At 64.7% G+C, this 54,798-nt stretch carries 56 protein-coding genes and 1 tRNA gene (1 of these 57 cut by a window edge); 29 read left to right on the forward strand and 28 right to left on the reverse strand.

Annotation, left to right across the window (positions count from 1 at the left end; translation table 11 throughout):
* The first annotated feature begins 88 nt into the window (after positions 1-88).
* The 3 genes from ACFPN5_RS04925 to ACFPN5_RS04935 all read left to right on the forward strand — a co-directional run bounded on the left by ACFPN5_RS04925 (position 89) and on the right by ACFPN5_RS04935 (position 2,793).
* A complete protein-coding gene (locus ACFPN5_RS04925; RefSeq protein WP_379780698.1) occupies positions 89-577 on the forward strand; it encodes a hypothetical protein in 489 nt (162 codons plus the stop codon).
* On the forward strand, positions 577-1,488 hold the full coding sequence (locus ACFPN5_RS04930) for a DUF2145 domain-containing protein (RefSeq protein WP_379780700.1): 912 nt from the start codon (positions 577-579) through the stop codon (positions 1,486-1,488). Before ACFPN5_RS04925 ends, ACFPN5_RS04930 begins: the two co-directional genes overlap by 1 nt.
* A gap of 198 nt (positions 1,489-1,686) precedes the next feature.
* Complete coding sequence (locus ACFPN5_RS04935; RefSeq protein ID WP_379780702.1) at positions 1,687-2,793, forward strand: sensor histidine kinase; 1,107 nt, start codon at positions 1,687-1,689, stop codon at positions 2,791-2,793.
* A 14-nt stretch (positions 2,794-2,807) separates the two neighbouring features.
* Here the strand turns inward: ACFPN5_RS04935 and ACFPN5_RS04940 are convergent, their stop codons facing one another.
* Positions 2,808-3,557, reverse strand: coding sequence for an RNA methyltransferase (locus ACFPN5_RS04940; RefSeq protein ID WP_379780704.1), 750 nt, complete (start codon positions 3,555-3,557; stop codon positions 2,808-2,810).
* 175 nt (positions 3,558-3,732) lie between these two features.
* Here ACFPN5_RS04940 and ACFPN5_RS04945 point away from each other — a divergent pair, with 175 nt between their 5' ends.
* The 7 genes from ACFPN5_RS04945 to ACFPN5_RS04975 all read left to right on the forward strand — a co-directional run bounded on the left by ACFPN5_RS04945 (position 3,733) and on the right by ACFPN5_RS04975 (position 9,589).
* Positions 3,733-4,512 (forward strand): inositol monophosphatase family protein, encoded by a 780-nt coding sequence (locus ACFPN5_RS04945; RefSeq protein ID WP_379780930.1) that lies wholly within the window; start codon positions 3,733-3,735, stop codon positions 4,510-4,512.
* 207 nt (positions 4,513-4,719) lie between these two features.
* Positions 4,720-6,138, forward strand: a complete 1,419-nt coding sequence (locus ACFPN5_RS04950) for a DEAD/DEAH box helicase (RefSeq protein WP_379780706.1) — start codon at positions 4,720-4,722, stop codon at positions 6,136-6,138.
* Between the two features lie 162 nt (positions 6,139-6,300).
* Positions 6,301-7,080, forward strand: a complete 780-nt coding sequence (hyi, locus tag ACFPN5_RS04955) for a hydroxypyruvate isomerase (RefSeq protein ID WP_379780708.1) — start codon at positions 6,301-6,303, stop codon at positions 7,078-7,080.
* A gap of 54 nt (positions 7,081-7,134) precedes the next feature.
* A complete protein-coding gene (locus ACFPN5_RS04960; protein WP_379780710.1) occupies positions 7,135-7,500 on the forward strand; it encodes a VOC family protein in 366 nt (121 codons plus the stop codon).
* Between the two features lie 86 nt (positions 7,501-7,586).
* Positions 7,587-8,459, forward strand: coding sequence for a hypothetical protein (locus ACFPN5_RS04965; protein ID WP_379780712.1), 873 nt, complete (start codon positions 7,587-7,589; stop codon positions 8,457-8,459).
* 16 nt (positions 8,460-8,475) lie between these two features.
* Positions 8,476-9,045: a hypothetical protein gene (locus ACFPN5_RS04970; protein WP_379780714.1), complete on the forward strand. Its 570-nt coding sequence runs from the start codon at positions 8,476-8,478 to the stop codon at positions 9,043-9,045.
* A 154-nt stretch (positions 9,046-9,199) separates the two neighbouring features.
* Positions 9,200-9,589: a TraR/DksA family transcriptional regulator gene (locus ACFPN5_RS04975; protein ID WP_379780716.1), complete on the forward strand. Its 390-nt coding sequence runs from the start codon at positions 9,200-9,202 to the stop codon at positions 9,587-9,589.
* Here the strand turns inward: ACFPN5_RS04975 and phbB are convergent.
* From phbB to ACFPN5_RS05000, 5 genes are all read right to left on the reverse strand, one after another.
* The gene (gene phbB, locus ACFPN5_RS04980; RefSeq protein ID WP_379780718.1) at positions 9,586-10,332 is read right to left on the reverse strand and encodes an acetoacetyl-CoA reductase; all 747 of its coding nucleotides are present in this window, start codon (positions 10,330-10,332) and stop codon (positions 9,586-9,588) included. The genes ACFPN5_RS04975 and phbB overlap by 4 nt on opposite strands.
* A 181-nt stretch (positions 10,333-10,513) precedes the next feature.
* On the reverse strand, positions 10,514-11,068 hold the full coding sequence (locus tag ACFPN5_RS04985) for a hypothetical protein (protein ID WP_379780720.1): 555 nt from the start codon (positions 11,066-11,068) through the stop codon (positions 10,514-10,516).
* A gap of 91 nt (positions 11,069-11,159) precedes the next feature.
* Positions 11,160-12,026, reverse strand: coding sequence for a M90 family metallopeptidase (locus ACFPN5_RS04990; protein WP_379780722.1), 867 nt, complete (start codon positions 12,024-12,026; stop codon positions 11,160-11,162).
* A gap of 37 nt (positions 12,027-12,063) precedes the next feature.
* Entirely contained in the window at positions 12,064-12,828 is a 765-nt protein-coding gene (locus ACFPN5_RS04995) for a glutathione peroxidase (protein WP_379780724.1), read from the reverse strand.
* Between the two features lie 225 nt (positions 12,829-13,053).
* A complete protein-coding gene (locus ACFPN5_RS05000) occupies positions 13,054-13,659 on the reverse strand; it encodes a winged helix-turn-helix domain-containing protein (RefSeq protein WP_379780726.1) in 606 nt (201 codons plus the stop codon).
* A 477-nt stretch (positions 13,660-14,136) separates the two neighbouring features.
* Here ACFPN5_RS05000 and ACFPN5_RS05005 point away from each other — a divergent pair, with 477 nt between their 5' ends.
* On the forward strand, positions 14,137-15,177 hold the full coding sequence (locus ACFPN5_RS05005) for an OmpA family protein (RefSeq protein WP_379780728.1): 1,041 nt from the start codon (positions 14,137-14,139) through the stop codon (positions 15,175-15,177).
* A 137-nt stretch (positions 15,178-15,314) separates the two neighbouring features.
* Entirely contained in the window at positions 15,315-16,229 is a 915-nt protein-coding gene (locus tag ACFPN5_RS05010; RefSeq protein ID WP_379780730.1) for a YihY/virulence factor BrkB family protein, read from the forward strand.
* A 101-nt stretch (positions 16,230-16,330) separates the two neighbouring features.
* Here ACFPN5_RS05010 and ACFPN5_RS05015 read toward each other — a convergent pair whose 3' ends face one another.
* The 3 genes from ACFPN5_RS05015 to ACFPN5_RS05025 all read right to left on the reverse strand — a co-directional run bounded on the left by ACFPN5_RS05015 (position 16,331) and on the right by ACFPN5_RS05025 (position 18,564).
* Positions 16,331-17,584, reverse strand: coding sequence for an AI-2E family transporter (locus ACFPN5_RS05015; RefSeq protein WP_379780732.1), 1,254 nt, complete (start codon positions 17,582-17,584; stop codon positions 16,331-16,333).
* Positions 17,585-17,629: 45 nt separating this feature from the next.
* Positions 17,630-17,944: a BON domain-containing protein gene (locus ACFPN5_RS05020; protein WP_379780734.1), complete on the reverse strand. Its 315-nt coding sequence runs from the start codon at positions 17,942-17,944 to the stop codon at positions 17,630-17,632.
* Positions 17,945-18,015: 71 nt separating this feature from the next.
* Positions 18,016-18,564: a hypothetical protein gene (locus tag ACFPN5_RS05025; protein ID WP_379780736.1), complete on the reverse strand. Its 549-nt coding sequence runs from the start codon at positions 18,562-18,564 to the stop codon at positions 18,016-18,018.
* A gap of 204 nt (positions 18,565-18,768) precedes the next feature.
* Between ACFPN5_RS05025 and ACFPN5_RS05030 the strand changes: the two genes are divergently transcribed.
* Both ACFPN5_RS05030 and ACFPN5_RS05035 read left to right on the forward strand, forming a co-directional pair.
* Positions 18,769-19,248: an outer membrane lipoprotein gene (locus tag ACFPN5_RS05030; protein ID WP_379780738.1), complete on the forward strand. Its 480-nt coding sequence runs from the start codon at positions 18,769-18,771 to the stop codon at positions 19,246-19,248.
* Between the two features lie 89 nt (positions 19,249-19,337).
* On the forward strand, positions 19,338-19,724 hold the full coding sequence (locus ACFPN5_RS05035) for a hypothetical protein (RefSeq protein ID WP_379780740.1): 387 nt from the start codon (positions 19,338-19,340) through the stop codon (positions 19,722-19,724).
* 182 nt (positions 19,725-19,906) lie between these two features.
* Here the strand turns inward: ACFPN5_RS05035 and ACFPN5_RS05040 are convergent, their stop codons facing one another.
* The 6 genes from ACFPN5_RS05040 to ACFPN5_RS05065 all read right to left on the reverse strand — a co-directional run bounded on the left by ACFPN5_RS05040 (position 19,907) and on the right by ACFPN5_RS05065 (position 23,121).
* Positions 19,907-20,296: a hypothetical protein gene (locus ACFPN5_RS05040; protein WP_379780742.1), complete on the reverse strand. Its 390-nt coding sequence runs from the start codon at positions 20,294-20,296 to the stop codon at positions 19,907-19,909.
* A gap of 24 nt (positions 20,297-20,320) precedes the next feature.
* Positions 20,321-20,707, reverse strand: coding sequence for a phage holin family protein (locus tag ACFPN5_RS05045; protein ID WP_379780744.1), 387 nt, complete (start codon positions 20,705-20,707; stop codon positions 20,321-20,323).
* Between the two features lie 18 nt (positions 20,708-20,725).
* Positions 20,726-21,061, reverse strand: coding sequence for an ElaB/YgaM/YqjD family protein (locus tag ACFPN5_RS05050; RefSeq protein ID WP_379780746.1), 336 nt, complete (start codon positions 21,059-21,061; stop codon positions 20,726-20,728).
* A 53-nt stretch (positions 21,062-21,114) separates the two neighbouring features.
* Positions 21,115-21,654 carry a ferritin-like domain-containing protein gene (locus ACFPN5_RS05055; RefSeq protein ID WP_379780748.1) on the reverse strand — a complete coding sequence of 180 codons (540 nt, stop codon included), beginning with the start codon at positions 21,652-21,654 and terminating at the stop codon, positions 21,115-21,117.
* 41 nt (positions 21,655-21,695) lie between these two features.
* On the reverse strand, positions 21,696-22,619 hold the full coding sequence (locus ACFPN5_RS05060; protein WP_379780750.1) for an OmpA family protein: 924 nt from the start codon (positions 22,617-22,619) through the stop codon (positions 21,696-21,698).
* A gap of 127 nt (positions 22,620-22,746) precedes the next feature.
* Positions 22,747-23,121: a DUF4398 domain-containing protein gene (locus ACFPN5_RS05065; protein ID WP_379780752.1), complete on the reverse strand. Its 375-nt coding sequence runs from the start codon at positions 23,119-23,121 to the stop codon at positions 22,747-22,749.
* A 209-nt stretch (positions 23,122-23,330) separates the two neighbouring features.
* Here ACFPN5_RS05065 and ACFPN5_RS05070 point away from each other — a divergent pair, with 209 nt between their 5' ends.
* The 3 genes from ACFPN5_RS05070 (at position 23,331) to ACFPN5_RS05080 (ending at position 26,045) form a co-directional block, all read left to right on the forward strand.
* Positions 23,331-25,400 carry an AsmA family protein gene (locus tag ACFPN5_RS05070; RefSeq protein WP_379780754.1) on the forward strand — a complete coding sequence of 690 codons (2,070 nt, stop codon included), beginning with the start codon at positions 23,331-23,333 and terminating at the stop codon, positions 25,398-25,400.
* 103 nt (positions 25,401-25,503) lie between these two features.
* Positions 25,504-25,803, forward strand: a complete 300-nt coding sequence (locus ACFPN5_RS05075; protein WP_379780756.1) for a BON domain-containing protein — start codon at positions 25,504-25,506, stop codon at positions 25,801-25,803.
* Between the two features lie 20 nt (positions 25,804-25,823).
* Positions 25,824-26,045 (forward strand): prenyltransferase, encoded by a 222-nt coding sequence (locus ACFPN5_RS05080; protein ID WP_379780758.1) that lies wholly within the window; start codon positions 25,824-25,826, stop codon positions 26,043-26,045.
* A gap of 188 nt (positions 26,046-26,233) precedes the next feature.
* Here ACFPN5_RS05080 and ACFPN5_RS05085 read toward each other — a convergent pair whose 3' ends face one another.
* Positions 26,234-26,965, reverse strand: a complete 732-nt coding sequence (locus tag ACFPN5_RS05085; RefSeq protein WP_379780760.1) for a Crp/Fnr family transcriptional regulator — start codon at positions 26,963-26,965, stop codon at positions 26,234-26,236.
* 220 nt (positions 26,966-27,185) lie between these two features.
* On the opposite strand from ACFPN5_RS05085, the gene ACFPN5_RS05090 reads away from it, so the two are divergent.
* The 6 genes from ACFPN5_RS05090 (at position 27,186) to cls (ending at position 33,569) form a co-directional block, all read left to right on the forward strand.
* Positions 27,186-27,980, forward strand: a complete 795-nt coding sequence (locus ACFPN5_RS05090) for a glycine zipper 2TM domain-containing protein (protein ID WP_379780762.1) — start codon at positions 27,186-27,188, stop codon at positions 27,978-27,980.
* A 176-nt stretch (positions 27,981-28,156) separates the two neighbouring features.
* Complete coding sequence (locus ACFPN5_RS05095; protein ID WP_379780764.1) at positions 28,157-28,381, forward strand: hypothetical protein; 225 nt, start codon at positions 28,157-28,159, stop codon at positions 28,379-28,381.
* Positions 28,382-28,497: 116 nt separating this feature from the next.
* Positions 28,498-28,644 (forward strand): lmo0937 family membrane protein, encoded by a 147-nt coding sequence (locus tag ACFPN5_RS05100; protein WP_136223041.1) that lies wholly within the window; start codon positions 28,498-28,500, stop codon positions 28,642-28,644.
* A gap of 114 nt (positions 28,645-28,758) precedes the next feature.
* Positions 28,759-29,427: a YiaD family glycine zipper/OmpA-like lipoprotein gene (locus tag ACFPN5_RS05105; RefSeq protein ID WP_379780766.1), complete on the forward strand. Its 669-nt coding sequence runs from the start codon at positions 28,759-28,761 to the stop codon at positions 29,425-29,427.
* 591 nt (positions 29,428-30,018) lie between these two features.
* Positions 30,019-32,184, forward strand: a complete 2,166-nt coding sequence (locus ACFPN5_RS05110; RefSeq protein WP_379780768.1) for a site-specific recombinase — start codon at positions 30,019-30,021, stop codon at positions 32,182-32,184.
* Positions 32,181-33,569, forward strand: a complete 1,389-nt coding sequence (cls, locus tag ACFPN5_RS05115; protein WP_379780770.1) for a cardiolipin synthase — start codon at positions 32,181-32,183, stop codon at positions 33,567-33,569. Before ACFPN5_RS05110 ends, cls begins: the two co-directional genes overlap by 4 nt.
* A gap of 40 nt (positions 33,570-33,609) precedes the next feature.
* On the opposite strand, the gene ACFPN5_RS05120 is transcribed toward cls, so the two are convergent.
* Positions 33,610-34,446, reverse strand: coding sequence for a metallophosphoesterase family protein (locus ACFPN5_RS05120; RefSeq protein ID WP_379780772.1), 837 nt, complete (start codon positions 34,444-34,446; stop codon positions 33,610-33,612).
* Positions 34,447-34,455: 9 nt separating this feature from the next.
* Positions 34,456-35,196: a phosphatase PAP2 family protein gene (locus ACFPN5_RS05125; RefSeq protein WP_379780774.1), complete on the reverse strand. Its 741-nt coding sequence runs from the start codon at positions 35,194-35,196 to the stop codon at positions 34,456-34,458.
* 140 nt (positions 35,197-35,336) lie between these two features.
* On the opposite strand from ACFPN5_RS05125, the gene ACFPN5_RS05130 reads away from it, so the two are divergent.
* The 3 genes from ACFPN5_RS05130 (at position 35,337) to ACFPN5_RS05140 (ending at position 37,835) form a co-directional block, all read left to right on the forward strand.
* Positions 35,337-35,549, forward strand: a complete 213-nt coding sequence (locus tag ACFPN5_RS05130; RefSeq protein WP_379780776.1) for a hypothetical protein — start codon at positions 35,337-35,339, stop codon at positions 35,547-35,549.
* A 145-nt stretch (positions 35,550-35,694) separates the two neighbouring features.
* Positions 35,695-36,702 carry a sulfate ABC transporter substrate-binding protein gene (locus ACFPN5_RS05135; RefSeq protein WP_379780778.1) on the forward strand — a complete coding sequence of 336 codons (1,008 nt, stop codon included), beginning with the start codon at positions 35,695-35,697 and terminating at the stop codon, positions 36,700-36,702.
* Between the two features lie 98 nt (positions 36,703-36,800).
* The gene (locus tag ACFPN5_RS05140; protein WP_379780780.1) at positions 36,801-37,835 is read left to right on the forward strand and encodes an SDR family oxidoreductase; all 1,035 of its coding nucleotides are present in this window, start codon (positions 36,801-36,803) and stop codon (positions 37,833-37,835) included.
* Positions 37,836-37,896: 61 nt separating this feature from the next.
* On the opposite strand, the gene ACFPN5_RS05145 is transcribed toward ACFPN5_RS05140, so the two are convergent.
* From ACFPN5_RS05145 to ACFPN5_RS05155, 3 genes are all read right to left on the reverse strand, one after another.
* Complete coding sequence (locus tag ACFPN5_RS05145) at positions 37,897-38,328, reverse strand: hypothetical protein (protein ID WP_379780782.1); 432 nt, start codon at positions 38,326-38,328, stop codon at positions 37,897-37,899.
* Positions 38,329-38,424: 96 nt separating this feature from the next.
* Entirely contained in the window at positions 38,425-39,525 is a 1,101-nt protein-coding gene (locus ACFPN5_RS05150) for a porin (protein WP_379780784.1), read from the reverse strand.
* A gap of 122 nt (positions 39,526-39,647) precedes the next feature.
* Positions 39,648-41,372, reverse strand: a complete 1,725-nt coding sequence (locus ACFPN5_RS05155; protein WP_379780786.1) for a diguanylate cyclase domain-containing protein — start codon at positions 41,370-41,372, stop codon at positions 39,648-39,650.
* Positions 41,373-41,498: 126 nt separating this feature from the next.
* Here ACFPN5_RS05155 and ACFPN5_RS05160 point away from each other — a divergent pair, with 126 nt between their 5' ends.
* Positions 41,499-43,910, forward strand: a complete 2,412-nt coding sequence (locus tag ACFPN5_RS05160) for a hybrid sensor histidine kinase/response regulator (RefSeq protein ID WP_379780788.1) — start codon at positions 41,499-41,501, stop codon at positions 43,908-43,910.
* Between the two features lie 31 nt (positions 43,911-43,941).
* On the opposite strand, the gene ACFPN5_RS05165 is transcribed toward ACFPN5_RS05160, so the two are convergent.
* The 5 genes from ACFPN5_RS05165 to ACFPN5_RS05185 all read right to left on the reverse strand — a co-directional run bounded on the left by ACFPN5_RS05165 (position 43,942) and on the right by ACFPN5_RS05185 (position 51,070).
* Positions 43,942-45,765, reverse strand: coding sequence for a hybrid sensor histidine kinase/response regulator (locus ACFPN5_RS05165; RefSeq protein WP_379780790.1), 1,824 nt, complete (start codon positions 45,763-45,765; stop codon positions 43,942-43,944).
* 276 nt (positions 45,766-46,041) lie between these two features.
* Positions 46,042-48,024 carry a TRAP transporter large permease gene (locus tag ACFPN5_RS05170; RefSeq protein WP_379780792.1) on the reverse strand — a complete coding sequence of 661 codons (1,983 nt, stop codon included), beginning with the start codon at positions 48,022-48,024 and terminating at the stop codon, positions 46,042-46,044.
* A complete protein-coding gene (locus ACFPN5_RS05175) occupies positions 48,021-48,614 on the reverse strand; it encodes a TRAP transporter small permease subunit (RefSeq protein WP_379780794.1) in 594 nt (197 codons plus the stop codon). The genes ACFPN5_RS05170 and ACFPN5_RS05175 overlap by 4 nt, the downstream gene beginning before the upstream one ends.
* Before the next feature lie 90 nt (positions 48,615-48,704).
* Positions 48,705-49,850 (reverse strand): TRAP transporter substrate-binding protein, encoded by a 1,146-nt coding sequence (locus ACFPN5_RS05180; RefSeq protein WP_379780796.1) that lies wholly within the window; start codon positions 49,848-49,850, stop codon positions 48,705-48,707.
* 323 nt (positions 49,851-50,173) lie between these two features.
* Complete coding sequence (locus tag ACFPN5_RS05185; RefSeq protein ID WP_379780798.1) at positions 50,174-51,070, reverse strand: cupin domain-containing protein; 897 nt, start codon at positions 51,068-51,070, stop codon at positions 50,174-50,176.
* A 99-nt stretch (positions 51,071-51,169) separates the two neighbouring features.
* Between ACFPN5_RS05185 and ACFPN5_RS05190 the strand changes: the two genes are divergently transcribed.
* Both ACFPN5_RS05190 and ACFPN5_RS05195 read left to right on the forward strand, forming a co-directional pair.
* Positions 51,170-51,913, forward strand: a complete 744-nt coding sequence (locus ACFPN5_RS05190; RefSeq protein ID WP_379780801.1) for an SDR family oxidoreductase — start codon at positions 51,170-51,172, stop codon at positions 51,911-51,913.
* A 3-nt stretch (positions 51,914-51,916) separates the two neighbouring features.
* Entirely contained in the window at positions 51,917-52,843 is a 927-nt protein-coding gene (locus ACFPN5_RS05195) for a patatin-like phospholipase family protein (RefSeq protein ID WP_379780803.1), read from the forward strand.
* 89 nt (positions 52,844-52,932) lie between these two features.
* Here ACFPN5_RS05195 and ACFPN5_RS05200 read toward each other — a convergent pair.
* Positions 52,933-53,022, reverse strand: a tRNA-Ser gene (locus ACFPN5_RS05200).
* A gap of 63 nt (positions 53,023-53,085) precedes the next feature.
* Positions 53,086-54,798, reverse strand: partial view of a putative bifunctional diguanylate cyclase/phosphodiesterase gene (locus tag ACFPN5_RS05205; RefSeq protein WP_379780805.1) — the 3' portion only. 375 nt of this gene lie beyond the right edge of the window; the window shows 1,713 of its 2,088 coding nt (coding positions 376-2,088); its start codon lies beyond the right edge, outside the window — the gene reads right to left on this strand; its stop codon occupies positions 53,086-53,088.

Here is a 54,798-nt window from a genome sequence, read left to right on the forward strand (position 1 = left end):
GACGGGCCTGTTCGATTGCCGCGATCCTTCTCAGCAGTGCTCCGGACTTGTACCATAGCGGTACTCAGCTCGACTACGAAAGACATCCATGACCATCTCCGTACTCTCCCGTTCGCTTTGCGTGGCCGCGTTTGCCGCATCCTCGGCCATCTGCGTGATGCCGGTCCAGGCCGCCAGCACGGCGGCTTCGTCCGCCGGCAGCGCGGGTTCCGCCTCGTCGGGCAGCGTTTCCGATTCGATCGGTGCGTCCAGCAATAGCTCCAGCGGCGACGACCGCGTGGCCGCCGGCCAATACCGCGTGATCCACATCGCCCAGGCGCCGGCCAAGGGCGACACCACGCGCATGACCCTGCGCGCGGTGGCTGCCGGGGCCGATACCCATGCGGCGCGGGAGTTCTATCTCGACGTGCCGAACCGCGCGCTCGCCGCGCGCCGCATGGCCGCGGGCGACATGGTCCAGGTCAACGCACGCGTGTACGGTTACGAATTCGCGCACGCGGATACGAACAAGGCCTTCTTCCTCGCGCTGCAGGATTCCTGGTACCACGAACTGAGCTCGCGAAAAGTCGCGATCTGATGCGCCTGGCTTTCGGCGCGCCCGCCCTGCTGGCGCTGCTCGCTCTCTTCACCAGCAGGGGGGCTGTCGCCGGCGTCCCCGCTTTTTGCGCGAAGCCGGTCGAGATGACTGCCGCCGACCAGGACCGCGTGTTGCGCTTTGCCGACGTCGTCAAGAAGGAACTCGAGCGCTCGGGCACCCGGGTCGCCCTCGTCTCGCGCGCCGGCCTCGACCTGAGCCGCTTCGGCCTGCTGTATTCGCACACGGGCATCGCGCTCAAGGACAACCCCGGCGGAGCCTGGGCCGTGCGCCAGCTCTACTACGCCTGCGACGAATCGCGCCCGCGCCTGTTCGACCAGGGCGCCGCCGGCTTTGCCCTGGCGGCCGAAACGCCGGCGCGCGGCCACATGTCGCTCGTGTTCCTGCCCGAAGAAGACGGCGCGCTGCTGGCAAAGGCCGCCCTCGACAAACCCCTGGCACTGGCCCTGCTGGCGGGCAAATACAGCGCCAACGCCTATGCCTTCGGCACGCGCTACCAGAACTGCAATCAATGGGTGGCCGAACTGCTGGCCAGCGCCTGGGGCCGCCTGGACTCGCCGACGGGCGCCCGCGCCCAGGCGCAGGACTGGCTGCGCGCCCGGGGCTACCAGCCCGGGCCGGTCAAGGTGCCCTCGCACTGGATGATGTTTGCCGGCCAGTTCGTGCCCCTGGTCCATGTGGACGACCATCCGGTCGAGGACATCCACGCACTCGCCCTGCAAGTGAGCACGCCGGCTTCGATCGAGGGCTTCCTGCGGCGCCAGGCCCCGCAGGCCCGGCGTGTCGAACTGTGCCATGACAGGGAGCACATTGTCGTGCGCCGGGGCTGGGAGCCGCTGGGGGCTGCGTGCCGGCCGGTGGCGGGCGACGAGGTGATCGCCCTGGCGCCCTGACCGGCGGCCGTCCTTGCGCTGACCCATTTCATGCGCGCCTGCCTCCTGGCTCGGCAGTATGGCGGACGCGGGCGCAGGGTGTTATCGGTTATCCTGATTTCGCGCTGGCAGGACGGGCCTGGGCCGCGCAAATCAGTCCATCCTTTCACCCGATTCCAAGGTCTGGCTATGAATCTCTCCGCATTTATCACCGATAACATGGAGCAAATCCTCGTCGAATGGGAGGCGTTTGCCGCGACCTTTGGCGCCGTTGCGGACAAGATGTCCAGCAAGGAGCTGCGCGACCACGCCAGGCAAATTTTGCAATTCGTGGCAAAGGATATCCAGACGGCGGAAAGCACGGAACAGACACACGCGAAATCGCATGGACTGGGGCCCTGTACGGGATCAGAAGAAACGGCCTCGTCGATCCACGGCCGCTTGCGATATGCGAGCGGCTTCAGCCTGCTCCAGTTGATTGCCGAGTACCGCGCATTGCGCGCCAGCGTCCTGAAGCTGTGGCAGCGCGAAGTGTCCGATCCGCACGCCGCCATGCCGGCCGACAGCGCGCGCGACATCACGCGTTTTAACGAAGCGATCGATCAGTCGCTGGCCGAGGCCGCCGTGGCCTATTCGGACAAGACGAATGAAACCCGGGACATCTTCCTGGCAATCCTGGGGCACGACCTGCGCAGCCCCCTGGCAGCGACATCGATCGCCGGCAGCTACCTGTCGCGACCGGGCGCGTTCGACGACCAGATCCGCCAGATTGGCGTGCGCGTCAAGCGCAGCGCCGTCACCATGAACGGCATGGTCAACGACCTGCTGGGGCTGGCGCGCGCGCAACTGGGCAATGGCATTCCGATCGAGCGCCGCGAGTGCGACCTCCTCGAAATGGGTCACTGGGCGATCGAAGACGCGAATGCCGCACACCCGCGCGCCCGGTTCGAGCTCAACGCCACTGGCGAATTGATCGGCTGGTTCGACGGTGCGCGCCTGCAGCAGCTGCTGACCAACCTCGCCAACAATGCGGCGCAGTATGGCACGCCCGGCAGGCCGATCTGCGTCGATATCGTGGGCGAGCAAGACCGCGTCCTGCTCAAGGTGCGCAATGAAGGCCCCGCCATTCCCGAAAAGGCCTTGCCAACTCTGTTCAGTTCACTGGTGCAGTTGCCCCAGCAGGCAGGCAACACACGCCCGCGCAGCAGCCTCGGGCTGGGCCTGTTCATCGCCAAGGAAATCGCCGTGGCGCACGGGGGCGATATCGAGGTCGTCTCGAGCGAGGCGACGGGCACGGTGTTTACGGTGGAAGTCCCACGGCACTAAACCAGACCAGGTCGTTAGCGCTTCAAAATCTGCCGTGCAATCCCGCGCAGGATATTCACCTCTTCGGTTTCCAGCTGCGTCCTCGAAAACAGGCGTTTCAGGCGCGGCATCAGCTTCTTCGGATTATCGGCATCCAGGAAGCCGATCGACACCAGCGCCTCTTCCAGGTGCGCATACATGCCCTCGATCTGGGTCACGCTGGCCGCATCGCCGTGAAAGCCGATTGGCGTTTGCGGCACGCCGTCGCCGATCGCCGCCATCCGGCATTCATAGGCGAGCACCTGGGCCGCCTGCGACAAATTCAGCGACGAGTAGGCCGGATTGGCGGGAATATTAATCAGGACGTTGCACTTCTCGACGATCTCGTTCGGCAAGCCAACGCGCTCGTTGCCGAGAACGAGTGCCGCCCTCACCTCGCCCTGCCCTGCCACATGGCCCGCAAAGGCGCGCGGCGTCCACACCGGCGGTGAGAATTCGCGCAGCCGCGCCGACACCGCCGCCGCGACATTACAGCCATCGAGCGCCTCGGCCATCGTTCCGACGATGCGCGCACCCTGCAATATGTCCAGCGCGCCGCTGGCAAAGGCCACCGCTTCCGCGTCGTTCAAGGGATCGGCGCCGCGCGGGTTGACGAGCACGAGCTCGCTGAAACCCATCGTTTTCATGGCGCGCGCCACCGAGCCGATATTGCCGGCGCGGCTGGTTTCCACGAGCACGAAGCGCAGGCGGGTAAAAAGAGACGTGTCGGATTCTGGCGGGTTCATTTAAAATAGCGCCATCGCGCGGTGACGGACATTAAGATTCAGGCATGAAAGGCCGGAATTTTAACGGGTTCGGCGCCGCTTTGCTCTTTAATTCACTCTCGTATCCGACGGCTCACGGCGCTGCACTGCCCCGTGGGCGTCAGCGTTTTTTTTCAGGGAAAACCATATGCATCCAATGCTCAATACGGCCATCAAGGCCGCACGCCGCGCCGCAACTGTCATCAACCGCGCGTCTTTCGACCTCGACCGTATTACGGTCTCTGAAAAACAACACAACGATTTCGTCACCGACGTCGACCAGGCTGCCGAAGAAGCGATCGTCGAAACGCTGCTCAAAGCCTACCCGACCCACGCCATCCTGGGCGAAGAATCGGGCCCGTCGCGCAACCTGAACGACGACAGTGAATTCGTCTGGATCATCGATCCGATCGACGGCACCACCAATTTCATGCACGGCTACCCGAATTTCTGCGTCTCGATCGCGCTGCAGCAGAAAGGCGTGATCACGCAGGCCGTCATTTACGATCCGGTCCGCAATGACCTGTTCACCGCCAGCAAGGGCGGCGGCTCCTACCTGAACGACAAGCGCATCCGCGTCAAGAACCACGACCGCATCGGCAAGGCGCTGATCGCCGCCGGCCATGGCGCCGACCCGCGCGCGCTGGCCGAATACCTGCGCATGTACGAAGTCGTCGCTTCGCGCTGCCACGGCGTGCGCAGCAGCGGCTCGGCCGCGCTGGAACTGGCCAACGTGGCCGCCGGCCGCGTCGACGGCTTCTTCGAGAAGGGCCTGAAGATCTGGGATATCGCCGCCGGTTCCCTGCTGGTGACCGAAGCGGGCGGCATCGTCGGCGAGTTCAACGGCGAATCGAGCTACCTGAACAAGGGCGACATCATTGCCGCCGGCCCGAAAGTATTCGCACAGATGATCCCGCTGATGGTCCCGTTTGCGTAATTAGCGTAAAATAGCGGACTTAGCTTGTTGCCGTGGCGCGTTGCGCACCGCGGCGCCCATCCCGGTATTTCTACCGCGCAACAAAATCTACTATAATCGATTGCCCGGCGTACCCACCCGCGGTGCGCTCCAAGCGGGCGTCGATGTACCCCATCCGATCCTGGCGCCGCTTGCGCCGCGGCGGAATCACCCTCACCAGAAGAGTCTATGTCATTTGCTACCCTCGGCTTGTCCGACGCCATCGTTCGTGCTGTCACTGAACAAGGCTATACCACGCCAACCCCGATCCAGGCCCAGGCGATCCCTGCGGTGCTCGGCGGCGGCGACCTGCTCGCCGGCGCCCAGACGGGTACCGGCAAGACCGCCGGCTTCACCTTGCCGCTGCTGCAGCGCCTCTCGACCGACGCGATCGGCGCGGCCCAGAAGAGCAAGAGCTCGCCACGTGCGATTCGCGCCCTGGTCCTGACCCCGACCCGCGAACTGGCGGCCCAGGTCGAGGAAAGCGTGCGCCTGTACGGCAAGTACACGAACATGAACTCGGCCGTGATCTTCGGCGGCGTCGGCATCAACCCGCAGATCAAGCTGCTCAAGCAAGGCGTCGACGTGCTCGTCGCTACGCCTGGCCGCCTGCTCGACCACGTCGGCCAGCGTACCGTCGACCTGTCGAAAGTCGAGATCCTGATCCTGGACGAAGCCGACCGCATGCTCGACATGGGCTTCATCCACGACATCAAGAAAGTGCTGGCCGTGCTGCCGCCGAAGCGCCAGAACCTGCTGTTCTCGGCCACCTTCTCGGACGAGATCAAGGCCCTGGCCGACAAGCTGTTGAACAACCCGGCATCGATCGAAGTGGCACGCCGCAATTCGACGGTCGAGGTCATTTCGCAGAAGATCCACCCGGTCGACCGCGACAAGAAGCACCCGATGCTGTCGCACCTGATCAAGGAAAACGACTGGAGCCAGGTGCTGGTGTTCACCCGTACCAAGCACGGCGCGAACAAGCTGGTCGAGCAGCTCGGCAAGGACGGCATCGGCGCCATGGCGATCCACGGCAACAAGAGCCAGACCGCGCGCACCAAGGCGCTGTCCGAGTTCAAGGACGGCAGCCTGCAGGTGCTGGTCGCCACCGACATCGCCGCGCGCGGCATCGACATCGACCAGTTGCCGCACGTGGTCAACTATGACCTGCCGAACGTGCCGGAAGACTACGTGCACCGCATCGGCCGTACCGGCCGCGCCGGCGCGACCGGCGAAGCCGTGTCGCTGGTCTGCGTGGACGAGCACGATATGCTGAAAGACATCGAGAAGCTGATCAAGCAGACGCTGCCGCGTCACGTGATCCCGGGCTTCGAGCCGGACCTGAATGCCAAGGCCCAGCCGATCCAGCTGCGCAGCGGCGCACCAGGCCATGGCGGCCGTAGCCGTGCACCTGGCGGTGGCGGCGGTCGTGGCCAGGGCCAGCCGCGTAGCGCAGCTGCCGGCAACGGCGCTGGCCGTTCGGCTGGCGGCGGCAACGGCGGCGCGCGTCCGGCAGCTGCCGGCAATGGCGGCGGCCGTGGCGGCAACAGCGCGGGTCGCGGCCCGCGTACCGCCGGCACGCCAGGCCAGGGCAACCGCGGTCGTTAATCGACGAGCGCATTGCCGATCAGTATCAAAAAGCAGCGCGGTTCGCCGTGCTGCTTTTTTTTCGTCGATCCTTCATCCTCCATCCTTCGCACGATTGCGGGTCTCCTGCGCCGTCTGCGGTCCAATGTTACGATGGCGGGCTGACAACATTCGAGTCCGTCCATGCCCAAATTCGCCGCCAACCTGAGCACGCTTTTTACGGAGCTCAGCTTCCTCGACCGCTTCGCGGCCGCGCGGGCGGCGGGCTTCGACGCTGTCGAATTCCAGTTTCCGTATGCCTGCGAGCCGGAATGGATCACCGGGCGGCTGGCGCGCTACCAGCTGCAACTGGTGATGCACAACCTGCCGCCGGGCGACCTGGCGGCGGGCGACCGCGGCATGGCCTGCGATCCGCGCCGCGTCCAGGAATTCCAGGAGGGCGTCGAGCTGGGACTGGACTACGCCGAGGAGCTCGGCGCGCGGATGCTGCATTGCATGGCCGGCAAGATCCCGCGCAATGTGTCGCGCGAGCGCGCCCACGCCACCTATGTCGCCAACCTGAAGTTCGCCGCCGCCCGCCTCAAGGAGCGCGGACTCGACTTGCTGATCGAGCCGATCAACGACCGCGACGTGCCCGGCTATTTCCTGACCGGCTCGCGCCAGGCTGCCGCCGTCATCGAGGAATGCGGCGCCGACAACCTGTTCCTGCAATTCGACATCTATCACATGCAGCGCATGGAGGGCGACCTGGGCAACAGCCTGCGCACCCTGCTGCCGGTGATTGGCCACGTCCAGTTTGCCGACGTGCCCGGCCGCCATGAGCCCGGCACCGGCGAAATCCGCTTCCACTACCTGTTCGGACTGCTCGACGAACTCGGCTACGACGGCTGGGTCGGCTGCGAATACACGCCGCGCGCCGGCACCAATGAGGGCCTGGGCTGGCGGACGGAGCTGCCGGGCTAGACAATCCTCCCACCCTGCGGCACCATCCATTTCTTTATAACAAGGAGAATGCACATGATCCAGGGCCTGCGCACTGTCATCTATCCGGTCACCGAACTGGCTGAGGCGACCGACTGGTACCGCCGCGTGCTCGAGCGCGCCCCCTACTTCGACCAGCCCTTCTATGTCGGCTTCGAAGTCGGCGGCTTCGAGCTCGGCCTGGTGCCCGACGGCCTGCCCGGCCCGGCCGGCGCCACCGCCTACTGGGGCACGCCGGACGCCCACGCGGAACTGGCGCGCCTGACCGGCCTCGGGGCCACGGTCGAGTCGCCGCTGGCCGACGTCGGTGACGGCATCAAGGTCGCCACCGTGCGCGATCCTTACGGCAACCTGTTCGGCATCATCGAAAACCCCCACTTCGACTCCGCCAAGGTGGGATGAATTGACCAAAGGCAACGCCGTTGCCTTTGGCGTTCGTCACAATGAGGTCTTTCCGTCCGGCATCTTCGCCGGTTCGAGAGGACCCGATGACTTCATTCAGCCTTGCCCTTCGCCTCGCGGTCGCTTCAAGCCTGCTCGGGATCAACCTGCTGCTGGGCGGCTGCACCAGCACAGGCGGCCCCGTCAGCCTGACGGAAGTGCGCGAGTTCGCCGACGCCTCGGCAAAACTTGGCGGCTATACCGAACTGTCGCGCCGCTACCGCGATACCTATGAACGCGAGCAGCCCTACCTGCCCGCCGGCGCCGACAAGCTGGCCCGCGAGAACGATGCCAAGCGGCGCGCCGTGTACGAAGATTTCATGAGCGTGCAAAAGGCGCTCGTGCTTTACATGCAGACGCTGAGCCTGCTGGCCGGCGACGCGCGCTACGACCTGAGCGCCAGCATCGACGACCTCGGGAATGGCTTGAAGGCAAACACCGAGTCCGGCCTGCAGCAGCGCCACATCAGCGCCTACACGGGGCTGACGCGCCTGCTGACGCGCGTGATCGCCTCCGGTTACCAGAACCGCAGCGTCGAGACCATGGTGCGCGACGGCGACGCCGACGTCCAGGTCCTGCTCGAGGCCATGATCTCGCTGACCCGCCTCTACTACAAGACCAACGAAAACGAGAAGAAGACCATCCTCGGGATCTTCGACGTCGAGTTGCCTTTAGCCAAGGGGCGTGACGAGCGCATGCTGGTCACCCTGGCCAAGGTGCACTACATGAACAAGGCGAGCGAGTACAAGCTCATCGACCGCCGCTACGACCTGGCCTTGCAGGGCCTGACGAAGGTCGCGCTCGGGCACCAGAAGCTGCGCGAGAACCTGCACAAGCTGACGCAGGCGGATGTGAAGCTTATGCTGAGCAACTATGGAAAAGACCTGCGCATGATCCGCGAAGGCCTGGCGGGCGATTGATCACCAAGGAGGCAGCATGACGAACGAAGCGAACGCAGGCGACGCCGCAGAGGCGTCCCGGATGGCGGACACGGACAACGCGGACGCCGCAGCAGCGCCCCCACCCACGGCGAAGGCGGGCGCCGACAAGAGCGGCCTGGCCAGCGTGCCGCAGATCGTCGAACTGGCGGACGGGCTGTCGGCCTGCGCCGACCAGCTCCACGAGCGCATCATGCGCGACATCCGCGCCTACGATGGCGGGCCGGTGCCGGCCAAGGTCCAGGCCACGGCGCGCGCCCTGCTTGAGGACGAACTGATCCTGCGCCAGCGCGCCAACGGGCTGTATGCGGACGCCGCCACCTTCATCGTCAAATCTCTCGGCAAGTCGCAGCAGGGCATCGTGGCGCTGACGAGCGAGGCGGCCGAGAAAATCCGCAAGATCGCGCTGGTCGGCGATGTCACCGGCCTGGTCGGCGGCCTGCTGCTGCTGGCCGGCTCCGTCACCACCGGCCAGCCCGCGGGGATCATCACGGCGCTCGACAAGATCAATACCCAGCTCAAGGCCATCAAGAGCCACCGCGCCCCTGCCGCCAAGAAGCCGTCCTGAGCAACCGGACAGGGCGCAAGGCGTGCGCCCATGGCCTTCGCGCGCGCATCGCGTTACACTGGTCCCACACCAGTTCATGTGGGGAGTGCGCAATGAACGGCTTACGGATGTCCCCTGCATGCGCGGCAGCAGCTTGCCGCGTGGTAGTCCCTGCATGCGCCACGCCTTCCCCATGATCGCCATGCCTCCCCTCGACGAAGGTCAACTGGCGCAGTTGCGCGCCGCGCTCGAGGCGCGGCTGGCGGCGCTGAGCGGCGTTGCCGAGCCCCAGGCGACGAACGGCGGGCGCGACCTGCCCGTCCCCGAAGTCGAAACCTCGCCCGCCGACAAGGCCACCGTGCGCCTGCTGAATGACCTGGCGCTCGAAGCCGCCGGACACAACGCAGCCCAGATGCAGGTGCTGCGCCACGCGCTGGCCAAGTTCGACGACGGCGGCTATGGCCTGTGCGAAGAGTGCGGCGGCGACATCGGCTTTTCGCGCCTGCAGGCGCGACCCGAAGCGCGCCTGTGCATCACCTGCCAGACGCGCCTGGAAAAACGCTAGCGCATGTGCTGGCCGCCATTGATCGCAATGTCGGCGCCGGTCACGAAACCGGCGACATCGGATGCCAGGTAAGCCACCAGCGCCGCCACCTCATCCGGCTCGCCGAGCCGGCCCACGGGAATCTGCGGCAGGATTTTCGTCTTCATGACCTCTTCCGGCACGGCCTCGACCATCTTGGTGCGCAGGTAACCCGGCGACACCGTGTTGACCGTGATGCCGTGACGCGCCGTCTCCAGCGCGAGCGCCTTGGTAAAACCGTGCATGCCGGCCTTGGCGGCGGCATAGTTGGCCTGGCCGAAGGCGCCGGCGTTGGCGTTGACGGAGGAAATATTGATGATGCGGCCCCAGCGTTGCACGGTCATCGGCTCGATCACCCGGCGACTCATGTGAAACACGCTGTCGAGGTTGGTGCGCAGCACGGCATGCCAGTCCTCCAGTTCCATCTTGCGCAAGCTGCGATCGCGCGTGATGCCGGCATTGTTGACCAGTACGTCGATCCGCCCATGCTCGGCCAGCAGGCGCGCCATCATGGCGCCGCAGGCGTCGTCGTCGGTGACATCAAGGCGGTAGGCAGTGAAGCGGTAACCGTCGTCGCGCTGGGCCGAGAGCCAGGCTTCGGGAGCGGTGTTGCTTGGTGAATAAGTCAGGGCGACGGCGAAGCCCGCATCATGCAGGCGCCGGCAGAGCGCCGTGCCGAGTCCACCCATGCCACCGGTAACCAGTGCCAGTTTTTTCTTTTCCATGTTCTTCCCCTGTCGAGCGGCCGAGCGGCCGGAACCGACAAGTCTAGGAGTCCACGACGGGACATCCTTGACATGGATCAAACCTTGGCGGAAGGAGAAAAATGGCAAAAGCCCGCCCGGCCTTACGGGCAACCGGAAGGCCGGGCGGGCTTTACACCCTTACTTCAGCGGAGAAAACCGGTCAGGCGACCACGTCCGGCGGGCTGGAGGCGTCGAAGTCGGCCCAGTCGCCGTTCACGATATTGCCCCGTGCGCGCTCGATCTGGGTGGCGCCGAGGCGGCGCAGCACATCGACGGCCTGGCTTTCGAGCCCGGTGTCGTCGAAGGCGACGGCGACCAGCATGCCAGCGTGCCGCACCTCGAGCGGCGCCCGGCCGCCGGCTTCAGCCTCGCCGGCTTCCTTCATCCTGGAAAAGCTGAACAGCGAACCGACGTGGGCGCCCAGCAGGCCGCCGACGATCGGCCCGGCGGGCCCGGTCACCGGCGAGGTGACGGCGCCGACCACGGCCCCGACCGCGCCGCCGGTGGCGCTGCCCTTCATCAGGCCGATCGGCGCTTCCTTGGCGCCCGGCGACTGGATGTTGTCGCCGCCGATCGGCGTCATGTCGTGCTGGCCGGGCTGGCTGAGATAGAAGCCGCTGATGCGCTCCTGGGCAAAGCCGGCCTCGCCCAGCGCGCGGCGCGCGACGTCGACGTCTTCCTGTGTCTGGAAATGCCCTGCGATGATGATGGACATGGATGTCTCCTGCATGGATGGTTAGCGACAGCATGCTCCCGCCCGACAGTACGCTCTGTACGCAAACGCACGCAGCTTATTGCCATTGTCCCTACTGCCATTGCCCGTAGACGCCTGCGCTGTAAGAAGGTTCCTCGTGCGCCGCCTGCCAAGCGCGCGGGTCGACCCGGTAGTACTTCAGGAATTCCTCGTACAGGGCCGCGTGGCGGCTGGCGAGCCGGTGCGGCTGCTCGAAGAACGCTTCGGTGGCGACGGCAAAGAATTCGGCAGGGTCCTGGGCTCCGTAGTGGTCGAGCACCCCTTCCCGGCCGAACCAGGCGTCTTCGCGCAAGGCGGCGAAGTCGCGCGAGAGCACCTCCGACCAGCTGCGGTAACGCTCGGGGCTGCCGAGGTAGGGTGCGCCGTTGGTGGCGCCGGACTCGCTGTCGAGCTGGTGGGCGAACTCGTGCAGCACCACGTTGTGGGAGGGAGCGTCGACCAGGCCGGGACGGCGCACGTGGTCCCAGGACAGGATCACCCGGCCGTCGCCCCAGGATTCGCCCAGCAGGTCCTGACGCTCCTCGGTCACGACGCCGGCCGCGTCGACCTGGCGCCGCGGCGCCAGGAAGGCGCCGGGATACACCAGCACCGCGTTCAGGGCCGGGTAGACGGCGTCGCCGCGTGCGCCCATCAGGAGCAGGCAGGCCTGGCCGGCGATCGTCAGCCGCATCTCGTCGGTGATCTCGAGGCCGGCGCAGCCGACAAAGGTTTTCTCGTGCAGGAAGCGCCGCACCAGGCGCTCGAGGCGGGCGCGCGATACCGGGTCCATGGCGCGGTATTGCTCGACATTACGTTCCAGGATCGCCAGCTCGTGCCGCGCCAAGGGGCGCGCCAGCGCCCGGCGCAGCCGCCAGCGCGGCACCGCCCAGATCAGCAGGCCCGCGGCCCCGAGAAGCGACAGCGTCAGCACGGCTTCCATCGTCCCTCCCCCGCCCCCCCGTCGATTCCTGTGGCCTTCACGCGGCCGCCGGCGCCGGATTCGCCTGCTCGAGGTGAGCCAGCAGCTCGTCCGTGCCACCGACCAGGTGCCCGCCGATGAAGACCTGCGGCCAGGTCATGCGTCCGCTCACCGCGCGCAGCACGCTGGTGTTGATCTTCTGGTCCTGCGAAATCTCCGTATAGCGCAGGCCGCGCTCGGTGAGCGCCGCCTTGGCGCGCGCGCAGAACGGGCAGCCGGGCTTGGAGAACATGACGATCGGGTCGGGGGCTCTAGCGCCGGGGTTAATGTGGCGCAGCATGGTATCGGCGTCCGACACCTCGAACGGATCGCCTTCCCGCTCCGGCTCGATGAACATCTTTTCAATGACGCCATCGCGCACCAGCATCGAATAGCGCCAGGAGCGCATGCCGAAACCAAGGTCGCGCTTGTCGACCAGCATGCCCATGCCGCGCGCAAAGTCACCGTTGCCGTCGGGGACGAAGGTGATGTCGCCCGCATCCTGGCCCTGCTTCCATTCGTTCATGACAAAGGCATCGTTGACCGAGAAGCACACGATGTCGTCGACACCGTTGTCGCGCAAGACGCTGGCGAGCTCGTTATAGCGCGGCAGGTGCGTCGATGAGCAGGTGGGCGTGTAGGCGCCGGGCAGCGAGAACACGACGACCGTCTTGCCCTTGAACAGTTCGTCGGTCGACAGGTCGCGCCAGCCGTCATCGGCACGCGTCTTGAATGCGACTTGCGGTACGGGTTTTCCTTCCAGCGATTCGGCACTTGGCAGCATGGGAACTCCTTTACGAGGGTGAGGAAGCGGCGCAGGGCCGCACTCGCCCGCAGGTGGGGCCTGTTGCCGGGTTTTCAACGTTGCCTTCTTCGGGTCCCGCAGATGGAAGCGTAAACGGCAAACGCCGCGCAGGGCGCGGCGTTTGCGTGACGACAGCGATCGTCGGTGGCGGAAAGCGCGCCGCGGGTCTCCACCGCTGCGCGCCTCCGGTAGACAGTCAGCGCATTACTTGCCGACCTGGCCTGGGGCCGGGCCGAACAGTGCGGCGACGAGCGGATCGCGCGCCACCGGGCTGCGGTTCACGCGGATCGCGTAATGGGTGTCGTCGGCCAGGATGTGGAAGTGGCGGCCACTGCCTGCCATGCTCTGCTCGCGCAGGCCTGGACGCTCCTTGCGTGGAGCAACACCTTCGCGCTTTGGCTGGCAAATCGCTGCCAGGAAGGCCTTGACGCGTTCCTGGTCAGGGCAGATCTGGTACACGGCCTTGCCCAGGTAGGTAGCGGTGCCTTCGATGTAGCGGGCCAGTTCGATGACGCCGGCTTCGCGCAGGTCGCGGATATATTTGCGGGCGCCGGACGGCGAAAACTTCAGGAACCATGCGATCTCGTCGGCGAGCATCTCATGGGTCGACAATTCGTTGATCAGCTTTTGCATGTTCTCGATCCGACGCTGCGTGGCAGAGGTCGACCGCACTCGCTCGATCGGCGCGAGGGAAATCGGCGCACGTTCGGTTGGCTGTGGCGGGACGCGTTCGATCAGCGCTGAGTTGCTGGAAGTGTGCACTGCGCCGATGTCGCCTTGCACCGCGTTGTGATGAGTCGTTGCATGCATGTTGATAACTCCAAATGAAAGAGAGACTGGGTGGTCCGGGTCGCTGTATGTTGTCTGACAGGGTGACAACACCTCGGGTTCCGCTTAACTGACCGCATCATCGCTTGCATCAGACATGCCGGTCTGTGCGCCATCCCACATTGGCAAAATTCCTCGAAGCATTTCCCTGAATCTCTTGTTTTGCGAAAACGCAGGGGAATTCGTCAAATTCGCTTATTTGTGCCATAAAAACAACAATCGGAAAATTATTCTTTTCGCATAAGCGACGGGTCGTGCAGACCGTATTTTCAGCCCTTCTATATAGGGGCTGACTGGAGGCCGGTGAGATTGAACTGACATTGTTGCATTTTTGTCACTCAGCAGTATCCATAGGTGCGCCAGCGCACCGACCCTCGGGAACCCCGCCTCGTATTCTTCACTCCAACATCACTGTTAAGCAACGATGTCACCCTACTTATCAACTTATGGGAGTTTCCTGTGAACAATACGAAGAAAATCGCCCTGGCCGTCGCCATGCTCTGCGCCTCCGGCACGTCCCTCGCCCAAGAAATCAACCCGTCCTGGTACATCCAGCCAAGCGTCCTGGGCATGAAGCCGGATGCTGACTTCGGCGTCGACAAACGTGACTGGGGCGTTGGCCTGAAGGTCGGCAAGGCAGTTCACCCGTATTGGGACATCCAGATCGGCGCCACCCACGCGCAAACCAAGGAATTCCCGGCGACGTATCGCCAGACCCTGGTCGGCATCGATTCGCTGCTGATGCTGTCGCGTGACCGCTTCCGTCCATTCGTTCTGTTCGGCCTGGGCGTCGAGCGTGACCGTGTCGAGAACCCTGCCCGCGGCATTCGGTACCTGAACAAGAACTCGCCATATGCCACCGCCGGTGTTGGCTTCCAGTACAGCTTCACCCCGCAGATGGCCCTGCAGGCCGACATTCGTTCGGTGCGCGGCTTCATTCGCCACGAAGAGCTGTATGGCTTCAAGCAAAGCAACAACAAATACGTCACCGTCGGCCTGAACTATGCCTTCAGCCCGCCGCCAGCAGCCCCGGCCCCAGTGATCGAAGCGCCGGCACCAGTGGCCGAAGCACCGGCACCAGCGCCAGCACCGGCTCCGGTCGCTCCGCCGCCTGCACGCTTCGAAAAGGTCACCCTGTCGACCACCGAACTGTTCGCGTTCGACAACGCTACCCTGAACATGCCGCAGCCTAAGCTGGACGACATCGCTGCCGCCCTGCAAGCCGATCCAAGCATCACCGACGTGGACATCACCGGCTATGCCGACCGCCTGGGTTCGGAAAAGTACAACCTGAAGCTGTCGGAGCGCCGCGCCAACGCCGTGCGTGACTACCTGGTCGGCAAAGGCGTCGCGGAAAACCGCCTGAAGGCCTACGGCAAGGGCGAAGCCAACCCGGTCGTGACCTGCACCGAGAAGAACCGTGCAGCCCTGATCAAGTGCCTGGAACCGAACCGCCGCGTCGAAGTCGAGCAGATCACGATCGAAAAGCGCGTGCAGTAATCGGATCCCGGTAAGGGTGTCCCGGCGCAAGCTGACGGGTTGTTGCCTGGTTCAGCGGGCGCCTGAAGCTGGACGTTCGCGACGTCCAGCAAGACCAAAAGGGGCCACGGCCCCTTTTCTTTTTCCGGAGAATCGGTATGGATAAAAATCAATGGTTCCCGTATTCACGCCAGATCCTGCACATCTTGAAGTGCGCGGTCACCGAGTGGTTTGCCCACCGTTGCGGCAGCAAGGGGGCGGCGCTGGCCTTCTACACGCTGTTTTCGCTGGCGCCCATCCTGGTGCTGGTGATTGCCGTGGCGGGCTTCTTCTATGGTGCGGAAGCGGCGCAGGGGCAGCTCTTCAACGAGCTGCGCGGACTGGTCGGCGCCGAAGGGGCTGACGCGATCCAGTCGGTGCTGGCAGGTGCGCAGAACAAGGAATCAGGCATGATCGCGACGATCGTCGCCACCCTGCTGCTGCTGGTGGGCGCGACCACCGTCTTTGCCGAACTGAAGGACAGCCTCGACGAGATCTGGGGCGTGCCGGCGCCGAAGGACGCCACCTGGTGGGACACGGTGCGTACCCGCGTGCTCTCGTTCGGACTGATCCTGGTGCTGGGCTTCCTGCTGATGGTGTCACTGGTCGTCAGCGCCGCACTTGCCGTGGTGGAGAACTATTTTGGTGGCATGTGGAAGGAAGCGGCCGTTATCATGGGCTGGATCTCGGCCCTGATCAGCTTCCTGGTGATCGCAACGCTGTTCGGCGTGATCTACAAGCTGCTGCCGCGCATCCATCTGTCCTGGCGCGACGTGACCATTGGCGCGCTTGGCACGGCGGCCATGTTCACAGTCGGAAAGTTCGCGATCGGGCTGTACATTGGCAATAGCGGCGCCGCCAGCAGTTTCGGCGCGGCCGGCTCGCTGATCGCCCTGCTTCTGTGGGTGTATTACTCGGCCCAGATCTTCTTCCTCGGCGCCGAGTTCGCACGGCAGTATGCGCTGCAGCTGGGCAGCCTGCGCCACAAGCCGGGCCATGAGACCGGGGCGAAGAGCGTCAAGCGGATGGCGTAAAGCCTGGTTGGAGATGGTGATGAAGGCGGCGTGGATTCCTTGTGGATCACGCCGCTTTCTTGTATGCGCGGTTAACGTGTCCTTGCAAACTCCGCCGGAAACTACTCCCCCAGCAACTCCGCGACCACTTCCATCCCCTCGACGCGCTCCGCCACCGTTTTCAGGATCATGACCACCGGCACGCCCAGCAGCAGGCCCCACATCCCCCACAGCCAACCCCAGAACAGCAGGCTGACGAAGACGGCGGCGGGATTCATCTTCGCAATCTTGCCTGTCATCCAGGTTGCGACGACCATCCCGACCAGCGTGGCGATGCCCATCGAGGCGCCCGCGACGAGGATGACCATGCGCAGCGATTCGAACTGCAGGAAGGCCACCAGGCCGGTCGCGGTGGTGATCAGGAGCGGCCCGAAATACGGCATGACGTGCGCAAGCCCGGCAAAGATCGCCCAGGCGCCGGCGTTTTCCAGGCCGATCGCGCGCAGCGCCACCCACATCAGGAGCGCGAGCAGGATATTCGTCACCAGCAGCATGAACATATAGCTCTGGATCGAGGTGTTGATGTCGTCCAGGATGTGCACCGTCACCTTCTTGCGGGTCAGCGAGGGGCCGGTCAGCTTGACCAGCTTGCGCTTGAAGGTGTCTCCCGCGAGCAGCAGGAAGAACACGAGGAACAGCACCATCGTTGCCTGGGTGACGAAAGCCGCGAGGCCGACCGAGCCGGCCAGCAGCCAGTCGGTGATGCGAAACGCCGGCGACTGCGGCTGCGACAGCGTCGGGCGGCGCTGGATCAGGCGCGCATCCTTGTTCTGGCCGACGCTGGCCGTGGCCTGCTCGATCTCGGCGGCCGCCTTTTGCATTTGCTGGAGGGTCGAGCCCTGGCCGTTGGCCGTCTTGGCCAGCAGCTTCGTTACTTTCTGGGTGAGCGTCGGCAACTCGTCGATGATGTTGAAGAATTCGTCCTGCAGCCGGACCATGGTGGCGCCCAGTCCTCCGATGAGGATGGCGGTAACCAGGGTGGCGCCGATGACGCGCTTGATATGCAGGCGTTCGAGCCAGCGCACGACGGGGCTGAGGGTGTAGGCGATGAAGATGCCGAGCAGGAGCGGCACGAAGAATTTTTGCGCCCACTGGAGCGCGAAGACAAAGGCCACGGTGGCCAGGATGCCGAGCGAAAGGCCGCGGGCGTTGACATGGATCGGTAGCCGCAGGCCGCCGGAATGCAGGGTCAGCTCGTCGCTGGACCCGGGGTGCAGCTCGGGAGGGACAGCGCCGGCCTCAATGGCCGGCGCTGCCTCGGGGGCGGCGGGAGTGTTCGGCTCGGATGGGCCCGAGCCAGGACTGGCGAGATGCATGTGTTTGCCAAATAAAGGTTGCCAGGCCGCCGCCGGGCCGGAGGATTACTTCACGCGAATGTCATTCTTCACGGATACTACACCCTTCACGCTGCGCGCAACTTCAACGGCGCGCTGGGCGTCGCCTGGCTGGGCCACGAAGCCCGACAGCTGAACGTCGCCCTTGAAGGTTTCGACGTTGATTTCAGTTGCTTTCACGGTTGGATCGGCGGCGAAAGCGGTCTTCACCTTGGCGGTGATGACGCTGTCGTCGACGTATTCGCCGGCGCTTTCACGCTGCGGACCCGATGCGCAGCCGACCATGGCAAATGCGAGTGCGCCAGTGAACACGGCGGTAGCGATGCGTTGGGTGATTTTCATGATGTATCCCTTTCTGTTGTTGATAAAGTCAAGTGTTGCTCAGTTTTGCTCGAATGAGCGGATCCGGTACGTCACTTGCCGTACGCGGTTTTTGCGGCGTTGACACACTGGTCTTTCACCGCGCCGGCAAACGCGTCGCACTTTTCGAGGGCGACGCGGTATTCCGCCGTGAGTTTGTCTTCACGCGCATCGGTGCGCGCTTCGATCATCTTGCGATCCGCCCGGGCGTCGGCCTGGGCGGCAATCAGGGTGGCTTTCGCCTGCTTCAGGCAGACGTCGCGATCATTGCCGGTCACGGCGCCGCAACGTGCCTTGTCGCGGTCATAGTTAGCGTCGGCGATGCGCATGCGTGCCTGAGTATAGGATTTCAGCGTGTTCTTGTAGGCCGCGTGCGCCTCTTCCTCGACCCGCACGCGCTCGGCCTTGGCCTCGGCGACGCAGACCTCGCGTGGATTCCCGGTAACCGTGTCGCAACGGGCGCGTGCCGCCTTGTAGGTGCTCCCTGCCGCATCGCGTGCCGTGTGGTACGCCGTCTTGGCGTCCGGCACAGCCTGGGCGCGGGCATGCGCGGACCACAGCAGGGCCGCCCCGATGATCAGCAGCGCATGTATGTTTTTCATTTTTGTCGTCATGCTCTTGTTCTCCAATTATCAACACGCTAACGATGTTGTACGCCGATCGATCCGGGTTTTCTGTACGCTGTCGAACACAACAGCGAGATGTTGATGGTACATATCAAATTGGCAACTCATCGTGCGTCATCGCACAGACCAGGGGAGAACACGGCCTTATTCTTGACTCACAACTTTTGCCAGGAGAACAACATGAAAGCTACCCGTACCCTCGCCGCGGTCATCGCTGCCGGTGCCCTGATTTCGGGCTGCGCCAGCTCGCCGTCGTATAACAACGGCGGTTACGCCAGCGGCGGCTATGCCACCGGTCCCGGCTACAACAACAGCGCATCGATGGGCTACGGCACCATCGAATCGATCCAGGCGACCCAGGCCGATGCTCGCACCAGCGGCGCCGGCGCCATCGTAGGCGGCCTGGTCGGCGCCCTGGCAGGCAACCAGGTCGGCAGCGGCAGCGGCCGTACCGCGGCGACCGTGGCAGGCGGCGTTGCCGGCGCCGCGATCGGTAACAAGGTCGAGGCCAACCGCGCTGCAACCGGCGGCCAGGAGATGTATCAGGTCAACATTCGCATGGACAACGGCGAATACCGCACCGTGGTCCAGGACAGCGTCTACGACCTGCGCGTGGGTAACCGCGTGCGCCTGGTCGACGGCCGCGTCTACCGCTACTGATCCAGCGCGCGGCCAGGGCGCCTGGACGCATGGATAGCTCGTTGACAGGCCGGCTCTCGCCGGCCTGTTGCATTGATAGGGAGGCAAACATGAATGCTCGACACGGGTTGAAACGGATACTGGCCGGCTGCCTGCTGGCCGGCGCGGCTGCCTGCGCGGGTGCGCAAACTGGGAGCAACAGCGCGGGGAGTGACAGGACGGGGAGCGACGCGACGGTGTCCGCGCCCGCAGCGGACAAGCAGGCGCGCGAAATCGCGCGCGGCGACCCGGTGCGCTGGTACCGCGAGGACGCGACCGAAGCGCAGCGCATGCGCACCCGGCAGAAGGAAATCGGCGCGGCCCTGAACGAGGCGAAGAATGCTTGCCGCCAGGGTCCGGCTGCCGAGCGGCGAGCCTGCCTGAAGGCGGCACAGGATACCTGGCAGAAGGAGATGGCCCAGGTGCGCCAGGAAGCGCCAGTGCAGAGCGGAAGCTAATCGCAAAAAAAGACGGCGTCCAATCAATGATTGCGACGCCGCTCAAGCCCCACCATATTCATTGCCGCCTCGCGGGCGCAGTCAGCACGCCTTTGATGCCAGCGGGGCGGCGGCCATTGGGCCGCACACCCCGATACAATCAGACTTCCGCGGATAACATTTCCGCGATCCATCCTGCCTTCTTACACCTCGCGCCGCGCGCGCCGCCGTTTCATGAACCAGCCCGCCACGGCCATCAGCACGGTGCCGGCGACGACCTGCTTGCCCATCCGGCGCTGGCGCACGAAGTTGAATGCGCCCAGTGCGTAAGGCATCAGTACCGAGATGCTCGTCCCCGTAGGTTTCAGCAAAGCATCAGCACGTGCCCGCAGTGCCCAGGTGGCGTTGTCCAGAGCAGAATGTAGCATGACTTCGGGCCGCGCGCCGTGCTTTACCTGCGCCTTGGCGTAGGTAACGCCGGCACGGTAGAACTCGCCCTCCCGCTTGAGCTCGGCCATGCGCGTGACGGGGTCGCGGCTGTGCTTGTGGCCCGCCAGGCCGGTCGGCTCGTCCTTGTGATTATGTTTTTCCATGTGTCTTCCCCTGTAGGTGGCCGCTCAGAGCAGCGCGTCGCGGTCGTGACGGAGTTCGTTCATCGTCTCAGGGAAGGCAAGCTTGCCCTGCTTGAGCATGGCGAGTCCCTTCATCACGAGTACGGCCGCGATCGCCAGGAACACCAGGAACATCACCAGCAGGATCTTCCAGCCCCAGGATTCCCATGCAAGCATCACGATCGTGGCCGTGCCATACGCGATGGCGAACCACATGGCCAGGATCGCGCCGGCAAACAGCGCCAGCAGTTCGATCACATGATTGCGTACCTGCGACAACTCGAGCGCCGCCAGTTCCACGCGGGACACGATGAGGCCGAACAGGTTCTTGGCCAGGCCGGATATCCCGCCCATGAGGCCGGGACCATGCACGACGGTTTCGGTCTTTTCCATGGTGTTCTCCGGCGCTAATTATTTACGACCAAGAAAGATGCCGACCAGCAGGCCGACGCTCGCTGCGGCAGCGACGGTGCGCCACGGGTTGTCCTTAACGTAGACATCGGCGGTCTGGGCCAGTTCCTTGCTCTTCACGACAGCTTGACCCTGGTACTGGCTGGCCCTGCCCATGGCGCGGTCCAGCAGTTCCATGCCGCGCGCGCGCAGGTCGTCGGCCTTGTCACCGGTCAGCGAAGCGGCGGCAGTCAGCAGTGCCTGGGCATCCTTGACCAGCAGCTTCATGTCGGCGCTGGCATTCTGGAGGCTGCTGTCGATCGAGCGGGCGCTGCTGCGGGTGGTGGTGTCTTGCATGATGAACTCCTGTTGTTGGTTATTTGTGGTGGTGGTATGAAACGGCTGGAAAATCAGGGAGCGAGAAAGTCGCGCAGGTCGTCGGCGTGCTCTTCCTCGACGGCAAGGATCTCGACCAGCATCTGGCGCGTGGTCGGGTCCTTGTCGCCAATCGCCAGGATCATCTGGCGGTACGATTCGATCGCCACGCGCTCGGCGATCAGGTCGGCGCGCACCATGGCCTGGGTGTCTTCCGAATCGTCGTACTCCGCATGCGAGCGCGCCGTCAGCGTGGCCGGGTTGAAGTTCGGCGAGCCGTTCAACTGCACGATGCGCTCGGCGATCCGGTCGGCGTGCTCCTGCTCCTGCTGGGCGTGCTCGAGGAACTCGGCCTTCAGCGAACCGTTGCCCGGGCCGCCCACGGTGTAGTAGTGGCGCTTGTAGCGCAGCACGCACAGCAGTTCGGTGGCGAGCGCATCGTTGAGCATCGCGATGACCGCCTCGCGGTCAGCCTGGTAGCCCACGGTGACGGCGCCGTCATCGAGGTTGGCTGCCGCGCGGCGAATCGCTTCCACGTCGAAGCCATGTGCCAGCGACGTTTTGTTCTGTTCCATGATGTTTCCTTAAAAATTCAAATTAGGCCGAACTGAGCCGATCAGCGCCCCGCCGTGCGCGGCGGAATCGGGTTGGCGTCGTTCGACAGCACGACCTCGACGCGGCGATTGAGCTGGCGGTTGGTGGCAGTGTCGTTCGGCGCGACCGGGAAGGCTTCGCCATAGGCACGCATGGCGATGCGCTCGCGCGGCACGCCCATGCTGCCGAGGGCCGTCGCCACGGCATTCGCGCGGCGCTGCGCCAGGTCCTGGTTGTAGCTCGAGCTGCCGGTGCTGTCCGTAAACCCTTCGACCAGCACAGTACGCTCCGGGTTCTGCGCCATCACGTCGGCGAGCTTGCGCAGGGTCGACATTCCGTTCGGCGTCAGGTTGGCCTGGCCGGTGGCAAACAGCACGTCGCCGATGGTGACGATCATGCCGCGTTCGGTCTTCTTGGCCTGCAGCTCGCCGAGCATGGCTTCGAGCTTGGCGGTACGCTCGGCCATCATCCGGGCCTGGTCCTGGGCAGTTGCCGCTTGTTGCTGGGCGGTGGCTGCCTGCTGCTGGGCAGCAGCTGCCGCGGCCTGGGCTTCGGCGGCCTCGCGCTTGGCGCGGTCGGCCTCGGCCGTACGTGCTTCCAGGCGCACCTCATTGCGCTGGCGCGATGCGTCGGCAATGTTGGCTTCGGCGGCCTTGGCGCGGGCCACTTCCTGCGCGGTCGCGATCTTCTGCTTGGCCACATAGGCCAGGCGGTCGATGTCTTCCAGGCTGTCCTTCTTGGCGGCAGCGGCGTTGGCGGCATTCAGGGCGTCGCTGGCCTGCTTGAACTCGAGCGGCGCATAGCTCGACACCTGCGGATTGTTGTTGGCAGCGACGAAATCGGCGCGTGCCTGGTCCAGCGTCGGCGTCGTGGTCGGAACGGTGCTGCAGGCAGCCAGCATGATGGCGCTGGCGAAGATGGCCGGTTTCAGGAAGCGTACTTTCATGATCTTGCCCTCCAATGGCGCCTTGGCGGCGCGTATATGTTCGTGTCGACCCGGAGGTCGAAAAAGGTGTCGTTCGATTCGTCCGCCTCGCCGCCTGCTGGCGGCAAGGCTTTCTGTCTTGCTGCGCTTACTGGCTGTTGGCGCGATCGACTTCCTGGCGCAGCACGCGCAGGTCTTCGTTCAGCGCGCTCGAGGCGGCGGTCGCCTTGGCCGAATTGGCCTTGCTCTGTGCCAGCTGGGCGTCGGCCTGGGCCTGCATCGCCAGCTCGCGCGCCAGCTTGTAATCCTTTGCAGCGAGCGCCTCGTTGGCGCGCATCATCTTCGCGCGCGCCGCCGTGATCTCGGCCGGGGCCAGGTCAGCCGCGCCGGCCTGCACGGCATTGGCCACGGCGTTCTGCGACACGGCGACGTCGGCCGTGGCCGGCGCCTTCTGGCTGGCGCAGGCGCTGAGTGCCAGAACGGCGGCGATGACCAGTCCGTTCATTGGGCGAATTGCTTTCATGTCATTTCTCCTGGGATGTTAGGAAGTTGTTGAAGTTATAAACCTGTTATCGTTCCGGTTCGGTACGCTGCCGCACATAGACTGCCGTTAGCGCAGTGTCGCCGCAAGTCTCGCAAGCGCTCATCCGTCACAGCGTGCGGCATCGCACATTGATGGCTGGGCCCTTTGCGCTAAGCTGGCCTCAAGACCGAACCCCACGAAGGATCGTCATGTCCGATACTGCCCCCCAGCAAGGCGCCCCGAAGCAAAAGGGCGACCACAAAAAGAAAAAAATCATCTTCGGCGTCCTCGCCACCCTGATCGCGATCCCCGTCATCGCTATCATTTTTATCCTTACCTTCGACTGGAACAAGGCCAGACCGTGGCTCAATGCGAAGGTGAGCGAAGCCATCGAGCGCCCGTTCGCGATCCGCGGGAATCTCGCGGTGCAGTGGGAAGTTCCGGCGCGCAGCATGGCTGCGGGCGAGCGCCGCCTGCGCGACTGGCTGCCCTGGCCGCACCTGATCGCCAACGACATCCACGTCGGCAATCCGTCGCACATGAAGCAGATGGATATGGCCCGGGTGCGCCAGTTCTCGTTCTCGCTCAATCCTCTCGGGCTGCTGCACCACACGATCGGCATCCCGGTGCTGCGCTTCGATTCGCCCTACGTCGAACTGCAGCGCACCGACAGCACCCATTACAACTGGGTCTACAAGAAGAAGGACACCGAATCGAAGTGGCAGCTCGACCTCGAGCGCGTGGTGCTGACCGACGGCGTGGTGCGCGTGATCGACGCCGTCACCAGGGCCGACGTCACGGCCCAGGTGCGCACGCTCGACAAGGACGCGAAATACGGGGTCGGCTTCAAGGTCAGCGGCAGCTATAACGGCGCGCCCGTCACCGGCGGCGGCCGGGTCGGCCAGGTGCTGTCGCTGAAGGACCAGAACACGCCCTACCCGATCCAGGCCGACATGCGCAGCGGCCCGGCCCGCATTGCGGTCGAGGGCACCGTCACCAGCCCGGCCAAGCTGAAGGCCGTGGACCTGCAGCTGGAACTGGCCGGGCGCAGCATGGCCCACCTGTATAACTTCATCGGCATCACGCTGCCGGAGACACCGGCCTTCTCGACCTCCGGGCGCCTGAAGGGCGAACTCGACCGCGAGCATGGCCGCTGGACCTACGACCGGTTCAAGGGCAAGGTCGGCTCGAGCGACATCGGCGGCAAGCTCGTCTTCGAGGGCGGCAAGCCACGCGGCAAACTCACCGGCAACGTGCACACGCGCCAGCTGCTCTTCTCCGACCTCGGCCCGCTGATCGGCGGCGACTCGAACGAGAGCAAGAAGGCGCGCGGCGTCGACACGGTGCAGCCGGGCGGCAAGGTGCTGCCGGTCGAGGAATTCCGCACCGAGCGCTGGAAGGCGATCGACGCCGACGTGCGCTATACGGCCGAGAGTATCCGGCGCGAAAAGACACTGCCGATCAGCAAGCTCTCGACCCACCTGATCATGAAGGATGGCGTCATCACCCTCGCCCCGCTCGACTTCGGCGTGGCCGGCGGCACGCTGCGCTCGACCATCCGGCTCGACGGCAGCGGCGCCCAGGGCAAGAACACGATCCGCGCCACCGCCAAGGTGAGCGCGCGCCACATCCAGATCAAGCAGCTGTTCCCGACCATCGAGAAGATGCAGGCGACGGTCGGCCAGATCAACGGCGACGCCCAGCTGTCGGCCACCGGCGCCTCGGTCGCCTCCCTGCTCGGCTCGTCCAATGGCGAAGTGAAGGCGCTGGTCAACCAGGGCACGATCAGCAAGATGCTGCTCGAACAGATGGGCCTGAACGTCGGCAACATCATCGTCACCAAGCTGTTCGGCGACAAGCAGGTGCAGCTCAATTGCCTGGCGGCAGACTTCGACGTCAACAAGGGCGTCATGCAGTCGCAGGTGTTCGTGGTAGACACCGCGGAAGCGATCATCCGCGTCAACGGCACGATCAACCTGGCCAACGAGCAGATGGACCTGACGATCAAGCCAGACACGAAGGAGATGCGCCTGTTCACGCTGCGCGCGCCGCTCTACGTGCGCGGACCGTTCGGCAAACCCGACGTCTCGGTCGACAAGGGCGTGCTGGCCCTGAAGGCCGGCGGCGCCGCCGTGCTGGCCGCGGCCGCCGCGCCTGTCGCCGCGCTGATCCCCCTCATCAACATGGGGCCCGGCGAGAACAGCGACTGCGGCCGCCTGGTGGCGCTGGCCAAGCAAAAGCCCACCGCGCCGCCGCCGGGCAAGGCCAAGGTCCGCTGATGAGCTTGTTTGCCGCAGTGTGTGTTGCCGAACAGACTCTGCTTTGCGGCAAGCGTAATCTTCAGTCATCGCCGGAACGACTACACGGCATCGAGGAAAGCGCATGAGGCATTGGACACAGGCCGCGGCCCTGGCGGCGGCCCTGGTGCTGGCTGGCTGCGGCAGCACGGATCTGCTGGCGCCGGTAAAGCCGGTGGATGACGCAGCCATTGCCAGCAGCGTGAAAGCGGCCATTGGCAGCAGTCCGGAACTCAAGGCAGCCGACATCGATGTTGCGAGCAGTGAAGGTATTGTCCAGCTGAGCGGCTATGTCAGCTCGGCGGAAAGCGTGGCAACCGCAGCGTCGGTTGCGCGCACAGTGAAGGGCGTGAAGTCGGTGAAAAACGGCCTGCGCCTGAAGTAAACCCACCAAAGGAGAGCAATATGAAAACCATCAAACATCTGGCAGTGAGCGCTACCCTGGCCACCCTGGCACTCGGCATGACCGGTTGCTCGAGCATGTCGCATCAGGACAAAGCCACCGCAGTCGGCGCCGGCGCCGGCGCAGTGATCGGCGGCGCCCTGACCGGCGGCAGCGCTGCGGGCGTGGTCGGCGGCGCAGCTGTCGGCGGCGTTGTCGGCAACCAGGCTGGCAAGACGAACTAAGAGCACTACCCAGGCAGACACACGAAACGCCCCGCTTGCGTACGCGCAAGCGGGGCGTTTCGTTTTGTGGGGCCTGAATCGTGCTCTGGTCTGCACCGGTTCGTGGAATGACGGGTCCTGTAACGCAGTTCGGTATGCACACGCGGGATGAACGCGTGGACGGCAGAGCCGTCCACCCTACGACTCGCTTACACGAATGCGCTCGACACAGCCCCTACCCCGGCGTCCTTGACGATCTCGTAGCAGGTGCAGGCCGCGGCCGCCAGCCCTTCGGGATCGAGGATCTCGATATTGCCGCGGCTGTAGATGATCAGCCCCTGCTGCTGCAATGCGCTCGCCGCCTTGGTCACGCCGACGCGGCGCACGCCGAGGGCATGCGCCAGGAACTCGTGGGTGAGGTGGAATTTGTCGGAGCGCAGGCGGTCGCGCGTGATCAGGAGCGAGCGCGCCAGGCGCGCTTCGAGCACGTGAAAACGGCTGCACACGGCAATCTGGATCGCCTGCGCCAGCAAGCTGTCGGTGTAGCGGTACAGTACCCGCTGCAGCGCCCCGTTGCGGGCGAATTCGGTGCAGAAGGCAGCACTGTCCATGCGGCTGGCGCTGCCCGGGCGCTGCACGACGGCGCGCACTTGCGCCGTCTCGTGGCCGAGGGCGACCGTCGCCCCGAGCATGCCCTCGCGCCCCACCAGGCCGACCTCGAGCGTCATGCGCCCACCGGCCACGCCCAGCAGCGAAATCAGGCAATCGTGAGGGAAATAGATGTAGCGGATAGGATCGCCGGCCTCGCCGAGCACCTCACCCGCCTCGACGTGGACCTGGTCGAGCATCGGCAACACCTGGGCCAGCTCCTGCGGCGGGAGCGCGGCCAGCAGCAAATTGGCGTTGTGCTCGGCGACGTCGGGAGAAACGGCAAAGTTCATCGGACCCTCGCGGTGAATGACAAGCCCCGTGGCGAACAGCCAAAAACGGGGCAACGGATACATTTGCAAACAATTTGGATCAGGTTAAATGCTCTGATAGGGGAAGTATGTTCGGTGACGCACGGAATACCCTGTTGTTCCTAGGGACAATCTTCATTCCACCAGGCCTGCGTCGTTTTCGCAGGCCGTGCATGCCACCGCAACCAACCAAGGACACGCCATGAACAACAATATTCCTTCTCCACCGGGACGCGCCCAGCACCATCCCCTGCTGCTGCTGGCGGCGCTTGCCGTCGTGCTGTTCTGCCTGGTCGGCACCGCGGCCATTATGGGCTGGATTCCGTCCTCGATCGGCGGCAACGATAGCCGCCAGCTGACCGACGCCGAGCGCGCGGCGCTGGCGTCGAACCTGCCGTCCGCGGGGCAGCCGCTCGCGGGTGCGACGAGCGCCGAGATGGCCCAGCTCGCACAGTCCAGCACCATGCCGCCGGCGCCGCCCGCCTACGCACAGCCTGCTGCTCCAGTGCCTGCTGCCCCGCAGCCGTCGCAGCAGCTCGCACAGGGCTATGGCCCGGCGCAAGGCCCGCACTATGCGGAAGAACGCGAACCTGAATCGCGCCCGGCGCCGCGCACGACGGTCAAGCCGAAGCCGGTGCAGGTGGCGGCGGCCGAGCCGAAATGGTGCGGCAATTGCGGCAACGTCGAATCGGTCCGTGCGATCAAGCACCGTGCCCAGGGCAGTGGCCTGGGTGCGGCGGGCGGCGCTGTCCTCGGCGGCCTGCTCGGCAACCAGGTCGGTGGCGGCACCGGCCGCCAGATCGCAACCGTCGCCGGCGCGGTCGGTGGCGCAGTGGTTGGCAACCAGGTCGAGGGCAACATGAAAGCCACGACCACGTATGAAATCCGCGTGCGCCTCGACGACGGCACCCTGCGCACCTTCAGCCAGAGCAGCGCGCCGCAGTGGAGCAGCGGCGACCGCGTGCGCATCGTGAAGGGCCGCCTGCGCGCCGCCTGAACTCCGTAATCGCCCAGCCCCCAGGCCCGGCCATCCTCACGGATCGCCGGGCTTGATATTTTCCTCCGTGCAAGGTGCGCCACCGCACGGAAATACTGCTGAGCTAACCCGACAATGGCAGGACACCCGGCCGAATGACAGGCTGGCGATAGACAACCATCGAAAAGGGGATCACCATGAATAGCCTGGCGTGGGTCGGCATCATCATCTGGGGCCTGGTCGTGACGGGTATCGGACTCGTATCGGCCGCGCCGCTCGAGGCAACGCAGGACGTGGCCGCGCACGACGTCATCTTCCTCGTCAGCGGCGGCCTGCTGACCTGCCTGATCGGCATCGTGGGCCTCCTCGGCTTCATGGGCTGGGTCCCCGGCCTGCAGCCGGAGCGCAGGTCGCGCGCGTAACATGCTGCCCGAAATCTTGCGCTGTGTGTACGCCAACGAACGGTTTTGCTGAGCAGGAGGCGGGATACTGCATTCACGGCGCCGTAAGCGGCGCAAACTGAATGAGGAGACACATCATGCTCTACACCATCGCCATTGTCCTGATCGTCCTGTGGCTGCTCGGCCTGGTCACCTCGTACACGATCGGCGGCTTCATCCACATCCTGCTGGTGGTTGCCGTCATCATGATCCTGGTCCGCCTGATCAGCGGGCGAGGAATATAGGTCCATGCAGTACCGGTCCTGTACCATGCACGTTTTTGTAGTTGTTTGACCAATCCGTTTCGCGGACGTGCCCTGCGGGTGCGCCTACGAAACGGATTTTTTAAGGAGAATGCAATGCATAAGAACCTGACTAAATCCGTCGTCGCCGCCACCGTCCTCGCCCTCGGCGTGAGCGGTTGTGCCGACATGAGCGCCACCCAGCGTGGCACCGCAACCGGCGCCGGCGCCGGCGCAGCCCTCGGCGCGCTGATTGGCGGCACCACCAGTGGCGGCGGCGGCGAACGCGCTGCCAAGGGCGCCGTCCTCGGCGGCGCTGCCGGCGCAGTGATCGGCAACATCTGGTCCAAGCGCATGGAGCAGCAGAAGCAGGCAATGGAGCAGGCCACGCGCGGCACCGGCGTGCAGGTGTCCCAGACTTCGGACAACCGCCTGAAGCTCGACATCCCGAGCGACGTGTCCTTCGACACCGGCCGCGCCGACATCAAGCCGAACTTCCAGCCGGTGCTGGAGCGCTTCGCCCAGACGCTCAATGAGAACCCGGCCACCAACGTGGTCATCATCGGCCATACCGACAATACGGGTAGCGCCGCCATCAACCAGCCGCTGTCGGTCGACCGCGCCGCGCGTACGCGCGACTACCTGGCCGGCCGTGGCGTGAGCCCGGGCCGTATCACCATCGAAGGCCGCGCCGATCGCCAGCCGATCGCGTCGAACAACGACAACGCCGGCCGCGCACGCAACCGCCGTGTCGAGATCTACGTCGCAGAACCAGCACGCGGCTAATCGCATCAACCCATGCGCGCGCCCGCGCGCATGGGTGTTTCCTGTTCTCCCCCTGCTTCCCTCCCCGCTCTTCCCCACCTGTATGGTTGACTAGACAGGTCGCGTCTACACGCCCATCACCGCCGTTTATAGCTGTTGTATTCGGCAAACAAAAATACACTCCGATTTGACTTTTGTTTTCCCGAAATGCTTTTATGTCGCCCTCAGGCGCTCAGCAGTTCGGGCAGCCTGTAAAGGCAACAAGTACGAAGCGTCGCGGCGAGGCCCCGGTTGGCGGTCCCGGCTGCGTCGTTTCGTGTTTTCAGAAGATGTTTCGGAGATTTTTGTGACTAAGCAGGCAGTCGAAGTAAAGCGCGCCTTCGGCGTGCTGAGCTGGAGTTTCAGCGCAATGCTGACCTGGCTGCTGCTGGCGTTTACCTGAAGGCGATCCGCCAGCTTGTCTGGCATACCGTCGGGTCTGTGCTTTCTTCATTGCCTATTGCACGCACCGGCGAAACCCCGTCTACCTCATCCACGCCATTTGTACGCTGCCGTACCAAGTTCCAGCGGCCCCAGCGCGTACACTGTGCGCTACAGGGAAACGGAATTTGTATGCTTGCCATTCTTGAACGGATCGACCCGCACAGCGATCGCATTGACCTGCTGGTCGAGCTGGTCGACAGCCTGCGGCCGCGCCGTCGCCAACGTGCGCGCGCAATCGAGGCGGTGCGCACCCTCACCCAGCTATTGCGCGGCAATCCCGAGCAGGCCTGGGCGCTGCGCAGCTATATCGTCACCATGCTCGAGAAGCGCCGCCATACCAGCCTGTACAGCGATATCGGCATCCTCTCGAACGATGGTTTCTTTACCGAACTCAAGCGCAGGATCGCCTACCGCTTCCTGCCGCCCGCGCTCGACGACCTGTACCTGTCCGATGCCCTCGACCAGGTGCTGTATGCCGACGACGACTACGAATGGGTGCGCTCGGTGCCGGATGCGGACTGGCTGGCCCTGTTCGACGTCGTCGCCGACGCCCCACCGCCCCTCGACGCCGCCCCCGACCGTGCGCGCCTGGTGACGGTGCTCGGCATGCTCGACGCGATCCGGACGCTCTCCTGCCGGGTCTGCGCGCTGGGCCTGGAGCCGCGCCTGGTGCACAGCTACAGCGAGATCGAAGACTTCGACTCGCCCTTCCTGATGCAAAACATCGAGGTCAACCGCTACCTCGACGAATACGGCCGCTTCCTCGAAGGCGGGGTCGAGCGGCCGGACGACGCGCGCCACCTGCTGGTGATGCTCGAGCAGTGCGAGGACGTGATCGCCAAGATCCGGCGCAATTCGCTGTCCTTCGGCACCAGCGTGGCCCTGACTTATGTGCTGGTGGCCATTACCCAGAGCATAATCCGGTTGCGCAAGCTGCTGTTCCTGGTCGACCTCGGCGACGCCGCGCAGGAGGCCACGCATGGCTCCAGTGCGCCGCTCGCGCTGCCGGCCCCGGCCGCCATGCCGGGTGCCCGGTCGCATGAGCCCGGCGCGCTGGTCGCCGCCTCGCATACGCCCCAGCCGCCGCGTCCGTTCACGGCGCGCCGTGCGGCCGCCGTCGAGCTGGCCCAGGAGCTGGTCGAGGCGCACAACTCGAAATACCGCGTGCGCGGGCTGCTTCACGACAATATCGACCTGCTCGCGCGCAACGTCACCGAAAACGCCAGCCGTACCGGCGAGCACTACATCGCGGAAAGCCGCGCCCAGTTGCGCGGCATGTTCAAGGCCGCCGCCGGCGCCGGCTTCATCGTCGGCTTCATGGCGCTGTTCAAGATTCTGTTGGGTTATCTTCGAATGGCGCCCCTGGTCGAAGCCTTCCTCTTCAGCATGAATTATTCGCTCGGCTTCATGCTCGTGCACGTGCTGCGCTGGACCATCGCTACCAAGCAGCCCGCCATGACGGCCCAGCGTATCGCCGCCGGCCTGCACAGCCGCGACGGGCGGCGCATCGACTTCGACAGCATGGCCGAACTCGTCAACAAGGTATTCCGTACCCAGATCGTCGCCGTGCTCGGCAACGTCGCGGTCGCCTTTCCGACCGCCTTCCTCATCGCCCTCGGCTGGCGCCAGATGACGGGGCAGCATCTTGTCACGCCCGACAAGGCCCACCATCTATTGCACGACATTGACCCGTTCGGAAGCCCGGCCCTGTTCTACGCGGCCATTGCCGGCGTCTGGCTGTTCGTCGCCGGCCTGATTTCCGGCTACTACGACAACAAGGCCCTGTACACGCGCATGGGCCAGCGCGTGCGCCAGTTGCGCTGGCTCGGCCGGCTACTGGGCGTCGAACGGCGCGCGCGGGTGTCGCGCTATGTCGAGGACAACCTGGGAGGCCTGATGGGTAATTTCTTCTTCGGCATCCTGCTCGGCACCACCGGCACCGTCGGCTACCTGCTCGGGCTGCCGCTGGACATTCGCCACGTTACTTTCTCGACCGCGAATTTCGCCACTGCGCTCGTCAGCCTCGACTATCAGATAACATGGGTAGAGGCCGCTAACGCGGCGCTCGGCGTGGCGCTGATCGGCGCGGTCAACCTGCTGGTCAGCTTCAACCTGGCGCTGTCGGTGGCGCTGCGGGCTCGCAAGATCCAATTCACGCGCAGCATCCTGCTGCTGCGCGCACTCGGGCGGCGCTTCCTGCATGCGCCGATCGACTTTTTCATCGGGCCGAAGGATGTGGACGCCAAGGCGGACAGCTTCGGCACCGATCGTACGGCTACAAGGGACGCAAAATGAACAAGAACCGCATCACCTGCTGGCTCGCCGCGCTTGCCATCGTCGGCGTCATCGCATCCTGCCGTACCCTGCCGGATGTCGAGCAGCTGCCGGACAGCCCCGCCAAGGCCAATCCGACGGTGTCCACGGCGCGCGGCACCATGCCGAACGGGCAGGCATCGGCGCTGCTGCAGCGGCGCTGGGCCAACGCCACGGCTGACCTGAAGGCGCTCGCCGTGCTCGAGGAGCAGGCGACCGGCGTGCCCCTGATCGCCGGCAACCAGGTGCAACTGCTGTTCGACGGCCCGGCCACCATGCGCGAAATGATGGCAGCCGTACGCGGCGCCACCAGCTCGATCAACCTCGAGACCTATATCTTCGACCAGGACCCGATCGGGCTGCAGTTCGCCGAACTGCTCATGGAAAAGCGGCGGGAGGGAGTGAGGGTGAACGTCATGTACGACAGCGTCGGCACGCTCGGCACGCCCCAGGCCTTTTTCGACCGCATGCGCGAAGCAGGCATCACATTGCTCGCCTTCAATCCGATCAACCCGGCCAAGGCCAAGGGCAACTGGTCGATCAACAACCGCGACCACCGCAAGATCATGGTGGTGGACGGCAAGGTGGCATTCACGGGCGGCATCAACATCAGCAGCGACTACGCCAACAGTTCGCTGTTCCGCTCGCGCGGCAAGCCTGAAAACGTGGACAAGGACAAGGTCGGCTGGCGCGACACCCACGTGCGCATCGAAGGCCCGGCCGTGGCAACGCTGCAATGGGCGTTCGTGAACAACTGGGTGCGCCAGGAAGCGGGCGAGCTCCCGCCCGGCGATTATTTCCCGCGCCTGGCCCCGGCCGGCGACAAGTTCGTGCGCGTGCTCGCCACCGAGCCGAACGGCCACTCGGAAATCTACAGGTCGCTGATGGTCGCGATCAACGAAGCCAGGAAGTCCGTGCACATCACCTCGGCCTATTTTGTACCCGACCAGCAGATCATCGACGCCCTCGTCGGCGCGGCGAAACGCGGGGTCGACGTCAAGCTGGTGCTGCCCGGCGTTTCCGACCACGGCCTGGTGATGCACGCGGGCCGCGCCTTCTATGAGCCGCTGCTGGCGGGCGGCGTGCGCATCTTCCAGCTGCAGGTGGCGGTGCTGCACGCGAAGACGGCGGTGATCGACGGTGCCTGGTCGACCATCGGCTCGGCCAACATCGACCGCCGCAGCTTCATCCACAACTATGAGCTCAACGTGGTGGTGATCGACCCGGCCTTCGGGCGCGACATGGAAAGCGCCTTCAACGAGGACCTGCGCGATTCGAAGGAAGTGACGCTGGAACAGTGGCGCAACCGGCCCTGGGCGGACCGTGTCAAGGAGTGGGCGTCGCGACTGACGGAGTACTGGATTTGATTTGATGAACGGAAGGCCAGCTGGCGGCTGGCCTTCCCGCTTATATCCCCGCTGCCAGCATCCCTTCCGCCGCTGGCGCCCACACATTCCCGCTGCGCAGGAATTTTTCGGTCAGAATGACGCGGAAGGTGTTCGTCAGTGCGTCCCAGCCATAGCGGTCGATCTCGACCCGCTCGTGTTCGACCCGCAGCAGGTTGAACGAATTGACTTCTCCCCTCCCCCGCGTCGAGGTTGCCGTGCCGGCCTGCACCACCAGGGCCGCATAGGCATCGATCCGGTAGCGGCTCGCGGTGCTGGCCGCATGGCTGACGTGCATGTGGCCGGCCAGCAGCACGTCCACGCCGCATTCGGCAAAAGTTTCCATCGCCATCGCAGCCCGGTCCACCAGGTCCTTTTCTTCGAAGGTGGTCGGCAGGTCGAACGGATGGTGCGTGACGACGATGCGCGTAATGGCGGGATCGATGCCTTCCAGCTGGGTGCGGATGCCCGCCACCTGCTCCTTATTGAGGCGCCCGTCCTTGATGGTCAGCGACCGGGCGGTATTGACGCCGAGGACCGCGATTTCCTCGTCCACATACACCGGGTCGAGGTCGTCCGTGATGTAGCGCTTGAAGCGGTCCAGGGGTTTCACGAAGCGGCGGAACACGTTGTACAGCGAGATGTCGTGGTTGCCAGGCACCACGATCTGCGGGCCCGGCAAGGTGTCCAGGAAGGCGCGTGCCTCCTCGAACTGCTCGACCTTGGCGCGCTGGGTCAGGTCGCCGGACACGACAACGACGTCGGGTGCGATCGAATGGATGAGGTCGTGTAGCGGCCCCAGCAGGGCCTGGTCGACACGCCCGAAATGCAGGTCGGACAGGTGGATGATTGTGCGCATCAGGATTCCTCAGGTGTCATGTAATTGGTTGCGGCCTTCGCGCCAGGCCCGGCGCCGGCGAAAGGTCGCCGTGCCGGTGACGCAGATCGCCAGCCAGGCGCAGCCCTCGGCCATTCCCGCCAGTACATCGGACAGGTAATGCGCGCCCAGGTACAGGCGCGAGCCGGCCACCAGCGCAATCATGGCGCAGGCCGCGGTGATGATGGCGGCGCGGGCGCCCCAGCTGCGCGCATGGCGTGTGAAATAGCAGGCCAGCAGGCCGTACAGCAGCGTTGCCGCAACGCTGTGGCCGCTCGGGAAGCTGTAGGTCGTCAAGGTCAGGATCGGCTCGTCGAAATGGGGCCGGGCGCGCTCGAAGGTGTGCTTCATCGCGACGTTCAGCAGCATGCCGCCCGGCACGGTGACGAGCAGGGTCAGCATCCAGTCGCGCGCCCCGCGCCGGTACAGCCAATAGGCGGCTACCGCCGTCAGCGCCATCACGCCCGGTGTGCTGTGCAGGTGGGTGACCCCGAGCAGGAAGGTGCGCAGCCCGTCGCTCGCATGCGCGTGCGTGTGCAGCCAGGCAGCCAGGCGCAGGTCGACTTCGGTAATCGGCGAACCGTCCACCACTGCCCCGGCGATGCGCGCGAAGCCGGCCATTGCCAGCAGCAGCGCCAGCACGCCCAGCGTGAGGTGCAGGCCGAAGGCCTCCCCGGGAGAAAAGCGCGCGGCGGTAAAGCGTTGCAGGCGGGCGGTAAGCGACTTGTCCATAGCGGTCAAATGGGGATGCATGGCAAAAAAACCACACTTAAAATTTTTTACTGGTGTTATGTACAGTACCTGTGGATTTATACAGTAGTTGTGCTATTCTGTTTTCACTGACCAACATAATTCAAACAAGGGATCCGTCAATGACCACTCTGAATAACGCCTTCGGCCTGGAATACGCTCCTGCACCTTTTCTTATGCGCTTTGGACGCCGCGAAATCCTCGTCACCCGTGACTTCCGCAAACGCTTCTACCCGATCAATCCGATCATGGAGTGCGATACCGGTGTCGAGCCGGGCCACCTGGAAGTGCTGATCTTCGGCCGCTGGTTGTTGATCTTCTCGAAGGCGCATTAAGTCACATCTGCAGGCGCCCGTTCGTGATGCTGATCGGGCGCATGCATGGAAATTCTTATATCGATAGCTGAAATCATTCGTTTTCTTCCCATGAGTGGGGCCCTACCCTAGCGGTAACTCTTCCCAACTCATCCGAAAGAAACGCATGTTCAAGAAAATCGCGCATACGCTGGCAGCTATGACATTGCTGACCCAGTCGGCAGCCTTTGCCGCCGACGTCACCCTGCTGAACGTCTCCTACGACCCGACGCGTGAGCTGTACCAGGATTTCGATAAAGCATTTGCCAGCCACTGGAAAGCCAAGACCGGCGACAACGTCACGGTGCGCCAGTCGCACGGCGGTTCCGGCAAGCAGGCCCGTGCCGTGATCGACGGGCTGGCTGCCGACGTCGTCACACTGGCGCTGGCCTATGACATCGATGCTATCAGTGAACGCGGCCTTATCGCGCACAACTGGCAAGGCCGCCTGAAGAACCGCAGCGCCCCGTATACCTCGACCATCGTGTTCCTGGTGCGCAAGGGCAACCCGAAAGGCATCCGCGACTGGGGCGACATCGTCAAGCCGGGCGTGGCCGTCATCACCCCGAACCCGAAGACCTCGGGCGGCGCGCGTTGGAACCACCTCGCGGCCTGGGGCTATGCCCTGCGCCAGCCGGGCGGCAGCGAAGCGACGGCGCGCGACTTCATCAACCGCCTGTACAAGAACGTGCCGGTGCTTGATTCCGGCGCGCGCGGCGCCACCACTACTTTTGTGGAGCGCGGCATCGGCGACGTGCTGCTGGCCTGGGAGAACGAGGCCCTGCTCGCCCTGCGCGAACTGGGTCCGGGCAAGTTCGAGATCGTCGCGCCTAGCGTGAGCATCCTGGCCGAACCGCCGGTCGCCGTGGTCGACAAGGTGGTCGACAAGCGCGGCACGCGTCCGGTGGCCCAGGCCTACCTGGAATACCTGTACAGCGATGCAGGCCAGGACATCATCGCCAAGAACTACTACCGCCCGTCGGTGGAAAAGTTCTCGCGCAAGTATGCAACGCAGTTCCCGAACATCAAGCTGTTCACGCTCGACTCGGTAGCCGGCAACTGGACCCAAGCCCAGAAGGCGCACTTTGCCGATGGCGGCGTGTTCGACCAGGTCTACCAGCCCGGCCAGAAATGACTTGAAATCCGGCGGATGGCCACGACTGTGCTAGTTCGACAAGTCGTGGCCGCCCCACCAGGGCGGTCTTCCCGTACTACTCAGGAAAGGAAGCCCTCATGTCCGTGAAACTTCGCAACATCAACGAACAGGTCATCGTCATCACCGGGGCCAGCAGCGGCATCGGCCTGACCACCGCCCGCCTCGCCGCCGAACAGGGCGCGCGGCTCGTGCTCGTCGCCCGCAACGGCGAGGCACTCGACCAATTGGCAAGCGAACTGCGCCGCCGGGGCGCCCAGGTGGGCACCGTGGAGGCCGATGTCGGCAACGCGCAGGATGTCGAACGCATCGGCCAGGCAGCCATGGAACGCTTCGGCCGTATCGACACCTGGGTCAACAATGCCGGCGTCGGCATTTTCGGCCGCCTCGAAGAAGTCTCGCTGGAAGACCACCAGCGCCTGTTCCAGACCAACTTCTGGGGTGTGGTGAACGGCTCGCTGGAAGCGGTCAAGCGCATGAAGCTGCGCGGCGGTGGCGCCCTCATCAATGTCGGCAGCGAAGTGTCGGACCGCTCCACGCCCTTGCAAGGCATGTACTCCGCTTCCAAGCATGCGGTGAAAGCGTTTACGGAATCGCTGCGGATGGAACTGGAAAAGGAAGGCGCGCCGATCTCGGTTACGCTGGTCAAGCCGGCCGCCATCGACACGCTGTTCGCGGTGCACGCGAAGAACTACATGGAGAAGGAGCCGGTGCTGCCGCCGCCCGTGTACGCACCGGAAATCGCGGCCAAGGCCATTCTCCACGCCGCGCAGCATCCGAAGCGCGACATTTTTGTCGGCGCCGCCTCGAAAATCGTCTCCTCCAGCAATGCTTATATGCCGCGCGTGCTCGACCATGTCCTGAACGCGTCCATGTGGCGCCTGCAAAAGTCGAAGGTGGACAAGGTGCCGGGCCGGCGCGACGCCCTGCATGCGCCGGACCCCACGCAAACACTGCGCGAGCGCCAGGGCATGCCGGAACGTACTGTCAGGGAAACCTCGGTCTACACGGCGGTGAGCCTCAACAAGAAGCCGCTGGCGGCTGCCCTGCTCGGCGGCGGCGCCCTACTCGCGGCCTGGGGCCTGGCACGGCGCAATGGGGCGCGGACTGTCTAGTCCGATTGAGAGGGATAAAACCTGTTGCAGGAATGGCCAGGTAGGCCCGACCATTCCTTGCTTAGCGCTTCGGTTCGCTTCCCGGCGGCTGGCTCGTCAGGAAGTCGGTATCTTCTTCCGTGAGCGGCAGGTCGGGAATCGATTCGATGCGGTCGGTATCGATGTCCGCGCCATCCCTGGCCACCGTATCGCGCCCGGCCGAGGCGCGCTCGCCGGTGCCGCCGACATCGCTGTCGCCCGAGAAATCGGCGTCGCCAATGTCCGGACCGGCGGTGTCGCCCGCGTAGCTTTCTTCTTCCTCGTTCGTGCCGCGGTCCAGGTGGACCAGCTGGTCGTCGTCGAGGTTGGCCGCAAAGCCGGGGCCGCCCACGACATCGCTGCCGGTATCGGACAAATCGCTCGGGCCGAGTGCATCGGTTCCATGGCCCTTGCCAAGGCTGCGGTCAGGACGTTCCGGGAAGTTGTCCGGATCAAGGGTGCTAGCGCCAGTCATAATGCCTCCGTGAAGATGGTTGTCAGATAGGTTCAGGCTACAGAAAATGTGAAACATACGTCGCCGCGCACGCCTGAATCAAAGGGAAAGTTGGTACTAAAACGAGTGGCGCATGCCGACGTTCAGGGCGGAGTTTCCGCTCCCGCGCGAACTGGCGTTGCCGACCGTATAGCCGGCGCCGTTGCGGTTGCGGATGTGCGAGTAGGCGGCGTAGAAATCGGTGCGGCGCGACACCGCGTGGCTGGCGCCGATGGCGAGCTGGTTCGCGTCCTGGTTGGCGAGGTCGCGGTCGTCCTTGGTAATGTACGACGCCAGGAAGGTAGTGTTCTGCGCGACCGGCACCGCCATCCCGACGAGCACGTCGCGGCTGTTGCTCGAGGCCGTGCGCGCGATGCCTGCGCCGTAGGGATTGTCGGGATTGAACAGGGGCGAGCCGGCCCAGCCGCGGCTGAGGCTGTAGGCGGCATAGGCCGTGCCCCAGCCGAGGCGCAGGTTGGCGGCCAGGATCGAATTGCGGGCGACGGCGTCGTTGCTGGTCTTGCTGTTGAACTGGACGCGCACCGCGCTCTGGTTCTGGTGGGCGGCGCGCACGGTCAGCGGCCCGCGTTCGATGCCGACCGTCATGCCCCACGCGCGGCCGGCCGGCGAAGTGTCGACCTGTTCCTTGAACGAATACGAGGCGCCGGCGGACAGGCCGCGCCTGAGCGAGCCGTAATACTGGACGCTGTTGTTCACGCGGCGTGGGCCGCCGATCAGGTTGCTGGCACTGCCGGCCATGCCGCCCTTGAACGGATCGGCGACGTCGGTCAGCGCCAGGTATTGCAGGCTGTACTGGCGGCCGACGGTCAGCGCGCCGAATTCCCCGGCCAGGCCCACCCAGACCTGGCGCAGCGCATTGCGCTGGCCCTCGTCGGCACGGCCGGTGTCGACCCGCACCCCGGTTTCGAGCGCGAAGACTGCCGCCGTGGTCTCGCCCAGCGGTTCGCTGCCCTGGATGCCGATGTGCGACTCCGAGGCGAGCCCGCTGCCGACCGTTGTCGTGCAGGATCCCGCGCAGCCCTTCTGGCTGACCACGCCGGCATCGATCACGCCGTAGGTCGTGACGCCGCTTTGCGCGTGCGCAGCGGTGCTTGGGGCCAGTACGGCGCTTGTGGCGACGGTGACGACTGTGACGACTGTGACGAACGACTTGAGCATCGGCGTAATCCTCTCTACGCCTCTACCTTACCTCTCCCAGACAGCTTCATCTGTCGAATGTCGCACATACAGCTGACCAGATTGGCTTCTCTTTTTGTAGGCAGAGTCTGACGATTACTGCTTCAACCTGCTTTTGTTACCACTGGCGCAAGCGCAATTGTTCCTTTACCGCCACGTTTGGCTGCATACATCGCCCCATCCGCCCTAACCATCCAGCGCTCTGTATCGTGGGAATCGTCCGGCATGTGCAAGGCAATTCCGATGCTGGCGCCGACGCTCACCCTGGCCTGCGCCAGCGCATACGGCGCGTCCAGCAGCGGCAGCAGTTGCGCGGCTTTGTGGCGGGCGTCGCCGGCGTCGTTCAGGCCCTCCAGGACGACGACGAATTCGTCCCCGCCCAGGCGGGCGGCGGTATCGGTCTTGCGCAGCGCCGACACGAGGCGCGTGCTGAACTGCCTGAGCAATTCGTCGCCCTGCTCGTGGCCATGGGTGTCGTTGACGCCCTTGAACCCGTCGAGGTCGAGGAACAGCAGTGCGCAGCATTGCCGCGAGCGCGCCGCGCGATGCAGCGCCTCGGGCAGCATTTCCATCAGCGCGCGGCGGTTCGGCAGACCGGTGAGCGTGTCGCGCCGCAGCAGCGCCTGCAGCTCGGCCGTGCGGGCGGCGACCGTGCTTTCCAGCTGCTGGTTCATCGTCTCCAGGGCCAGCCGGTGCCCCTGTTCGCTGCGCACCAGCTCGCGCATGGCGCGCGATAGCACCTGGACTTCATGGAAACCGTTGACGACAGGAATGTCAACGCCCTGGCCAACGGCCAGGCCGCGCTCTCCGGCCTGCGCGGCCCCTTCGATCGCACGGCTCAGTGCATCCATCGGCCGCGTCAAGCGGCGCGCCAGGAGCGCGGCACAGCCGGCCAGGATGGCGGCCATCAGGGCGCTCAGCACGATCATGCGGCGCTCGAGCTGGCGCACCCCGGCCATTGCCGCCTCTTCGGTGTGGCGCACCAGCACCGCCCATTGCAGGGTGGCCGGGTTGCCGGCGGCGCCGGTGCGGCTGTAGCCGGTGATGTAGGTCTTGCCGTCTGGTCCCTGCTCGCGCAAGGCGCCACTCTCGCCGCGCTGCGCCAGCCGCAGGCTGGGCAGGTCGATGCGCCCCTCCACCAGCGCCGCAGGGCCGAGCAGCACGGTGCCGTCCGCGCGCACCACCAGGACCTCGGCCCCGTATTCGCGCAGGGCCGGGGTGAGCAACTCGCGCGCACGCCGGCGCGCCCACTCCCAGCTCATGTGCACCGCGACCACGCCCCGCACTGCACCGGTCTCGTCCTTCAAGGGCGCGGCCACATCGACGAAGCGCCACGGGTCGGCGGTCTTTGGCAACACCTTGTTCAACAGCAGTGCCGGATGGTAGTCGGTGGCACGCAAGCCCTGGCTGCCGGCGGCAAACCACGGGCGTTCCCGGGCGTTCACGCCTTCCAGCATCCGCCCGGTGGCGGCCATTACCGTCCCTTCCCGGTTGGCGATGCCGATCCAGGCGTAATCGGGAAACGAGCGCTGCAGCGACTCGAGCACGCCGCGGCTCGCGTCCGCATCCGCGAACGAGCGCACCTGCGGCAGCTCGGCCAGCAGCTGGACGTCCTCAACGGCGCTGGCCACGACACGGTTGAGCGAATCGCGCATCTGCCACGACAGTTGCTGGACCCGCAGCTCCGCCTCCCGCTGCCCCTGCTTCTCGGCAAAGTGACCAACCAGGACCAGATGCAGCAACACCGTGAGCGCAACCGCCGCCCCGACCGCGAACATCGTGAACGTGGTGAGGCGAAACAGTCGCGGCGCGGCAGGAGTGTCGGTCATGAGGAGAGGCACTAATTGAACGGGTGCATATGATAGCGGTGTTTTACGCTTCCAACCGGAAAGAATGCCTGCTGCACATCGCTGTAGCCTATAGGACCCGGCAGGCAGGCATGCGACAATCTCAGGATGAATTTATCCGACTTCCAGGCGCTCTTTCGCGCTACGCCCTATCCCTATCTCGTGATGACGCCCGACCTCACCATCGTCGGCGCCAGCGGGGCGTACCTGCGCTCGGTGCAGCGCACCGAAGCCGATATTGTCGGGCGCTATGTCTTCGAGGCCTTTCCCGAGGACCCGGATAATCCGGAGGCAACCAACATCACCGAGGTCAAGGCGTCGCTGCTGCGCGCCCTCGCCAAGGGCGAGCCGGACACCACGGCCTTTGTCCGCTATGCGGTACCGGTACACACGGCGGAAGGAACGAAATTCGATGAACGCTACTGGAGTACCGTGCACACGCCGGTGCTGGACGAACACGGCACGCCGATCCTGGTGTTCCAGAATCCGGTCGATGTTACCGAGCTGTACCGCTTCGACGAGCGGTCACAGTCGGCCACGCTCAAGCTGACGCCACCGAGCGACAGCAATACCGAAAACTTCAACCGCGCCCAGATGCACGAAGCGCTGTCGCGCATCCTCAACAACGAGCGCGAGCACCTGCGCAGCCTGTTCAACCAGGCCCCGGGTTTCGTCGCCGTGCTGATGGGACCGAAGCATGTTTTCGAGCTGGTCAACGAAGCCTATTACCAGCTCGTCGGCCACCGTGAACTGGTCGGCAAGACGGTATGGGAAGCGCTGCCAGAGGTGGCCGGCCAGGGCTTCGAGGAATTCCTCCACAGCGTGTACCGGACCGGCAAGGCGTGGACCACGCGCGCGATGCCGGTGTCCGTGCAGCGCGAGCGCAACGGGCCGACCGTCCAGCGCTATGTCGACCTGGTCTACGAGCCCTACCGCAACCAGGACGGCGTCACGATCGGCATTTTCGCGCAGGGCTATGACGTCACCGATTCGGTGGAGGCCCAGGCGGCCCGGCGCGAGAGCGACGAACGCCTGCGCGACGGCATGGACGCGGCCAAGATGGTCGTCTGGGACTGGAACCTCGACACGGGCGAACTGGCCTACTCCGATAACCTTGCGCGGGTGCTGGGCTTTTCGCCGCAGAAGATGGGCGCCGTCAGCCAGTACATCCACCCCGACGACCGCGCCACGATTGCCACGGCCCACAGCCGCGCCCTGGACGGCGCCGGCGCCTACGCCGAAGTCGTGCGCTTCATCCGTCCCGACAACGGCAGGCAGGTCTGGCTCGACAGCCGCGGGAAAGTCCAGTTCGACGGGGAAGGCCGCCCGCTGCGCATGCGCGGCGTGACCGTCGACGTGACCGAGCGTTACCAGGCCGAATTCGAACTGCGCGAATCGAACCGCAAGAAGGACGAATTCCTCGCGATGCTGGCGCACGAGCTACGCAACCCGCTCGCGCCGATCAGCACCGCCGCCGAAATGCTGCGGCTCACCAAGGACCACGATCCGCGCACCAAAAAGGCGAGCGAAGTCATCAGCCGCCAGGTGCGGCACATGACGGCGCTGGTCGACGACCTGCTGGACGTGTCGCGCGTCACGCGCGGCCTGGTGGAACTGGACAAGGCGCTGGTGGACATCAAGTCCGCGGTGTCGAGCGCCGTCGAACAGGCGCGCCCGCTGATCGAGGCGCGCCGCCACACGCTCGTCGTGCGCACCGACGCCGCCCCGGCCACTGTGGACGGCGACCGTACGCGCCTGGTGCAGGTGATCGCCAACCTGCTGAATAATGCCGCGAAATACACGCCCCAGGCCGGCGAGATCACCCTGATCGTCGATGTCGATACCGGCGAGGGCCTGGTGAGGATCAGCGTCAGCGACAACGGCATCGGCATGGACAGCCGCCTGCTGCCCCAGGTGTTCGAGCTCTTCACGCAGGCCGAGCGCACGCCGGACCGCGCCCAGGGCGGGCTCGGCATCGGCCTGGCCCTCGTCAAGACAATCGTCGCGCTGCACAAGGGCAGCGCGACCGCCGCCAGCCCCGGCCCGGGGCTGGGCAGCACCTTCACCATCGCCCTGCCCGCCGTGGCGCAGGGGCGCGCGCAAGCCCCGCCCGACCCTGATACGGCTGGCCCGGCATCCGGCGCGGCGTCCTTGCAGGTGATGATCGTCGACGACAATGTCGATGCGGCGGAGTCGCTTGCGGTGCTGCTGGAAGCCCAGGGGCACCGGGTATCGGTGCAGGCCCATCCGATCGAGGCGATCGCCGCGGCGCGCCAGGTCCGGCCCCAGGTCTTCATCCTCGACATCGGCCTGCCCGATATCGACGGCTACGAACTTGCCCGGCGCCTGCGCGCCGATCCGGTCACTGCCGACGCCCTGTTCATTGCGCTCACTGGCTATGGCCAGGCCCATGACCGGGTCCTGTCGAAATCAAGCGGCTTCGAGCATCACTTCGTCAAGCCGATGGATACGGACAAGCTGAGGCAACTGCTGGCGACGAGCGTACCGCGGACACGATGAGCCGCGGCGTTCGCGCGCGCCGCGCCGGCTGTCACGAATTGAGGGAACCCACCTTCGCCCTGCCCCGCAGCAAGGGGGACAGCAACTGGTTGATCTCCGAGACTGCCGCAGGCTTGGTCAAATGCGCATTGAATCCCGCGGTCTTCGAACGGGCCCGGTCCTCTTCCGCTCCCCACCCGGTCAGCGCCGCAAGGAAGGTGTTCTCGTGGCCGGCAATTTGCCGCAGTGCCGCCGCAACCTCGTAACCGCTGAGGCCCGGCATGCCGATGTCGAGGATCGCCAGGTCGTACGCGCATGCTTTGGCTTTTTCCAGCGCCTGGCGGCCGTCATGGACGATGTCCACGTCGTGCCCGCTCATCTCCAGCAAGGCCATGATCGTATTGGCGGCGTCGACATTGTCGTCTGCCACCAGCACTTTCAGGCTTTTCCCTTCCGGGACGGGGGCCTCGGCAGGCTGCTGCAAGGGCAAGGATCTGTCCACCTCGACGGCGCTCATCAAGGGCAGGCGCACGACGAAGCTGCTGCCCATTCCTGCGCCGGCGCTCTCGGCACTCACGCTGCCGCCGTGCATCTCGACCAGGCTGCGCACCAGCGACAGGCCAATCCCGAGCCCTCCCTGCGCGCGGCCCATGTTGCGTGACACCTGGCTGAACATGTCGAATACTTCGGACAAGGCGTCGGCCGGGATGCCGATGCCCGTGTCGGTAATGGCGATGGTGACGCTGTCATCGTCGTGCTCGATAGAGACCGCGATCCTGCCGCCGCTTGGCGTATATTTGGCGGCATTGGTGAGCAGGTTGCTCACTATTTGCGTACAGCGCGTCGGGTCGGCGTAGAGCACCAGGGGCACATCCGGCATCGATACGTCGAGTTCATGCCGCGCCGCCTGGATCATCGGCAAGCTCGCTTCGACGGCATTCGTCACGGCGTCGCGCAGGTCGATCCGTTCCTTTTTCAATTCGACCTTGCCGCTGTTGATCCTGGCGATATCGAGCAAATCGTCGATCAGGTGTACCAGCTGGTTCAGCTGGCGTTCCATCATCCCGTAGATGCGGGCACGGGCGGCAGGGTTCGCTTCCGACAGCCGGATCAGCTCGAGCCCGGTGCGAATCGGCGCCAGCGGATTGCGCAGCTCGTGGGCGAGGGTCGCCAGGAACTCGGTCTTGCGCCGGTTTTCATTGGACAGGTCGGTGGCCAGGGTACGCAACTCATTCTTCGTGAGCATGCTGTTCGTGACATCGGTGAACAGGACCGCGACCTTGCCCTCTTTCGGATCGCCGACACGCGTCGCGTACACATTGAACCAGCGACCCAGTGGCGAGGGTTCTTCGACCAGCCGCAGCGGCTTCCCCGTCAGGGCGACCACGCTGTACAGCTCGGCCCAGTGCGAGTCGCTATGAGGCACCAGCTCGAGCACGGACTTCCCGCGCGCGTTCTTCAGGCCGGTCTGGTCCTCGAATGCGCGATTGACGTCCAGGAACCGGTAGTCGACTGGCCGCTGCGCGTCGTCGTAGATCACGTCGACGATGCAAAACCCGTCATCCATCGATTCGATCAGGGTACTGTAGAGTTCAGTCGTTTCGCGCTGCTGGGCCTGGGCTTTTACTTGTTCGGTAATATCAAAGGTCTGGTGCAGGATGAACAGCAAACGACCCGCCGCGTCGAAAACGGGGGCGTTCACGGCGTTCCAGTAGCGGTCCTCATAGACCTCGGCCCCGTCGGCTTTCCGGACCTTGATCGGGTAATGCTGCGCAGGCATGGTCTGCGGCGTGCCGCTGTCGATGGTCAGCGTAATCGACTCCCGGAGGGCGATGACGCTCGGGTTTTCCGGGTTGCCGGCAGTACCGTCAAACATCGCAAACAGACGCGATCCGAGAAGTTCTTCCCTGCTGCGCGTGCTCGTTTTCAAAAACACATCGTTAACTGCGACAAACACCGGATCTGCCGAGGGAGAAAACAGGGCTGTGGGAATGGTGAGGCTGTTGAAAACAGCCTCGAAGTGCTCTAAGGAAAGCATAAGCCGGCCGGTGCGTCAGGGAAGATGGCCCATGATACAGGGTTCGTTCCCTGAGCTACTGCCAATTTGAAAGTGCAGGACGCCCGCTTGCCCGCACTTTCCTGTCCTCAATCCCTACTTGTACAACACCCCGGGCAGCCACAGCCCGATCGCCGGGAAGGTGTACAGCAAGACAATCCCCAGCACCTGGATCCCCATGAAGGGCAACATGCCCATGAAGATTTGGTTCAGGGTCACGTGCGGCGGCGAAACGCCCTTCAGGTAGAACGCCGACATCGCCACCGGCGGCGACAGGAAGGCGGTCTGCAGGTTCATGGCCACCAGCAGCCCGAAGAACAGCGGATCAATGTTGAAGTGGGCCAGCAGCGGCACGAAAATCGGCATGAAGATGACGATGATCTCGGTCCACTCGAGCGGCCAGCCGAGCAGGAAAATGATCACCTGCGCGAGTAACATGAACTGCACCGGGGTCAGGTTCATCCCCAACACCCACTCGTTGATGATTTCCTGCCCGCCCAGCAGCGCGAACGCGGCCGAGAAGATGCTGGAGCCGACGAACAGCCAGCACACCATGGCCGTTGTCTTGGCGGTCAGGTGGGCCGACTCGCGCAGCAGGTTGACATTGAAGCGGCGGTAGGCAATGGCCAGGATCAGGCCGCCGAAGGCACCCATCGCCGCCGCCTCGGTCGGCGTCGCCAGCCCGAACACGATGCTGCCGAGGACGGCCAGGATCATGATCGCCAGCGGGAACAAGGAGCCGAGCAGCATCTTGAAAATCTCGAGCCGCGCAAAGCTGAAGAAGACGTAGAAGATGAGCAGCGCGGCAGCGCCGACGCCCAGGATGGTCCAGTAGGTGCTGGACGCGGGTTTGGCGAGCGGCTCGGTTGCCGGGAGAGTTGCTGCGGCCCCCATGCGCGTGGGGGACGCCGGCGCCGCGGGTGCGGCGGCTTGCTCCGGCGGCGCGGTTGCCGGCCCTGCCGCGGCGCCCTCGGTCGGCGGCTCGGCCAGCGCGCCTTCCACCGGCGGTTCGGCCAGCCCGCCTTCGGCGGGCGGCTCCTGCAGGCCGCCGCTGTCGGCGCCGCTACCCGATGCCGCATCGATATCTTCCTGGGCGCCCATCTCGACCAGCTCCGTCGGGGCGGCTTCCGGCGCCGTGACGATCCGGTAGCCGACGCCCATGACGGCGACGAATGCAAGCGCGGGCAGCAAGGCCACGAACAGGTTCGACAGCAAGGTGCGGCTCGGCACGTTCGCCGCGCGCGGGCCCTTGATCGCGCCAAGCAGGCCGGTCACCGCCCCTTTGTGGTAGGCGTTGGGGATGGCCTCGGTGAACGCCGGCAGCGCGACGATGCGCTCCGAGGCCGGCAGCGGCGGCGCCGCGGACGGCTTGAGCTTGGCCACTAACAGCACATAGCCGATATACAGTCCGGCCAGCATGATCCCCGGGAACAAGGCGCCCGCGTACAGCTTGACCACTGATACCCCGGCCGTCGCGCCATACACGATCAGGAGCACCGACGGCGGAATCAGGATGCCGAGGCAGCCGCCCGCCGTGATGCAGCCGGCCGACAGCTGGGTGCTGTAGCCGGCTTTAAGCATGGCCGGCAGCGCCAGCAGCCCCATCAGCGTGACGACGGCGCCGACGATGCCGGTGGCGGTGGCGAAAATGGCGCAGGTGACGATGGTCGCCACCGCCAGCGAGCCGGGCACACGCGCCATGGCGATGTGCAGGCTTTTGAAGAGCCGTTCGATCAGGTTGGCGCGTTCGACCAGGTAGCCCATGAAGATGAACAGCGGGATCGAGATCAGGACATCGTTGGCCATGACCGAATAGGCGCGCTGCACCATCAGGTCGAGCGTGAGCCCGACCGCCTGGCCCGGGTCGGTGCTATGGAAGGCGAACCAGGCGAACATCATGCCCATCCCCATCAGCGTGAACGCCGTCGGGAACCCGAGCATGATGGCGACCACCACCAGCGCCAGCATCAGGAGGCCCAGGTGGCCGTTCGTCATGTCGGCGGGCGCCGGCATCAGGGCAAACAGGGCGACGACGATCGCGATCAGGATCGACAGGCCGAACCAGATTTCTTTTCTCATGTCGATTTCGCCTCGCTGGCATCGTCCGCGCGCACCATGGCCTTGAGCTTGTCGACGTCGACTTCCTCGACATCGGGCTCACGCGCCGGCCATTCGCCGTTGCGCAGGCACACCACGCAGCGCACGATCTCGACAAAGCCCTGCAGCAGGAGCAGGATGCCGGCGAACGGAATGACCATCTTGAACGGATACAGCGGCGGGCCGTTGGCGGTGAGCGTGGAATGCTCGCGGATGGCGAACGACTCGGCGGCATAGGTGTAGCCGGCCCAGCACAGGGCGACCACGCCGGGGATGAAGAAGACGATGTAGAGCAGCAGGTCCAGGCCGGCCTGCAGGCGCGGCGGGAAAAAGCTGTACAGCACATCGCCGCGCACATGGCCGTTCTTGGCCAGCGTATAGGCGCCGGCCATCATGAAGGCGGCGCCGTACATCATGATCATCAGGTCGAAGGCCCAGGGATTCGGCGTATTTAACACATAGCGCGCGAACACTTCCCAGGTGATGAGGAAGGTGAGCACCACGATCAGCCAGGAAAAGGCCTGGCCGACCCGGCTGCTGACCCGGTCGACGAAAAACAATACGTTCTGCATGAAACTGCTCCCGGTCGCCACAAAACCGCCACCCCCGCAATGCGGGGGTGGCGCGCATGACTGCTAACTATCGACTGCTGCCGCTAGCGCTTACGCCTTCTTCGGCGCCGGCGCCTTGCGGCCGAAGTAGTGGTTGTAGGCCATGCGGCGCGGGTTGTTGGTGTCCATGTCCCACTTCATGGCGCGCTCGGCGAAGGCGCGCATCGACGCCTCCACGCGTTTGAACAGCGGATTGTTGGCGCCCTTCTTGGCCACCACCTCGTCCCAGACCGCCAACTGCGTCTGCAGCACCGCGTCCGGCGTCTTGTAGAACTTGACGCCCTGCTTGGCCTGCAAATCGCGGTAGTCCTTCGAGTAACGGTCGACGGCTTTCCACGCCATGTCGGACGAGGACGCTTCGACCGCGTTCTCGATGATCGATTTCAGCTTGGCCGGCAGCGCGTTGTACTTGGTTTTGTTGAAGGTGATCTCGAAGGTCTCCGAGCTCTGGTGGAAGCTTTGCAGCATGCACACCTTCGACACGTCCGGGAAGCCGAGCAGGCGGTCCGAGCTCGCATTGTTGAACTCGGCGCCGTCGAGCAGGCCGCGGTCCATGGCCGGCACGATCTCGCCGGCAGGCAGCGCATTAACCGCCGCGCCCATGGCCGTGAACAGGTCGATCGCCAGGCCGTTGGTGCGGAACTTCAGGCCCTTCAGGTCTTCAGTCTTGCTGATCGGCTTCTTGAACCAGCCCAGCGGCTGGGTCGGCATCGGCCCGGTGAGGAAGGAAACGACGTTGGCGCCGATCCCGTTATACAGCTCGGCCAGCAGTTCCTTGCCGCCGCCATACTTGTGCCAGGCGAGCACCATGTTCGCGTCCATGCCGAAGGCCGGGCCCGAGGTCCATAAGGCAATGGCGCTCTGCTTGCCGTAGTTATAGCCCATGACGCCGTGGCCACCATCGAGCGTGCCCTTCGAGACGGCGTCGAGCAGGCCGAAGGCCGGCACCACGGCGCCCGCCGGCAGCACCTCGATCCGCAGATCGCCGCCGGTCATGTCGTTGACCTTCTTGGCAAAATCGAGCGCGTACTCGTGGAAGATGTCCTTGCTCGGCCAGGTGCTCTGGAAGCGCATTTTCGTTGCGCCCTGTGCGCTCGCGATCATGGGCACGGCCAGCGTGGTGCTCGCGGCGGCGGTTCCGAGGAACTTCCTGCGGGTTGATACGGATTGCTTCGACTCTTTGTCACCCTTCTTCATGGTATGTCTCCTGTCTAGTTTTTTATATGGACGGAACGAATACACGCACGAGCTATGGATCTGAGCAAAACTTCCTCCGGTTGGCGAACCGGCACAACAATTCGCAGAATGTGCCTGTTTCCTTACGGATTTCTTACGCGGGGCCGGCGCAGGCTGCCCCGCCTGCCGGAATGGCCGCCCCTCTCGGTGCTGGCAAGCGATATTCATAAGACTGGTTTCAAGGCTGAACAGTTCCGGCCTACAATAGTCGCTAGCTCAACAGCAATACCGGTTCCCGGTGCCGGTCGTCATGACGTACCTCTCGTGACTGCTACCTCATCAGACTACTGCATTCCAAGATAGGCGCTCGGGGGAATTCCTACGTGGCGACTAAAAGCAGTGCTGAAGCTGCTCGCCGAGCCGTAACCTATTCTTTCAGCGATTTCGGCTAAGGCAAACTTGTTCTGACGGAGCAAATTTTTCGCGAGCGCCATTCGCCAGGCGAGCAGATACTCCATCGGTGCCACGCCCACTCCGCGCGAGAAACGCTCGAAAAATGCCGATCTCGACAGTGCAGCTTTCTCAGCCAATTCACTTACCGTCCAGGGATGGGCAGGATCTCCGTGCATGTGCCGGATTGCCGCGCCCAGTCGGGCGTCTGCAAGACCGCGGAGCAGGCCGGGTGTCGCCTCATGAGCGGAGGTCGAGCGCAATGCCTCGACGAGCAGGATTTCGACGAGCCTGCCGAGAACCAGCTCCCGGCCCGACCGCTGTTCGAGCGACTCCTCCCTTACCATCTGGACCAATAGCTTGAGCCGCTCGACGCCCCGGATATGCAGCAGTGCCGGAAGCAGCGAGACCAGCAGGCCCGCGTCCGGCGAATCGAAGGCGAAGTAGCCGCCGAGCATCCGGGTTTCGGCCGGCCCATCCTGCCTGCCATGGCGGATCTCGCCCTCCTCCGCTTTGGCCGATGCCGGATCCATCAGGATCGGCGCAGCCGTGTCGGAGCTCGATAAGGTGAAGCCTGGCGTCGCAGGCAGCAGAACGAAGTCGCCAGCTTTCAACAGCACCGGTTGTTGACCATCGACCGCGAGCGTGCATTCGCCGTCCAGCATCGTGCAAAAGCTCGGTTCGCCAAACTGCGAATAGCGTACAGCCCAGGATCCAGCGCCGCCGATGACCTTCGAGAAGACGGCACGGGGCTTGAACAGGGTAATGACCTCCGCCAGTGGATCGACCATGACAGGACTCTCGCAAACGATATCTGGACTTGGGATTATAGCTAATCCAGACCCGCCCCTGTAAAGTCCTTGCATACCCACCGCACGAAAGGCAATGCAATGAAAACGATTCTGATCACTGGTTGTTCCTCTGGTTACGGTCTTGAAACCGCACGTCTGTTTCACGCGAAAGGATGGAATGTCGTGGCCACGATGCGCACGCCGAGGCCGGAGATCCTGGCGCATGCCGATCGACTGCGTGTCCTGCCCCTGGATGTAACGAGGAGCGCGAGCGTCCAGCATGCCCTCGAGCTAGCCGGGCCCATCGACGTCCTGGTCAACAATGCGGGGATAGGATTGTTCGGCGCGTTTGAAGCAACCCCGATGGACACCGTTCGCGAGGTCTTCGAAACGAATACCTTCGGCACGATGGCGATGACCCAAGCCGTCTTGCCCCAGTTCAGAACGCGCAGGTCCGGACTAGTGATCAACGTTACCTCGACCGCGACCATGGTTCCGTTCCCCCTCGTCGCTGCCTACACTGCAAGCAAGACGGCGATCGAAGGATTCACCGAATCGCTGGCGCTCGAGCTCGCGCAATTCGATGTACGGGTCAAGCTGATCGAGCCCGGATACGGTCCAAGCACTCGTTTCGCTGCGAACGGAGGAGAACGCATGCAAGGGCTGATTCCCGGGCCTTACATGGCGTACGCGCAGTCAATCTTCGCCACCTTCGGTGCGGCGGCAGCCGTGACCACTGAGGCTGCGGTAGCGGAAGCAGTCTGGCATGCGGCGAACGATCCAGCCGCAACCCTGCGCTATCCGGCGGGCGACGATGCCATTGCACTTCCTCAGGCGCGGTGAGGGATGACTCGCACGAAGAGAAGAAGCGCCGGCATCCTCGCCATCCTGGCCTTTACGGTGGCGATGATCGGCTGCGCGAATAGCGTAACCGCGACGTCGGATGAACTCGCACCTCATCGCTTGCATGAAATCCGTGCCACCAAGCGAGTTGTGTCTCCGGACAGCCGGCGTCCGGTGATAGCACTGGTCCTGGGCGGGGGTGGGCTACGTGGCTTCGCGCATGTTGGAGCAATACGGGCGCTGGAAGAGGCGGGCTTCAAGCCAACGATCGTCGTCGGTACATCTGCAGGTGCGGTCGTTGGCGCCGCCTATGCCAGTGGACTGGGGCCGGACCAGATCCAACTGGCTACCCAAGATGTAAAGATCAGTTCACTCATGGATTTCACGCTGAGTTCGAGCGGGCTCATTCGTGGAAACAATCTGGCGAAATGGATTGGCTCGGTAACACAGGACGTGCCGATCGAATCATTTCCCATCCGTTTCGCCGCGGTGGCGACTGACTTGAACAGCGGCCAGCCTGTCTCGATCGATCAGGGCTCTGCTGGCCGGGCCATCCAGGCATCATCGGCGGTTCCCGGGGTGAACGTTCCAGTTGCCTACGGCGCCGGCTACCTGGTCGACGGTGGCGTTACCAGTCTCGTACCCGTCCGCTTCGCTCGCGCGATGGGCGCCGACATCGTCATCGCGGTGGAGATCTACTGCCACGGTCCGCGCACCGATGGGATATCGATTCCCGCTGTCCTGGGTAATGTGATGCGAACCCAAAGCTGCCTCGTCGCGGCTCCTGAAATGGCCGAGGCCGACCTCCTGATTGCCCCGACGATCACCGTCCCGGGAATCGCCGCCAAGGAAGCACAGGCAGCGGTCGTGCAGGCGGGTTACGAGGCTGCGCGGGTGGCGCTGGAGACGTGGCGACCGGATGCAGGATGACTTGGCCTGACTCGAGGAGCCATTTTCAAACTTCTCCTGTGAAAAGACGAAAAAAAGCCCCAAAGTGTTGGGCTCTTGTTCAGTATGCTTGGCGGAAGCGGTGAGATTCGAACTCACGAACGGGTTCCCCCGTCGGCAGTTTTCAAGACTGCTGCCTTCAACCACTCGGCCACGCTTCCTGTGAAGACAGGCATTATACATAAATCACTCTGCCGGCGGCAGTGTATCGGCACAGGAAGACCCTAGACCAGCAACCAGTTCTCCCGCAGCCCCTGCTCGAAGCGCGCGGCCGGCAACGGCGCCGCGTACAGGTAGCCCTGCACTTCGTCGCAGCCCGAGTCGCGCAGGAAGGCCAGCTGTTCGAGCGTCTCCACGCCCTCGGCGATCACGCGGTGTCCAAGCTGGCGGCCGATGCTGATGATGGTGCTGGCGATCGCGCAGTCGCTGGCGTCGTTCGGGATGCCGGTCGTGAACGAGCGGTCGATTTTCAGGGTGTGGATCGGGAAGCGCTTCAGGTAGGACAGGCTCGAGTAACCGGTGCCGAAGTCGTCCAGCGACAGGGCCACGCCCAGCGCGTTGATGCGGTCCATGATGCCGATCACGCGGTCGATGTCGTGCATCAGCGTGCTTTCGGTGATTTCCAGCTCCAGCCAGCAGGGATCGAGCGCATAGCGCGCCAGCGTGGCAGCCACGCGCTCCGGCAGCGAGGCCGTGAACTCGCGGGCCGACACGTTCACGGCCAGGCGCAGCGGCGGCAGGCCGGCGCGCTGCCACTCGGCCGCCTGGGCGCAGGCCTGCTCCAGCACCCATTCGCCCACCTGCACGATCAGGCCCGTCGTTTCGGCCAGCGGGATGAAGTCCATCGGCGGCACCAGGCCGCGCTCCGGATGCGCCCAGCGCACCAGGGCTTCGGCCCCGACGATCCTGTCGGTGCCAATTTCAAACTTCGGCTGGTAGTAGAGCAGCAGTTCGCCATGGCCGAGCGCGTGGCGCAGGCCCGATTCGAGGTACATGCGCTCGTGCATGCCCTGGTTCATCTCGACACCGTAAAAGGCGACGCTGCGGTCCGGGTTCGCATGCCCCTCCTTGGCGCGCGCCATGGCAATGTCGGCCATGCGCAGGAGCGTGTCGGCATCCATGCCGTCCTGCGGGTAGACGCTGATGCCGACGCTGGCGCCGACGCGCAGGTCGTGGCCGTCGATCAGGAATGGCGCATCCAGGGCGGCCTGCAGTTTCTGGGCCACCGTGGTGGCCTCGAAATGCTGGCGGATGTCGAACAGGCCGACGGCGAATTCGTCGCCGGACAGGTGCGCCACCACGTCTTCTTCGCGCAGCGTGCCGCGCAGGCGGCCCGCGACCTGGCGCAGCAGCTCGTCGCCGACGCGGCGGCCGAGGGTGTCGTTGACCAGCTTGAAGCGGTTCAGGTCGAGGAACAGCACGCAGCCGGCCGCGTCGTTGCGCTGCGCAACCATCAGCGCCTGGTCCACCAGGCGCGCGAACAGGGTGCGGTTGGGCAGCCCGGTCAGTTCGTTGTAATACGCGAGGTGGTGCAGGCGCTCTTCGGCCAGCTTGCGCTCCGTGATGTCGGTGAGGTAGGCGATCAGCCCGACCGGGCGCTCGTCGAGGTCGCGCAGCGGGGTGAGCGACAGGCTGGCCCAGAAGACTTCGCCCGACTTTTTCCTGCGCCGTACTTCCATCATGCGCCCGCCCCCTTCGGCAAAGGCGTCGGGCTGGCTCATGTCGTCCGTCCCGTCCTCGTCGGCATACAGGAACAGGATGTTGTGGCCGACCGCTTCCAGTGCCGAATAGCCGAACAGGCGTTCGGCGCCGCCGTTCCAGCTCGTGATGTAGCCCATCAGGTCGAGCGTGAGCACCGATTCGTGGATCTGGTCCAGGATCTGCGACTGCTGCGCCAGCTGCCCTTCGACCTGGGCATAGGCGTGCGTCGCGCGCTG

Source organism: Massilia niabensis (genome assembly GCF_042655085.1).
GTDB lineage: Bacteria > Pseudomonadota > Gammaproteobacteria > Burkholderiales > Burkholderiaceae_D > Telluria > Telluria niabensis.

Bases quoted from the DNA above. Each gene is read 5' to 3' on its own strand.
- ACFPN5_RS04925 (WP_379780698.1), top strand. From the start codon at position 89: ATGACCATCTCCGTACTCTCCCGTTCGCTTTGCGTGGCCGCGTTTGCC.
- ACFPN5_RS04930 (WP_379780700.1), top strand. From the start codon at position 577: ATGCGCCTGGCTTTCGGCGCGCCCGCCCTGCTGGCGCTGCTCGCTCTC.
- ACFPN5_RS04935 (WP_379780702.1), top strand. From the start codon at position 1,687: ATGGAGCAAATCCTCGTCGAATGGGAGGCGTTTGCCGCGACCTTTGGC.
- ACFPN5_RS04940 (WP_379780704.1), bottom strand. From the start codon at position 3,557: ATGAACCCGCCAGAATCCGACACGTCTCTTTTTACCCGCCTGCGCTTC.
- ACFPN5_RS04945 (WP_379780930.1), top strand. From the start codon at position 3,733: ATGCTCAATACGGCCATCAAGGCCGCACGCCGCGCCGCAACTGTCATC.
- ACFPN5_RS04950 (WP_379780706.1), top strand. From the start codon at position 4,720: ATGTCATTTGCTACCCTCGGCTTGTCCGACGCCATCGTTCGTGCTGTC.
- hyi (WP_379780708.1), top strand. From the start codon at position 6,301: ATGCCCAAATTCGCCGCCAACCTGAGCACGCTTTTTACGGAGCTCAGC.
- ACFPN5_RS04960 (WP_379780710.1), top strand. From the start codon at position 7,135: ATGATCCAGGGCCTGCGCACTGTCATCTATCCGGTCACCGAACTGGCT.
- ACFPN5_RS04965 (WP_379780712.1), top strand. From the start codon at position 7,587: ATGACTTCATTCAGCCTTGCCCTTCGCCTCGCGGTCGCTTCAAGCCTG.
- ACFPN5_RS04970 (WP_379780714.1), top strand. From the start codon at position 8,476: ATGACGAACGAAGCGAACGCAGGCGACGCCGCAGAGGCGTCCCGGATG.
- ACFPN5_RS04975 (WP_379780716.1), top strand. From the start codon at position 9,200: ATGCGCCACGCCTTCCCCATGATCGCCATGCCTCCCCTCGACGAAGGT.
- phbB (WP_379780718.1), bottom strand. From the start codon at position 10,332: ATGGAAAAGAAAAAACTGGCACTGGTTACCGGTGGCATGGGTGGACTC.
- ACFPN5_RS04985 (WP_379780720.1), bottom strand. From the start codon at position 11,068: ATGTCCATCATCATCGCAGGGCATTTCCAGACACAGGAAGACGTCGAC.
- ACFPN5_RS04990 (WP_379780722.1), bottom strand. From the start codon at position 12,026: ATGGAAGCCGTGCTGACGCTGTCGCTTCTCGGGGCCGCGGGCCTGCTG.
- ACFPN5_RS04995 (WP_379780724.1), bottom strand. From the start codon at position 12,828: ATGCTGCCAAGTGCCGAATCGCTGGAAGGAAAACCCGTACCGCAAGTC.
- ACFPN5_RS05000 (WP_379780726.1), bottom strand. From the start codon at position 13,659: ATGCATGCAACGACTCATCACAACGCGGTGCAAGGCGACATCGGCGCA.
- ACFPN5_RS05010 (WP_379780730.1), top strand. From the start codon at position 15,315: ATGGATAAAAATCAATGGTTCCCGTATTCACGCCAGATCCTGCACATC.
- ACFPN5_RS05015 (WP_379780732.1), bottom strand. From the start codon at position 17,584: ATGCATCTCGCCAGTCCTGGCTCGGGCCCATCCGAGCCGAACACTCCC.
- ACFPN5_RS05020 (WP_379780734.1), bottom strand. From the start codon at position 17,944: ATGAAAATCACCCAACGCATCGCTACCGCCGTGTTCACTGGCGCACTC.
- ACFPN5_RS05025 (WP_379780736.1), bottom strand. From the start codon at position 18,564: ATGAAAAACATACATGCGCTGCTGATCATCGGGGCGGCCCTGCTGTGG.
- ACFPN5_RS05030 (WP_379780738.1), top strand. From the start codon at position 18,769: ATGAAAGCTACCCGTACCCTCGCCGCGGTCATCGCTGCCGGTGCCCTG.
- ACFPN5_RS05035 (WP_379780740.1), top strand. From the start codon at position 19,338: ATGAATGCTCGACACGGGTTGAAACGGATACTGGCCGGCTGCCTGCTG.
- ACFPN5_RS05040 (WP_379780742.1), bottom strand. From the start codon at position 20,296: ATGGAAAAACATAATCACAAGGACGAGCCGACCGGCCTGGCGGGCCAC.
- ACFPN5_RS05045 (WP_379780744.1), bottom strand. From the start codon at position 20,707: ATGGAAAAGACCGAAACCGTCGTGCATGGTCCCGGCCTCATGGGCGGG.
- ACFPN5_RS05050 (WP_379780746.1), bottom strand. From the start codon at position 21,061: ATGCAAGACACCACCACCCGCAGCAGCGCCCGCTCGATCGACAGCAGC.
- ACFPN5_RS05055 (WP_379780748.1), bottom strand. From the start codon at position 21,654: ATGGAACAGAACAAAACGTCGCTGGCACATGGCTTCGACGTGGAAGCG.
- ACFPN5_RS05060 (WP_379780750.1), bottom strand. From the start codon at position 22,619: ATGAAAGTACGCTTCCTGAAACCGGCCATCTTCGCCAGCGCCATCATG.
- ACFPN5_RS05065 (WP_379780752.1), bottom strand. From the start codon at position 23,121: ATGAAAGCAATTCGCCCAATGAACGGACTGGTCATCGCCGCCGTTCTG.
- ACFPN5_RS05070 (WP_379780754.1), top strand. From the start codon at position 23,331: ATGTCCGATACTGCCCCCCAGCAAGGCGCCCCGAAGCAAAAGGGCGAC.
- ACFPN5_RS05075 (WP_379780756.1), top strand. From the start codon at position 25,504: ATGAGGCATTGGACACAGGCCGCGGCCCTGGCGGCGGCCCTGGTGCTG.
- ACFPN5_RS05080 (WP_379780758.1), top strand. From the start codon at position 25,824: ATGAAAACCATCAAACATCTGGCAGTGAGCGCTACCCTGGCCACCCTG.
- ACFPN5_RS05085 (WP_379780760.1), bottom strand. From the start codon at position 26,965: ATGAACTTTGCCGTTTCTCCCGACGTCGCCGAGCACAACGCCAATTTG.
- ACFPN5_RS05090 (WP_379780762.1), top strand. From the start codon at position 27,186: ATGAACAACAATATTCCTTCTCCACCGGGACGCGCCCAGCACCATCCC.
- ACFPN5_RS05095 (WP_379780764.1), top strand. From the start codon at position 28,157: ATGAATAGCCTGGCGTGGGTCGGCATCATCATCTGGGGCCTGGTCGTG.
- ACFPN5_RS05100 (WP_136223041.1), top strand. From the start codon at position 28,498: ATGCTCTACACCATCGCCATTGTCCTGATCGTCCTGTGGCTGCTCGGC.
- ACFPN5_RS05105 (WP_379780766.1), top strand. From the start codon at position 28,759: ATGCATAAGAACCTGACTAAATCCGTCGTCGCCGCCACCGTCCTCGCC.
- ACFPN5_RS05110 (WP_379780768.1), top strand. From the start codon at position 30,019: ATGCTTGCCATTCTTGAACGGATCGACCCGCACAGCGATCGCATTGAC.
- cls (WP_379780770.1), top strand. From the start codon at position 32,181: ATGAACAAGAACCGCATCACCTGCTGGCTCGCCGCGCTTGCCATCGTC.
- ACFPN5_RS05120 (WP_379780772.1), bottom strand. From the start codon at position 34,446: ATGCGCACAATCATCCACCTGTCCGACCTGCATTTCGGGCGTGTCGAC.
- ACFPN5_RS05125 (WP_379780774.1), bottom strand. From the start codon at position 35,196: ATGGACAAGTCGCTTACCGCCCGCCTGCAACGCTTTACCGCCGCGCGC.
- ACFPN5_RS05130 (WP_379780776.1), top strand. From the start codon at position 35,337: ATGACCACTCTGAATAACGCCTTCGGCCTGGAATACGCTCCTGCACCT.
- ACFPN5_RS05135 (WP_379780778.1), top strand. From the start codon at position 35,695: ATGTTCAAGAAAATCGCGCATACGCTGGCAGCTATGACATTGCTGACC.
- ACFPN5_RS05140 (WP_379780780.1), top strand. From the start codon at position 36,801: ATGTCCGTGAAACTTCGCAACATCAACGAACAGGTCATCGTCATCACC.
- ACFPN5_RS05145 (WP_379780782.1), bottom strand. From the start codon at position 38,328: ATGACTGGCGCTAGCACCCTTGATCCGGACAACTTCCCGGAACGTCCT.
- ACFPN5_RS05150 (WP_379780784.1), bottom strand. From the start codon at position 39,525: ATGCTCAAGTCGTTCGTCACAGTCGTCACAGTCGTCACCGTCGCCACA.
- ACFPN5_RS05155 (WP_379780786.1), bottom strand. From the start codon at position 41,372: ATGACCGACACTCCTGCCGCGCCGCGACTGTTTCGCCTCACCACGTTC.
- ACFPN5_RS05160 (WP_379780788.1), top strand. From the start codon at position 41,499: ATGAATTTATCCGACTTCCAGGCGCTCTTTCGCGCTACGCCCTATCCC.
- ACFPN5_RS05165 (WP_379780790.1), bottom strand. From the start codon at position 45,765: ATGTTTGACGGTACTGCCGGCAACCCGGAAAACCCGAGCGTCATCGCC.
- ACFPN5_RS05170 (WP_379780792.1), bottom strand. From the start codon at position 48,024: ATGAGAAAAGAAATCTGGTTCGGCCTGTCGATCCTGATCGCGATCGTC.
- ACFPN5_RS05175 (WP_379780794.1), bottom strand. From the start codon at position 48,614: ATGCAGAACGTATTGTTTTTCGTCGACCGGGTCAGCAGCCGGGTCGGC.
- ACFPN5_RS05180 (WP_379780796.1), bottom strand. From the start codon at position 49,850: ATGAAGAAGGGTGACAAAGAGTCGAAGCAATCCGTATCAACCCGCAGG.
- ACFPN5_RS05185 (WP_379780798.1), bottom strand. From the start codon at position 51,070: ATGGTCGATCCACTGGCGGAGGTCATTACCCTGTTCAAGCCCCGTGCC.
- ACFPN5_RS05190 (WP_379780801.1), top strand. From the start codon at position 51,170: ATGAAAACGATTCTGATCACTGGTTGTTCCTCTGGTTACGGTCTTGAA.
- ACFPN5_RS05195 (WP_379780803.1), top strand. From the start codon at position 51,917: ATGACTCGCACGAAGAGAAGAAGCGCCGGCATCCTCGCCATCCTGGCC.